Annotated in this window: 46 protein-coding genes, 1 tRNA gene and 1 pseudogene (1 of these 48 only partly in view); 14 read left to right on the forward strand and 34 right to left on the reverse strand. The window is 63.8% G+C overall.

Features of this window, described 5'->3' with window-relative positions:
• The 3 genes and pseudogenes from casB to cas3 form a co-directional block, all read right to left on the reverse strand.
• A protein-coding gene (gene casB / locus VVS03_RS02675) for a type I-E CRISPR-associated protein Cse2/CasB (RefSeq protein ID WP_368521727.1) crosses the window boundary here: on the reverse strand, window positions 1-446 show its 5' portion. 208 nt of this gene lie to the left of the window's left edge; the window shows 446 of its 654 coding nt (coding positions 1-446); its start codon is at window positions 444-446; its stop codon lies off the left edge, out of view.
• Window positions 439-2,119: pseudogene (casA, locus tag VVS03_RS02680) on the reverse strand (type I-E CRISPR-associated protein Cse1/CasA). The gene casB and the pseudogene casA overlap by 8 nt, the downstream one beginning before the upstream one ends.
• Window positions 2,120-2,275: 156 nt before the next feature.
• Window positions 2,276-5,110 carry a CRISPR-associated helicase Cas3' gene (gene cas3, locus VVS03_RS02690; RefSeq protein WP_368534579.1) on the reverse strand — a complete coding sequence of 945 codons (2,835 nt, stop codon included), beginning with the start codon at window positions 5,108-5,110 and terminating at the stop codon, window positions 2,276-2,278.
• A 1,834-nt stretch (window positions 5,111-6,944) separates the two neighbouring features.
• Between cas3 and wecC the strand changes: the two genes are divergently transcribed.
• The gene (wecC, locus tag VVS03_RS02695) at window positions 6,945-8,198 is read left to right on the forward strand and encodes a UDP-N-acetyl-D-mannosamine dehydrogenase (protein WP_368533831.1); all 1,254 of its coding nucleotides are present in this window, start codon (window positions 6,945-6,947) and stop codon (window positions 8,196-8,198) included.
• Window positions 8,199-8,454: 256 nt separating this feature from the next.
• Window positions 8,455-9,123: an SGNH/GDSL hydrolase family protein gene (locus VVS03_RS02700; protein WP_368534580.1), complete on the forward strand. Its 669-nt coding sequence runs from the start codon at window positions 8,455-8,457 to the stop codon at window positions 9,121-9,123.
• A gap of 324 nt (window positions 9,124-9,447) precedes the next feature.
• Here the strand turns inward: VVS03_RS02700 and VVS03_RS02705 are convergent, their stop codons facing one another.
• The 10 genes from VVS03_RS02705 to VVS03_RS02750 form a co-directional block, all read right to left on the reverse strand.
• Window positions 9,448-10,086 carry a hypothetical protein gene (locus VVS03_RS02705; RefSeq protein WP_368533829.1) on the reverse strand — a complete coding sequence of 213 codons (639 nt, stop codon included), beginning with the start codon at window positions 10,084-10,086 and terminating at the stop codon, window positions 9,448-9,450.
• 398 nt (window positions 10,087-10,484) lie between these two features.
• Entirely contained in the window at window positions 10,485-12,674 is a 2,190-nt protein-coding gene (locus VVS03_RS02710) for a glycosyltransferase (RefSeq protein WP_368533828.1), read from the reverse strand.
• Window positions 12,667-13,608 (reverse strand): hypothetical protein, encoded by a 942-nt coding sequence (locus VVS03_RS02715; RefSeq protein ID WP_368533827.1) that lies wholly within the window; start codon window positions 13,606-13,608, stop codon window positions 12,667-12,669. The genes VVS03_RS02710 and VVS03_RS02715 overlap by 8 nt, the downstream gene beginning before the upstream one ends.
• Before the next feature lie 97 nt (window positions 13,609-13,705).
• Window positions 13,706-14,410, reverse strand: a complete 705-nt coding sequence (locus VVS03_RS02720) for an ABC transporter ATP-binding protein (protein WP_409338388.1) — start codon at window positions 14,408-14,410, stop codon at window positions 13,706-13,708.
• A gap of 175 nt (window positions 14,411-14,585) precedes the next feature.
• Window positions 14,586-15,518 carry an ABC transporter permease gene (locus VVS03_RS02725; protein ID WP_368520252.1) on the reverse strand — a complete coding sequence of 311 codons (933 nt, stop codon included), beginning with the start codon at window positions 15,516-15,518 and terminating at the stop codon, window positions 14,586-14,588.
• 73 nt (window positions 15,519-15,591) lie between these two features.
• Window positions 15,592-17,685: a glycosyltransferase gene (locus VVS03_RS02730; protein ID WP_368521664.1), complete on the reverse strand. Its 2,094-nt coding sequence runs from the start codon at window positions 17,683-17,685 to the stop codon at window positions 15,592-15,594.
• Window positions 17,682-18,311, reverse strand: coding sequence for a hypothetical protein (locus VVS03_RS02735; protein WP_368534581.1), 630 nt, complete (start codon window positions 18,309-18,311; stop codon window positions 17,682-17,684). Before VVS03_RS02735 ends, VVS03_RS02730 begins: the two co-directional genes overlap by 4 nt.
• Window positions 18,312-18,325: 14 nt before the next feature.
• The gene (locus VVS03_RS02740; RefSeq protein ID WP_368534582.1) at window positions 18,326-19,663 is read right to left on the reverse strand and encodes a glycosyltransferase family 4 protein; all 1,338 of its coding nucleotides are present in this window, start codon (window positions 19,661-19,663) and stop codon (window positions 18,326-18,328) included.
• A 109-nt stretch (window positions 19,664-19,772) separates the two neighbouring features.
• A complete protein-coding gene (locus tag VVS03_RS02745; RefSeq protein WP_368534583.1) occupies window positions 19,773-21,038 on the reverse strand; it encodes a glycosyltransferase in 1,266 nt (421 codons plus the stop codon).
• A gap of 18 nt (window positions 21,039-21,056) precedes the next feature.
• A complete protein-coding gene (locus VVS03_RS02750) occupies window positions 21,057-23,009 on the reverse strand; it encodes a glycosyltransferase (RefSeq protein WP_368534584.1) in 1,953 nt (650 codons plus the stop codon).
• A 182-nt stretch (window positions 23,010-23,191) separates the two neighbouring features.
• Between VVS03_RS02750 and VVS03_RS02755 the strand changes: the two genes are divergently transcribed.
• Entirely contained in the window at window positions 23,192-24,046 is an 855-nt protein-coding gene (locus tag VVS03_RS02755) for a hypothetical protein (protein ID WP_368534585.1), read from the forward strand.
• On the opposite strand, the gene VVS03_RS02760 is transcribed toward VVS03_RS02755, so the two are convergent.
• Entirely contained in the window at window positions 24,043-25,272 is a 1,230-nt protein-coding gene (locus tag VVS03_RS02760; protein ID WP_368534586.1) for a hypothetical protein, read from the reverse strand. The two genes, VVS03_RS02755 and VVS03_RS02760, sit on opposite strands and share 4 nt — an antisense overlap.
• A gap of 149 nt (window positions 25,273-25,421) precedes the next feature.
• On the opposite strand from VVS03_RS02760, the gene VVS03_RS02765 reads away from it, so the two are divergent.
• The 3 genes from VVS03_RS02765 (at window position 25,422) to glnA (ending at window position 29,276) form a co-directional block, all read left to right on the forward strand.
• A tRNA-Asn gene (locus VVS03_RS02765) sits at window positions 25,422-25,494 on the forward strand.
• 1,102 nt (window positions 25,495-26,596) lie between these two features.
• Window positions 26,597-27,754 (forward strand): tyramine oxidase subunit B, encoded by a 1,158-nt coding sequence (locus VVS03_RS02770; protein WP_368520260.1) that lies wholly within the window; start codon window positions 26,597-26,599, stop codon window positions 27,752-27,754.
• Window positions 27,755-27,833: 79 nt separating this feature from the next.
• Window positions 27,834-29,276 carry a type I glutamate--ammonia ligase gene (gene glnA, locus VVS03_RS02775; RefSeq protein WP_409338341.1) on the forward strand — a complete coding sequence of 481 codons (1,443 nt, stop codon included), beginning with the start codon at window positions 27,834-27,836 and terminating at the stop codon, window positions 29,274-29,276.
• Between the two features lie 238 nt (window positions 29,277-29,514).
• Here the strand turns inward: glnA and VVS03_RS02780 are convergent, their stop codons facing one another.
• The 3 genes from VVS03_RS02780 to wecB form a co-directional block, all read right to left on the reverse strand.
• A complete protein-coding gene (locus VVS03_RS02780; RefSeq protein ID WP_368534587.1) occupies window positions 29,515-30,285 on the reverse strand; it encodes a DUF3800 domain-containing protein in 771 nt (256 codons plus the stop codon).
• Between the two features lie 122 nt (window positions 30,286-30,407).
• Window positions 30,408-31,439, reverse strand: a complete 1,032-nt coding sequence (locus VVS03_RS02785) for a Dyp-type peroxidase (protein WP_368534588.1) — start codon at window positions 31,437-31,439, stop codon at window positions 30,408-30,410.
• A 77-nt stretch (window positions 31,440-31,516) separates the two neighbouring features.
• Entirely contained in the window at window positions 31,517-32,674 is a 1,158-nt protein-coding gene (gene wecB, locus VVS03_RS02790; RefSeq protein ID WP_368534589.1) for a non-hydrolyzing UDP-N-acetylglucosamine 2-epimerase, read from the reverse strand.
• A 422-nt stretch (window positions 32,675-33,096) separates the two neighbouring features.
• Here wecB and VVS03_RS02795 point away from each other — a divergent pair, with 422 nt between their 5' ends.
• Window positions 33,097-33,369 carry a hypothetical protein gene (locus VVS03_RS02795; protein ID WP_368520264.1) on the forward strand — a complete coding sequence of 91 codons (273 nt, stop codon included), beginning with the start codon at window positions 33,097-33,099 and terminating at the stop codon, window positions 33,367-33,369.
• A gap of 154 nt (window positions 33,370-33,523) precedes the next feature.
• On the opposite strand, the gene dnaG is transcribed toward VVS03_RS02795, so the two are convergent.
• Window positions 33,524-35,440, reverse strand: a complete 1,917-nt coding sequence (dnaG, locus tag VVS03_RS02800; RefSeq protein WP_368521667.1) for a DNA primase — start codon at window positions 35,438-35,440, stop codon at window positions 33,524-33,526.
• A gap of 77 nt (window positions 35,441-35,517) precedes the next feature.
• Here dnaG and VVS03_RS02805 point away from each other — a divergent pair, with 77 nt between their 5' ends.
• Together VVS03_RS02805 and VVS03_RS02810 are read left to right on the forward strand one after the other, a co-directional pair.
• A complete protein-coding gene (locus tag VVS03_RS02805; RefSeq protein WP_368521668.1) occupies window positions 35,518-35,997 on the forward strand; it encodes a ribonuclease domain-containing protein in 480 nt (159 codons plus the stop codon).
• Window positions 35,984-36,229: a hypothetical protein gene (locus tag VVS03_RS02810; protein WP_368521669.1), complete on the forward strand. Its 246-nt coding sequence runs from the start codon at window positions 35,984-35,986 to the stop codon at window positions 36,227-36,229. Before VVS03_RS02805 ends, VVS03_RS02810 begins: the two co-directional genes overlap by 14 nt.
• A gap of 6 nt (window positions 36,230-36,235) precedes the next feature.
• On the opposite strand, the gene VVS03_RS02815 is transcribed toward VVS03_RS02810, so the two are convergent.
• On the reverse strand, window positions 36,236-37,543 hold the full coding sequence (locus VVS03_RS02815; protein WP_368521670.1) for a deoxyguanosinetriphosphate triphosphohydrolase: 1,308 nt from the start codon (window positions 37,541-37,543) through the stop codon (window positions 36,236-36,238).
• 40 nt (window positions 37,544-37,583) lie between these two features.
• The gene (locus tag VVS03_RS02820; protein WP_368533824.1) at window positions 37,584-38,204 is read right to left on the reverse strand and encodes a YdcF family protein; all 621 of its coding nucleotides are present in this window, start codon (window positions 38,202-38,204) and stop codon (window positions 37,584-37,586) included.
• 38 nt (window positions 38,205-38,242) lie between these two features.
• On the opposite strand from VVS03_RS02820, the gene VVS03_RS02825 reads away from it, so the two are divergent.
• Window positions 38,243-40,285, forward strand: coding sequence for a TPM domain-containing protein (locus tag VVS03_RS02825; RefSeq protein ID WP_368521697.1), 2,043 nt, complete (start codon window positions 38,243-38,245; stop codon window positions 40,283-40,285).
• A 41-nt stretch (window positions 40,286-40,326) separates the two neighbouring features.
• Here the strand turns inward: VVS03_RS02825 and VVS03_RS02830 are convergent, their stop codons facing one another.
• Genes VVS03_RS02830 through VVS03_RS02840 form a run of 3 tightly spaced genes read right to left on the reverse strand, consistent with a single transcriptional unit; the run spans window position 40,327 to window position 42,772 of the window.
• A complete protein-coding gene (locus VVS03_RS02830) occupies window positions 40,327-40,830 on the reverse strand; it encodes a hypothetical protein (RefSeq protein ID WP_368520271.1) in 504 nt (167 codons plus the stop codon).
• A 9-nt stretch (window positions 40,831-40,839) separates the two neighbouring features.
• A complete protein-coding gene (locus VVS03_RS02835) occupies window positions 40,840-41,373 on the reverse strand; it encodes a hypothetical protein (protein ID WP_368521698.1) in 534 nt (177 codons plus the stop codon).
• Between the two features lie 19 nt (window positions 41,374-41,392).
• Window positions 41,393-42,772: a glycine--tRNA ligase gene (locus VVS03_RS02840; protein ID WP_070768827.1), complete on the reverse strand. Its 1,380-nt coding sequence runs from the start codon at window positions 42,770-42,772 to the stop codon at window positions 41,393-41,395.
• 333 nt (window positions 42,773-43,105) lie between these two features.
• Between VVS03_RS02840 and VVS03_RS02845 the strand changes: the two genes are divergently transcribed.
• Window positions 43,106-43,414 carry an ArsR/SmtB family transcription factor gene (locus VVS03_RS02845; protein ID WP_368520273.1) on the forward strand — a complete coding sequence of 103 codons (309 nt, stop codon included), beginning with the start codon at window positions 43,106-43,108 and terminating at the stop codon, window positions 43,412-43,414.
• 46 nt (window positions 43,415-43,460) lie between these two features.
• Window positions 43,461-43,904 (forward strand): Fur family transcriptional regulator, encoded by a 444-nt coding sequence (locus VVS03_RS02850; protein ID WP_368520274.1) that lies wholly within the window; start codon window positions 43,461-43,463, stop codon window positions 43,902-43,904.
• On the opposite strand, the gene VVS03_RS02855 is transcribed toward VVS03_RS02850, so the two are convergent.
• The 11 genes from VVS03_RS02855 to hemW form a co-directional block, all read right to left on the reverse strand.
• On the reverse strand, window positions 43,869-44,993 hold the full coding sequence (locus tag VVS03_RS02855; protein ID WP_409338195.1) for a VIT1/CCC1 transporter family protein: 1,125 nt from the start codon (window positions 44,991-44,993) through the stop codon (window positions 43,869-43,871). The two genes, VVS03_RS02850 and VVS03_RS02855, sit on opposite strands and share 36 nt — an antisense overlap.
• 26 nt (window positions 44,994-45,019) lie before the next feature.
• The gene (locus VVS03_RS02860) at window positions 45,020-45,772 is read right to left on the reverse strand and encodes an isoprenyl transferase (RefSeq protein ID WP_368520275.1); all 753 of its coding nucleotides are present in this window, start codon (window positions 45,770-45,772) and stop codon (window positions 45,020-45,022) included.
• Window positions 45,773-45,820: 48 nt separating this feature from the next.
• Complete coding sequence (gene recO, locus VVS03_RS02865; RefSeq protein ID WP_368520276.1) at window positions 45,821-46,558, reverse strand: DNA repair protein RecO; 738 nt, start codon at window positions 46,556-46,558, stop codon at window positions 45,821-45,823.
• A gap of 3 nt (window positions 46,559-46,561) precedes the next feature.
• Window positions 46,562-47,509 carry a GTPase Era gene (gene era, locus VVS03_RS02870; protein ID WP_368520277.1) on the reverse strand — a complete coding sequence of 316 codons (948 nt, stop codon included), beginning with the start codon at window positions 47,507-47,509 and terminating at the stop codon, window positions 46,562-46,564.
• 43 nt (window positions 47,510-47,552) lie between these two features.
• Window positions 47,553-48,401: a pyridoxal kinase PdxY gene (gene pdxY / locus VVS03_RS02875; RefSeq protein ID WP_368520278.1), complete on the reverse strand. Its 849-nt coding sequence runs from the start codon at window positions 48,399-48,401 to the stop codon at window positions 47,553-47,555.
• 11 nt (window positions 48,402-48,412) lie between these two features.
• Window positions 48,413-49,060, reverse strand: a complete 648-nt coding sequence (ybeY, locus tag VVS03_RS02880) for an rRNA maturation RNase YbeY (RefSeq protein ID WP_368520279.1) — start codon at window positions 49,058-49,060, stop codon at window positions 48,413-48,415.
• Between the two features lie 6 nt (window positions 49,061-49,066).
• On the reverse strand, window positions 49,067-50,050 hold the full coding sequence (locus VVS03_RS02885; protein ID WP_368520280.1) for a PhoH family protein: 984 nt from the start codon (window positions 50,048-50,050) through the stop codon (window positions 49,067-49,069).
• 9 nt (window positions 50,051-50,059) lie between these two features.
• A complete protein-coding gene (locus tag VVS03_RS02890) occupies window positions 50,060-50,794 on the reverse strand; it encodes a 16S rRNA (uracil(1498)-N(3))-methyltransferase (protein ID WP_368520281.1) in 735 nt (244 codons plus the stop codon).
• The gene (gene dnaJ / locus VVS03_RS02895) at window positions 50,794-51,951 is read right to left on the reverse strand and encodes a molecular chaperone DnaJ (RefSeq protein WP_368520282.1); all 1,158 of its coding nucleotides are present in this window, start codon (window positions 51,949-51,951) and stop codon (window positions 50,794-50,796) included. Before dnaJ ends, VVS03_RS02890 begins: the two co-directional genes overlap by 1 nt.
• An 85-nt stretch (window positions 51,952-52,036) precedes the next feature.
• Window positions 52,037-53,068, reverse strand: a complete 1,032-nt coding sequence (gene hrcA / locus VVS03_RS02900; RefSeq protein WP_368520283.1) for a heat-inducible transcriptional repressor HrcA — start codon at window positions 53,066-53,068, stop codon at window positions 52,037-52,039.
• Between the two features lie 10 nt (window positions 53,069-53,078).
• Entirely contained in the window at window positions 53,079-54,218 is a 1,140-nt protein-coding gene (gene hemW / locus VVS03_RS02905; protein WP_368520284.1) for a radical SAM family heme chaperone HemW, read from the reverse strand.
• A 165-nt stretch (window positions 54,219-54,383) separates the two neighbouring features.
• On the opposite strand from hemW, the gene VVS03_RS02910 reads away from it, so the two are divergent.
• Both VVS03_RS02910 and VVS03_RS02915 read left to right on the forward strand, forming a co-directional pair.
• A complete protein-coding gene (locus VVS03_RS02910) occupies window positions 54,384-55,754 on the forward strand; it encodes a hemolysin family protein (protein ID WP_368520285.1) in 1,371 nt (456 codons plus the stop codon).
• Window positions 55,754-56,803: a CNNM domain-containing protein gene (locus VVS03_RS02915; protein WP_368520286.1), complete on the forward strand. Its 1,050-nt coding sequence runs from the start codon at window positions 55,754-55,756 to the stop codon at window positions 56,801-56,803. Before VVS03_RS02910 ends, VVS03_RS02915 begins: the two co-directional genes overlap by 1 nt.
• The last annotated feature ends 158 nt before the right edge of the window (window positions 56,804-56,961 follow it).

The raw sequence follows: 56,961 nt of genomic DNA on the forward strand, positions 1-56,961 counted from the left end.
TCATCTCGCGCTAGCAGCATCGCGTCGAAGCGAGGTTTGATAGACCCCGATTCCCGGATGGCGTACATTCGTCCGCACGCCCAGGCGAAGCTATGCGTGGACACGTGTGCTTCGCTGGTTGCGCTTTGCATGTGAATACCGAACGCGACTAGGGCGTGGAACGCTGCCTTCTCGCTCGGCGAGAGGCTCGTGCCCTTGCCCAGCTCCCGCTCTTCCAGCGGTGGCTCCAGCAACAGCAGTATTTCCTCGAGAGCCAAAGGCTGTTGTTCTGGGGTACGTGAGGAGTATTTTCGCAACTGGGCTAGCGCGCCTCGGGCCCGCGCAGCCGCGGCATGATTAGGGCTGCGCAAATAGGCGTACTGCAAGGCTTCTACCGTCTTGGTAACCGAGGCGTGCAGGCCGGCTCGTTCTACGACCGGCTGAGCCACGTCTTGCGTTTCAAGCATGGACTTCATCCTTTTCTTCCGTCGAGTTTTGGTCTTCTGGCTCGGGCACCGTCAATGGCAGGTCCTTCTTCAAACGACGTCTGAGAGCTTGGTGCAACGTACCAGCCGATACAATCCGTCCGTGCCCCTTTTCGTCCGCGTCTGTGATACGGCCGACAATGGCCTTTTGCCCTGCGCCTCGTACCAGTTCAACCGCCTGATCCAGCGCTTCTTCCAGAACAGCGAACTGCCACTGTCGGGCACGCTTGTCCACGTTTTCGGTATCGACGGTGGCTAACCAGTCGATGAACTTCGGCTCAAGACGAGAGTAGAGCCGATCCGCTGCGGCAGCGCCAAATTCATAATCACCTCCGGCCGCTACCAAAAGCTGGCCCGCGAACCATCCGACGCTCACGGCGGCAGCTCTAGTCTTCTCCACCGCTGTGCGGACGGCCTCGCGCACTCGCTTACCTGTGTCGTCCGTACGCAAGACAGCCAGCGGCAAACCAATGGATGTGCTGAAAGTGGTGCCCACCGAGGACTCTTGTGGCCCGTAAACCATAGAGACCAAAGCGAGATCAAGGACCCGCGTCTCCAGGTATCCGTCGGCGGAAAGATTCGCCAAGTTGCTGAGGGTGGCAGGCCGGATTGGCGCCTTTTCTTTCTTTGTGAAGCCAGCGTCTCCGGTCACGGCGACTAGGGCATCTAGCGATTTCCACATCGTACGGGTTTCATCGTAGGGCCGCGGGTAGTAGGCGTCCTCCGTCTGCGTGGACTGGTTAGGGCTGTACCGATACGGCGTCATTGGGTCGCCGAAGACATTCTTACCTGCTGCGGGGATTCGGTCCCCGTTGGCCAAGACGACTCGGCGGACTCTCCCACCCTCCACGTGAAGCCGGATCCGGCGGGCCTGCCACGTCGCTAGATCGGCGGCCCCCTGAGGCGCAGCCCCTTCCTTCGGATCCGATCCTGGCCGCTGGGCTGCCGAGTCCTGCGGGCGTTCCCACACGGGTAAATCCCCCGAGAGATCACGTGCGGTTGCGCTTTGGTTTACTGCCTCTGGGGCCGTATTAAGGATCAAAGTGTCGAGCAAACCATACGGGCTGAGAATCAACGTTCCCCCCAGTCTGCCCCGACCACCCAGTGCCAATCGGGTAACCTTTCCCTCCTGTGACGCGTTCGTCACCGACCGCACCAGACTTAATACCGGAATAATCGTATGCTTGCGCATGAACCAACCATCGCGCAGCCTCGGCGAAGGACAAGGACTCCCGTTCCTCCGCCGTACGCATCGTAAATAAAGCACTCGCGGCCTCGGGCACGATCATAGAAACCGACTTGGTCCCGCCAGACTTCGTGTGCAAATCCGCGACCTGCATGAACGGCTGCTTGTCATCGAGCAGATCAAACCGGTCTTCGTAGGTCTCTAGATAGTCTAGAACTACATCGTCGCGACCCGAGTCACGCAGGAATTCCCGCGTTTCTTCGAACCATTCTCCCCAATCGAAGGAGTCATCTCTCCGCGAAGTGGGTAATGCTTCTGAGATTTCCTGGGCGTGGGCACGCCAGAAAATAGCTAGTAGGACGCGGATAACCGCATAATCCTGGGTAGGTGACTCCCCAACGATCTTCGCGACGCGTACGCGCCCATCAAAGATTTCTCTGACACTGACTACACGAGGATTTCCCTCCATATCCATACAACGAATCCACGGCACATCCAACAGGTTGAACGTCGTCGGTTTGGTATCGCCATTATCAGTCACGGTTGCCACCCTCCTTTCTGTACTTAGTTGTTTTTGTATTTAGGTTTGGCCTTGTTTGAAGAGGCACTTTCTAATCTAGAGCTCTCACTGGACCCTCCCCTCCGAACCATCGCTCAAGATTTCGATTCCTAACTCCCTGGTGTATTGAACTTTAAATCGTCCCAGCTCACAGCATCCTTCTTCATCAAGTTCTAGGGCTAACTGCCCACGAAGGATTGGGCTTTGTTGCCAGGTTGCTGGTGTGGACTGTTCAAGTTCCGTCACGACCGCATCGAAGTCCTGCGGCCGGCGCGTCATACGGGTAGGAAGGCGGACCGTCCCAGTTGCTAACTTTCGTGCTTGCCTAAACGGCAGCTCTTCCCCCGTGAGGATCTCAGTATCCGTCCCAAAAGGAAGGTAGCCATACTCTGTCGCGATAACCGGGATTGCTTCCACCGTTGGTTCAGCATCACGGACCATGGCCGCGCCCCGTTCCCCATCAGCGCCAGCGCTACGTGAACCGGCGTTCTCACTGACTAGCTGCTGAAACAAGCTGGAGAACTTCTTCGTGTCCGGCGGCGGTATCCGGAAGCTGGCCGATCGACTTTCCGCCCGTTTTCTCTTGGCCAAATCCTCGTTGCGGGCCCGACGTACTGCTTCGGCCCAGGCCTCTGGCACCGGCCAATCCTCGGCATATGCCTGCCGGACCAAGTCAGGTACATCCGCAGGGCGCTGGAATGAATCGGGAAGCGTCGCCAGCGTTGCGAGCAACAGAGCGTCGCCATAAATGGCACTTGCCCCACCATCGAATTCGGGTGCAGGCTCCCGCTCGAGGATCCCACGGATGAACACCTGCGGAGTTCTTAAACCACTTGGCCGATCCCCTCGCGGCCTGCGGTGGCGGTGGATTCGGCCCGCACGCTGAATCACTAGGTCCATGGGGGCGATATCAGTGATCAACACATCAGCGTCGATGTCCAAACTTTGTTCTGCCACTTGGGTGGCAACAACAACCTTTCGCCAGGGCCTGCCACTCCCCCTTTGCGCATGCGGGCCTAGCTCGGCCCGCAACCGGTCTTCTTTCTCAGAGCGCTGCCAAGCAATGAATCCAGCGTGGTGGAGTTCCACCTCTCTGGGAAAGGACACGCAAAGTTGTTGGTAGGCGGCTTGCGCCCGGGCAATCGTATTGACGATAACCAAGAGACAACCACCTTGTCCGACAAGCTCAGTCACCGTCGCGGTGAGAGTATCCAAGTCATCCTCGATGAAGTTGACCGCCACTACTTCATTTTCGGTTTTCTCCTCAATTGGAATTTGGGTGACCTCATCAGGGGTCGCCACGGTGATCAGGGGATAACTTGGGTCCTCGGCTTCCGAGATTTTTCCATCGGAATACGCTTCGAGAAGTTCCTTACGCCTCGCTGGTGGCAACGTTGCTGACATGACAATAACGCTTGCGCCGTAGTACGACAGCCAGCTAAGGGTGGTTTTCAAATAATTGGTCGAATACAGGTCGAAAGAATGCACCTCATCGAAAATGACCACCTTCCCTGCCAGGGCAATGTGCCTGAGCATTGAATACCGCTGCTGCAGGGCCATCATCAGGACTTGGTCGATTGTCCCCACGACGATGTTCGACAACAGTCCACGGCGTCGTCCACTAAGCCATTGCAATGCAACTACCGCGCCACTACCGTCGGAAAGTTCTGGTTCAATATCCCGTAGCTTTAAATCTTGAAAAGGCTGCGACAAGGAATTTTTCGAGTGAGCCAAGTACATCGATCGCACCTGCTGGTCCGTCGTATTTTTCGCCCACCGCACTGTCCTGTCCAGCAGGCCGTTCGCGGTCGCCATAGTCGGCGCCGCAAAGTACAGCCCCTGGGCGCCAGCCTTCGCTGCCAGAACCCGCGCTGCTTGCAAGGCAGCTTCGGTTTTGCCTGCACCGGTTTCAGCTTCTAGCACCATCATCACCGGGCCAGTAGTCTTTTTCGCCGAATCTACCATGGCCTTCTGCACTGGTCGCGCCGAATACTCACTAGGCCAACCAAACGCTCGCCGAAAACTAACATCCACGTCCACTGACGCGTCACTTACCGGATGCCAAGGCGCTGTGAGCTGAACCGCGCGCGCGGCCTGATCGACACGTTCTGCCTGCGAATCTGAACCGCTCAGGCTAAAGGCATCTTCATTGGAAGCGACCCAATCCGACATCACCACCAAACCTGTCAGCAACTGCAGGTCACGGGCACGACGTATCCCTTTTTTCCGCAGTTTATTTAGCACCACATCCACGTCAGTAAGCTTCGCAGTCGCTTCCAACAGCTCGCCATGGACTTTCCGCCACGCTGGAGGGTACTGAGCGATAATGAGAGCTACTCGTTCTGAAATTTGCTCACTCGGAATACCGTGGTGAGCATCAGCGACAGCGGCTACCGAGTTTGCTGAACGCCGCGAAAAGCCGCGCGTTTCCTCCAGCCAGTCACGGATTATTACGCCGGATGCCACACTATGCGGCAGCTTGTCCACATTGAGCTCATCAACGCCTTGATCGAGACTAAGCCCTGCATCCCGCACACGTGAAACCAAGTGCCGCACATCTTCCCTGAGCTCAATCTGACTCTGAAACTTTCGTACACCTTTTCCCACGTCGTGTGAGGCAGCAAGCCAGAGAATAAGTTTTTCTAGCTCCTTCACCGATAGGCCGAGGTTGCCCGCCAGAATCCCCTTTATAGAGTCAGACAACCACACATGAAAAACCATGGATGCCGCGCATGCCGAGTCCCGCAAATGTTCCGGCAAAGTCAGAAAGTTGACCCCATCACCAGACTTCGCCCATAAACTCCGCGCTTCAACACTTCGCTCCGCAACCCAGCCATCAGCCCGTTGAGCAAGGTTAATGACCGGCTGCGGCAAGCCCCAAGGACTACGTGTCGACGTCATGGAAAACTCCATTTTCTTTGTGGGCCGCCATTTGATTTAACGACCTATACACTTGAAGATACAAGAATGAAGTACAATTGGTAACCGCCAAATATAACAAGTTGCTGATTTGCTTGCTGTTCGGCCTTGTCCACTGGTGCTACCCTTATTCATCGGGCTCCAAGCAAGTAATTCCCCAGATTAGGGATGAGCCATTGTTCTGTTCTGCGGAGCCCACTTCCCCGCTCCGGCGGGGCACCCAGCGCTCAACCCCGTTTAAGAATGGCGATACATAGGAAAGACGAGCGGGACTAAAGACATCCTTACGCTTGAAAGCTCGGAACCGCGCTAGACCGCGATACCCCTTCCGCCCCGCCCCACATTGTCACGTCTGTTTGCACGGCACACCGCTTTACTGGCTTCTTCCTGCCTCACTGAAACGACTTATCCCTGCTTGCCCGAGAAACACATCACCGTCGACGAGGTCTCCCGCGATCTCAAAGGCTTATCCCTGCTTACGCGAGGAACGCGCGACAAACTCGGTCAGGTATTTGCGCTCTGACGGCTCATCCCCGCGTGCGCGGGGAACACACATCAAGTGCCTGAGCCAACACCGCGTGAGCCGGCTCATCCCTGCTCGCGAGGGAAACGCACGTGGGGGATGGCGGCCGCGCCACGCTCGACGGGCTCATCCCCGCTTGCGCGGGGAACACACTCTGCGGACTGACCGGTCGTTTTGGCAAAAGGGCTCATCCCCGCTTGAGCGGGGAACACCCGGAGCGGGTGCGAAATCTGACGGGCCTGGTGGGCTCATCCCCGCTTGCGCGGGGAACACAGTTCCTCCTGCATGGGCTTCATGAATCGGTAGGGCTCATCCCCGCTTGCGCGGGGAACACGGAACCGGTAAAGATGACCGCGACTCGGGATGAGGCTCATCCCCGCTTGCGCGGGGAACACCTAGGCGGGGCGGTGCTGACCATGCTGCAGGCGGGCTCATCCCCGCTTGCGCGGGGAACACTCGCCATTCGAGCCGAATTGCAAAATGCCGGGCGGCTCATCCCCGCTTGCGCGGGGAACACAGGGCCTGCGGGGCCCGTCGATCCCCTGGGGCCGGCTCATCCCCGCTTGCGCGGGGAACACGGTCTGGGTTCGTTGACTCGCTTAAAGCTGGTGGGCTCATCCCCGCTTGCGCGGGGAACACGTGCTCGCGGCCTGCGCAGACGCCCTCGTGTTCGGCTCATCCCCGCTTGCGCGGGGAACACATATGAGACAGGTACCCAACGACGGCGCGCAAAGGCTCATCCCCACTTGCGCGGGGAACACACTTCGCGAGCAGCGAAAACTCGAGCCAACTTTCTATATTACATACGACTTCACGCGCCTAAAACCTGAATACCCCGGCTCTGCTTTGGCATGCGCTACAGATCCCTACTTTGGCTACGAGCCGCACTTCCCTACTATGACTACACCGCGCACTCTTGCAATAGCTTTCCCATCACAAGTTATGGAACTAATTGAGGCAAATCTGAAAATTGTTCACATTGCCTTTTAGCCGGACGTTTTCCGGAACGAATGTTCCCCCAGAGAACGTAGTCGAGCATAGAAGTGTCCATCAACCGCATAAGAGAGATACTCATACCCGACCACCTATTTCCCGTAGACCCACCGACCTTCTCGCTCCGCTCACCCCCAAAAATGTCACCCCTACATAAGCTTTAAATAAGAATTTACAACTTACCAAGCATTATTACTGCCACACGTGTAACATCCTTGCCGAGTCCCACCCCAGGTTTTGCCGGGCACGCCAGGATGAAACAAGCTTGCGTGCCCTTTACTTCTATTGCAAAGGATTTCCATGTCGAAAGCTCACGTCGCATTTGTCGGGCTTGGCTATATTGGCCTACCGACCGCCGTTGTTCTAGCTAATTCCGGTGTAGAAGTCACTGGTGTCGATGTCAACACACCCAACGTTGACCGCATCAACCGCGGCGAGGTAACCATCGTTGAGCCGGGGCTGGAAGAAGAGCTGCGCTCGGCACTGGAATCCGGCCGTTTCAAGGCCACCACGGAGCAGGTGCACGCGGATGCCTACATCATCGCCGTGCCCACGCCTTTTACTGAGTCTTACGACGTCGACATGAAGTTCATCTACTCGGCAGCCGAGGCCATCGCGCCGCAGCTGGAGGGCGACGAGCTGGTCATCCTGGAATCCACTTCCCCGCCGCTGACCACCAAGAAGATGGCCGACAAGATCCTCGAGCTCCGCCCCGACCTTGTCGCCGATGGCGCTGAGAATCCTGAGAACAAGCCGGTGGTCTACTTCGCCCACTGCCCGGAGCGCATCCTCCCGGGCAAGGCTATAGAAGAGCTGCGCACCAACGACCGCATCATTGGCGGCCAGACCCCGGAGGCAACGAAGCGCGCCACCGCCATCTATTCCTCCTTCTGCAAGGGCGAGCTCCTGCCGACCAACGACGTCACCGCGGAGATGGCCAAGCTGACCGAGAACTCCTTCCGCGACGTCAATATCGCCTTCGCCAACGAGCTTTCCCTCATTGCCGACAAGCTCGGCATCGACGTCTGGGAGCTCATCGAACTGGCCAACCACCACCCGCGCGTTAACATCCTGCAGCCCGGCCCCGGCGTTGGCGGGCACTGCATCGCCGTGGATCCGTGGTTCATCGTGTCGGCGGATCCGGAAAACTCCAAGCTCATCCACACCGCGCGCAACGTCAACGACGGCAAGCCGGCTTGGGTCATTAGCAAGGTTAAGGAAGCCATCGAACGCACCGGCGCGTCGAAGGTCGCAGTCCTCGGCCTCGCTTTCAAGGCGGACATCGACGACCTGCGTGAGTCGCCGGCGCTCAACATCGCGGTCGACCTGGCCGAAGAGCTGGAAGACACCGCGTTCCTAGTGGCCGAGCCGAACGTCGACGAGCTACCTAAACGCCTCAAGGGCTTCGACAACGCGCAGCTTACCGAGTACACGCAGGCGATCGACGATGCCGATGTCATCCTGCTACTGGTCGACCACAAGGAGTTCAAGAACCTGGACGCGCAGCTATTGGACGGCAAGGAAGTCGTCGACACTAAGGGGATCTGGTCGTAAGAAGGAAGTTTCCGCTTTAGCAAACCCTGGAAATACTAAAGCTCTACTTATAGAACCCTATTACCTTTACTGACAGGATTTCCATGCGTCACAGTATTCGTTTGAAAGAACAAGCGAGAAACCGCACACATCCCGCCCATCCGACACCGACGAAACTGACCCGCTCCCAAGGGCTGGAAGACATAGATTTCCCGTTAGAAACCGACAAAAACGGGTTTATCCTCTCTAGCACTAAGTGGGACCCGGAGCAGCCTAGTTGCTTTTTATCGGTGGCTCATTCGTTGAGTCCTCGTTCTCCATGCCCGATGACCGGTTCGCAGCGCAACTGAACCACAGATTACCTTTCAACATCTACAACGGCGGGTACTCGGGAACGACCTTACTTCAGGCTGCTTGTAGGATTTTCGTACAGATTCCCACGGTTGCAGAACGCGGCGATTCGATTCTTTTATTTTCTTCGCAGTCAGATGCGAGTTGTTTCAGCCTCTCGGCTGGTTACTGGACAAATGACAAAACGTATACTGCTCTCCAGCCACCCCTGACTGAGTCCCCGGAATGGGAAGCCTCCTTTACAGACACTGCAGCGTTAATTGACTCGATAGTCATGTTCTGCCGAGGTATGAACTTCAAACTCGCCCTATGCGTTTCGCCTTATCTGCGGGTGGAATGGGAACGTGACAGGTGGCTGCGGAGGAATTACGGTTTAAAAGACAAACAACTGCAAACTGCCAAGCGCCGAGCCGCGTTATCTCAAGTTTTTCGGGATGCGGCAAAGAAAAACGATATACCTCTCGCCGATTTGGAGTCCGCGCTGGCCGGCGATCCCAAATATTTTTACGACGAGCTTCATGTGAACAAGGCCGGCCAAGACCGGGTCGCTGAGGTTTTGACAGAGTTCTTCAACATTCAAAAGAATCTTTCGTAGGTTCTGCCTACGTCTGCCTGTGAGCTTCAGCGTAATTGTTCCTATTCTCGCACCTTTCGTTGAGTAAGGGTTACAGACCGATGAAAGAGACAGTCCACCCTACTTTCCCTAATTTGCCCATTTAGTTCATACCCCTTCCATTATCCCGCAGCGAGCCATCTGGAAGCTTTCCTACCCCTACGGGAATTCAATTCCAGCCGGTCACGTTGTCCAATCCCACTTAATGCGGACTCCTTTGTGCGTCAACGATCATTCGAGACATCTAGGCGATCCTAATAGGCGTTCTTCCTCGAGCCGAGCAACTTCCGAAAACTAGCTCAACCTCTACTCCCCTTCAAACACCGGGTTGCCAGCTGTTGGCACGAATCCCGCCTGCGATATCGCGTCGCTCAGATTCTTCTGCTTAAGCGTGCGCAAAATATCCCTGAGCATCTCGCCCGGTATAGGTTTATGCCCCGTGGCATAGTTTTCCAAGCGCACATGAACGCGCGGGTCAGAGTGAAAGTCGGACAGAAAAGGGGTCAACTGGTTATTGAGGTAAACAGTGTCTCCGGAGTTCTGAAAAATCAAAAGGTTAAAGTCGAGGGGCTTTTCAAGTTGATCCTGAACCCTAGTTAGTCCAAACTCCTTTAAGAGCACAGAGACATCGCCAGTTGTTCGATCTCCATGGGCCACCTCCAAATACTTTTCCAATCGGGCTTTGGGACGCGCGTTCAAATCAAGCCTAGGGTTAACAGCTAACACCACTGAGTCGGGGAACATGGTTCCGAATACGATCGCAGCGTACCCGCCCCCGGATGGTCCGAACAGAATTAGCCTGCTTGTCCCCAAGCTTTCAGCAGCGTGTTGAATAAGAGGGCCGAGAGTCTCGGGCAACGGCCCTGTGTCTTTATCTCCGGCGAACCAGCCTAGATCGATATCTCCTTTTGCGAGTGTGGGATCGCTGACAGCAATTAAATTCACTCCAGCATCCTTGGCAACGCTCGCCCCCTGAAGGGATGGCACTGTTCTTGCCCTCGGGCTCAGGGCCGCGTGGAATGAAACAAAAGTGACATCTGACCCGGCATTCTCCACCAAGAGGTCCAAATGGGTACCCGCGTGTTTCACCGAGTGGACACCGTCATGAATGTCAGAGTTTAAAAATTGCTGCACCCCCTCATAAGAGTACTGACTATCCCAACGAGCTAAAGACCGTGGCCTTTTCACGAAAAATTACCTCACTTCTTGTGATTGTTAGGTGCACACCCACCCGATACGAGAACGTTAGGCTCTATTCCCAAGGGTATTCGGGCACCCGCTCAAAAGTATACGTTCATTGCCAAGTTGCAGACCTCTTAACAAGTCTGCAACCTCCGCCAATACTAACTATCCTTCGATAAAGCTTGTATCCACCGGCTGTAAATCCGCTCACTCTCCCATAATTCGGAGTCCGCGCGTGCCTGGACTCCCATTTCCTCAAATACGCGAATCGATCTGGCCTGCAGGACATTCTCGGCCATTTCGGTTTCATTCTGATAAATATTTTCGCTGCCGAATACTTCTATAGCCCCATCGCGTTTCCATACGATAGGAACGGCTCCGGAAGCCATGCCTTCGGCAGGGGCGAGGTGAAAGCTTTCTTCATCGCTGGGCGAAAGGACGAAACCGATTCCTCGCAACCAGGAAGCAATGTCCGTGCTGAACGGTTCGAAAACAACGTGGTTGGAAAGAAGTTCATCTTCTCGTAGGCGTGCGAAAAAGTCGAGGTATTTGTGCCTCTGCAGGTTGTCTTTCCACACGTAGGGGTAGTCCCAAGGCATTCGCCCCTTGATGTGGAGATAGTAGCGGTCGTCCTGTTGTAGTAGCTTGCTGAGCAGATCCAAAGCCTTGTCGGGGCGCTTCAAGAACGGCACCATTCCTACGAGGCCCAAGTGGTAGCGAGCATCTGGACCCTTCGGGCGCGAAAAGTCTTTGGCGTCGATCATGTTCGGAACTACTTGGACCTTCCCGTCCAGTTCGGGAAGGAATTCAATGGTGGCCCGTCGATAGTGCTCCGAGACCGTGAGCACAGAATCAACTGCATCTAAGTTCGCGTCGGCGAACCAGGGAGCCCGATTGCGTGTTTCGAATCCGTGGAGACGAGCAATAAGTCGAGTATCTTCGGACTTGTGATTTGAATAGTACGTCAAGTTTGGGCCAGCAAACTCGCAGAAGATGACGTCAGCCCATTGGGCTAGCTCGTTACTTTGTGCCTCATTGTGCTTGTGCAGGGACTCCCAGTGGTCGAACTTGATCTCAAAACGAGGGTCCTTGAGCAGCCGAGAAAGCAGTTCACCGGCGAATTTGAGGTCGTGGGATGCCACCAGTAGCTTCGTCGGCGCATACGCATTTTCGTTTTCTTCGTCATTGCGCAAGACCATCGCGCGGGTAAAGACGTCGCGCAAGCGTTGTACAGCAGAGCTCATCGAGTATTGGTGAACCGCACGCTGGACAGAGGCTTGAACCTGCGGTACTGAGCCAAGATTCGCCGCAATGGTGTCGGCGAGCAGGTCACCGTCAGTCTGTGCGTTAACAAAGAAGGGATAACCAGCCCCCAAGAGGAGCTCATGGTCGCCATTGCGGTTAATTACCGGCGGAGTGCCGGCTGCCGCGTATTCCAAGGCCTTTGTGGAAATCTCCATGCTGGAGTCCAGCTTCGAAGTACGCCACCCAATTCCCAGGTCTGCCTCTGCAATCATGCGCAGAGACTCTTCGCGCGCGACCGCACCTACTGCCGTGACTCCGGGGTACTCCCCGCGTTGGGCAGACTCAAGCGCCTGGGCCATTCGACTACTCCAGCTCGGATCGTCCTTGTCCCGATTGATCTTTGCTCCGATGACTGTCAGGTGGGCACGCACTCCCCTCTCCTGGAGTTTGGCCGGCAGCTCCAGCATCTCCAAGGTCTTCCAGTCCTTGGCGAATTTACCCGCGTAGACGATCTCCAGTGGTCCCTCATTCCCCGCACCATCTTGTGTCCTGTCGGCAAAGGCTTTGTCGGGAATCATGGGAGGAAGGAGGTAGGTTTTCCCAGGGGCCGAAGGCGCAAGGGCTTCGAAATAGGAGCGGGAAGTCTCCGTCTGCGAGAACAAACCGGCGGAGCGAGAAGCAACGCGCTCTAGACGGTTCAAGCCATTGGTGGATAACTTACTCGGAGGAAATGGCAGGTCAGTGACGTAGGACCACAGGATTTCGCTAAGCCCTTGCTCCTTGCAAAATGCATTAGACGTTTCGAGGCCGCGGACCACAACGGCATCAAGGCCTTCCGCAGCGTGGATTTCCTTTACGCGAGCAGCACACTGCCCAATATCGCGGACACTAATTTCCCCGCTCGAAGGATTCGGCACGTAGTCAATGGCTACATTGTCCAAGACCGAAACCGCTGATACCAGCTTCTTGTCGGTGGGTTCAGTCTTCAAAACCAGCCAAACCTCGTCGAAGACTCGGCTAAGGACCTCCGTGATCGACATCATCCAGATGGAAGAGCCGTCAATAATATTGGGGTTAATGTCAGCGTATACAGCAGCCTTAGACATTGAGCGTGCTCTCCTTTTCCAGATAGTTCTCTAGTTGGGCGTAAATCGCCAAGCCTTCCAACTGCGCCTTACCGTCTTCGCGCTCGCCAATTACGTAGTCTGCTGCCTCTCGCAACGAATGCGTCAAGGTCGCGACCTCGACTCCGGCAAGGACGAGGACGATCGCCCCTTGCTTCTTCGCCAGTTTCAACGACTCCGCTAATTCGAGGAAAGTTTGCAAGCGGAAAGACTCCAGCCCGTGCGCCCACACTCCCTTGCTGAAAGCTTGCTCCTCGATAATCACGTAATCCTGCGGGGTAGCGACTGCGCGTCGGGTTTGATTCGGCTCGAGCGTCTCAAGGTTTACCGAATCAGACAGATCCGACATCAATTCAGTTGTCCCAATGACCGCTACACGTTTAGTCCATCGATCCTCGGGCGAGTCGAAGACTGCACTGAAATTCTGATATTCATCACTAGTTACGCTGATGGCGGCTGCCCCACGACCGATAACCCCCGGCGTATTCGACCGCCGAACAGAGGACGCGGGGATCGCTCCGGCAGCGTATACGCTGCCAGTCTCAGCAGCGAACGGCGAAGTATTATCTGGAGTATCTGCAGACGCCGGATACGCGGGCGCGCTAGGAGTACTAGGGCGTGCCCGTGTCTGGTCGGAGACCGAATTTCTTTGCGCTGCCGCATTCGAAAATTGCGGCTCCAGGTTCTTGAGGCGAGCATCCACCTGACGGAAGTACTGCCGAAGTTCACCCACTGACTGCTTTGCCCAAGACAAAAATCCCACGGCAAATACTAGAGCAACAAGGCCACCGGCCAGAGCGAAGATGGTTTCCACGACACCTTGCGGCACGATGAAAGCCACTGCAAACAGCACAAACGCCACGGCTATAAGCAGTGTCAACGCTTTACCGTGGCGGATTTTGCCAAGAACACTCATCCTGGGCCTTTCCACAATTATCCAGACTAATTTCAACTGCTAATTTAGAATACACAAGGTATCCCACCCTCGTGAGGTAACTGAGGGAACCATAGTTTTAGCCCAAAACCACGTTCGGAGCCCGATAAGCCGCGGTGACTTCCTGGAGGTACTCGTGCGCGGGGTCTTTGTTGTCCTTGCCCATCAGGCGTGCCCACTCGTGGTACTGGGGAGAGACCACGTCGGTGGGGCCGTCGGCGATGATTTGTCCCTTGCTGATCCAGATGCAGCGCTGGCAGTTCTTCTCGACCTGCCCGATGGAGTGGGAGACGAGGAAGAGGTTGCCGGCGCGCTCTAGGACCTCGGCCATGCGCGCCTTCGCCTTGGCGCCGAAGGCGGCGTCGCCGGTGGATAGGGCCTCGTCGATGAGGAGGATATCCGGCTTGACGGCGGTGGAGATGGCAAAGCCCAGGCGGGAGCTCATGCCGGAGGAATAAGTCGACATGGGGCGCTTGATGGCATCGCCCAGCTCAGTCCACTCGGCGATGAGCGGGATCTGCTCGCGGGCTTCCTCCGGTTTCATGCCCAGCGCCAGGCAGCCCAGGTAGATGTTCGTCTCCCCGGACAGGGACCTCTGCAGGGCGGGGCTGACCCCCATGAGCATCGGCTGCGAGCGCACCAGGATCTTGCCGCTGGTGGGTGACTCGCCCCCGGCGATGAGGTTGAGCAGCGTGGATTTGCCGGAGCCGTTCAGGCCGATGATGCCGACGGACTCGCCGGGCGCGGCGACCAAGGAGGCATCGGTCAGCGCGTCGACGATCATCTTGTTCTTGCCCGCCCGCACGGTCCGGGCGTCGTCGGAGCGGGACTGGCTGATGACGTAGCGCTTCGAGACGTTCTGGACGACGACGTTGGCTTCCTCCACGTAGTGGACGTTGTCGTCCGCGTTCGCGTCGTTCGTCGCCGCGGTGCTAGTGGCGGTCTTTGCTTGGTCGGTCTTATGCAAGTCGGACATATTTGTGCTCCGCTCCCCAGAAGTAGATGAAGCCCACCACGAACGTGCCGACGGTCCAGGCCAGCAAGGTCAGCCACGTGGAAAGAGCCGGACAGGTTCCGTAGATGGTCGAATCACGGATCGCCGTGAGGAAGATGTATGCCGGATTGTGCGACATGAGCTCCTGGACGGCCGGCGTGTGGGAGAAACGATCCAACGAAAACATCACGCCGGACAGGAAGAACCACGCCTGCGTCACAATGCCGATGAGGGCTTTGACGTCCGGGATTTCGGCGGTCAGGCGCGCCACGATCATCATCAGCCCACAGCCGAAGATGTGCAGCATCAGGTACAGCGGCACCACCAGGATGATGGTCCAGTTGGGCGGGGTGCCCCACTGCGCCAAGAACGCCAGGATCATGCCGATGAGCGCGGGCAGGAGGTTATCGATGCCGGCGCGCAGGGTCTGCGAGAATGCCAGCGAGGCCCGCGGGAAGGCAAAGGTGCGGATCATCCCGCGGGACTTGGTAATCAGGCCGCTGCCGGCGGAGAACAGGCCCGTAATCATGCGCATGAACATGATGCCGAGGATGAGGTAGCCAATGAAGTTCTCGATGCCGCGGGAGGTCTTGAACAGGTAGCCGAACAGGAAGCCGTAGAAGGCCACGTCCAGGATCGGGTTGGCCACCAGCCACAGCTTCCACAGGCGGTAGTCGCGCGTGGAGCGCAGGGCCTTGGAGCGGGCTTCCGCGATGACGAAGAAGCGGCGTTCCCAGAGCTGCTGGATATAGGTGGGCAGGCTGGGCCGGGGGTTGAGCGGTTTCAGCCCCTCCGGGGACACGATCTGGACCGGACCGTCGGAATGGGTGATCTGCTCGTTGAGCTTCTGGAAATAATCGACGCTCCGGGAGTTCTCCCGCTTTCGGTGACGACTCATTTACCTAGGCCCCCTTTCCGTTGCCTCATTGTCTTGACGTACCCCTTTGTTTTCACTTGAAACTTCAACCAGTCTAGTCAACTTCCTTTAGCAAATGATAAAGGGTTTTTACTATCGCGTCCGTGTCGCCGGATGGGCTGTAGAAGTCCAGCGGTAGCTGCGACAGCGGCGAGTCGGCGGTGACTATCCCCCACACCGGCGTGGTGGAGGCAGAATAATCGGAGTACTTCGACGGCAGGAACGGGTTGACGGCGAAGGCGGACCCGGTGGTCTCCGCGTCGTTGACCAGCAGCACGTCGTAGTCCTCCGTGGTAGCCAAAAAGTCCAGGTAATCCGCGTAAGGGTAGGCGCGCACATCGACGGGCGCTCCGGGTGCTTCGGCGGCCTGCTGCCACCGGAGGGCATCGACGGCCGCGGGGTTGCCGCAGTAGATGTGCAGGACAAAGCGCTGGCGCGCGTTTTCCGGCAGGATGGCCAGCGCCCGCAAGACCGGGCCCATGCCACGGTTGGCGTAGAAGTTGCCGAAATAGGCGATGTTGATCTTATCTGGAACCGCTTGGGCCTTAGAGTCACCCAAGGAAAACAGCTCCCTCGGCGGCGGGGTGTGCGGCCGGATGACGGATTTCGCCCGCGCTTCTTCTTGCAGCCCCTCCGGGTACGGGGCCAGCATGACCTCGCGCTGGTTGGCGTTGGTAAAGACCAGGCGGTCGGCGTGGATGAGGGTCACGGCCTCAGTCAGGGCGAAGTGGGTCTCCAGGGCGAGACCCGGCCACCGGCTGGAAGAGACCGCCCGCCGCAGCTGCAGCGTGGTCAGCCCCGGGGTGATAGCTCCTTCCCGGGGCTCGCCGTCCACGCCGAAGCGCAGGGGATCGGAAAATTCCGCCTCCCAGTAAAGCCCCGGGTGCTTGAGCTTGACCAAGGCCGCGGCCACGTGGGAGCCGGACCACAGGGCACGCGAGTACATCTCCTCGTAGGGGTGGGCGGATTTCATCCGCTTGCCGGCCACCCGCGCGGCCTTCCGGGCAAAGCTGGAGATCAGCGGCCAGGCCGCGAACGAAGGATCGACCCGGATCTCGGTCCGCTGGGCCAGGTAGGGCTCGACGATAAGCTGCGTCGACGGATCCTGCGAGCGCACGCGGGACATATCGGCGAAGATGGCGTCGACGAGCTCGCCGCGTGCGGCGATGTGCTTGGCCACGACGTTGGCCGCGGTATCCGCATAGGGCGGGAAGCAATAGGAGATCACCAGCCGGCGCGCTTTGCCCGTGCGCAGGTCGGCCCACGGCAGGCCCGGCACTTTGAGGCTGACTGCCTCCGCGATTGCCGCGTCCACGTCCTCCGGATTCGTCTTCAGGTAATCGCGCACGAAGGAGAACTGGGCGGCCTCCAGGCTCTCACGTGCTCTTGCGGAGGCCTCCGGGACATCGATGCCGCGCAGGCTAGCGATGCAGGCCAGGCGCTGGCGCACACTGAATTCGTACGAGCTTTCCTGCCGGCTGACCGATCCGGCGCGCTGGGTGCGCAGGTAGGCGGCCCCGGCGTGATCCTGCGGCACGCGCAGGGCCAGGTCCGGGTGCTTGAGCAGGTGCGCGAAGAAGACCACGTCCTCGCCGGAGGCCAGGTCTTCGGCGTAGCGGTAGCGGGTCAGGACCGCGCTCGGGACCACCTTGCAGGCGTTAAAGCCCAGGGCCCAGGCGGTGCTGCGCGCAAGCTGCGTCGTCCCCGCCAGGGCCTTAATCCGCACGCCCAGGCTCGTGGACTCGTCGCGCTGCCCGGCGCGCACGTCCACTATCGGCAGCAGCGCGCCCACCCCCGGCCCCGCGGTGGCCAGCCCTAGCTCGAGGAAACGGGGCTCGAGGCAGTCGTCATCGTCGAGGAAGGTGACGTATTCCCGCCGCACCGCGGCCAGCCCGAGGTTACGGGCGCGGCTGGCGCCTGGGGCATCGCTAGTCAGAACCCGCAGGTTCAGCCCCGGGTGCTCCGCGCGCGCCTGGGCCAGGGCCTCGTAGCTGCCGTCGGCCGGCCCGTTGAGCACCACGATGACCTCGAAGAGCTCCGGGGCGAGCGTCTGTGCCGTCAGGGAGTCGACCACGGCTGGCAAGCGCTCGCGGCCCTGGTACGAGGGCACGACGACGCTGATACCCGGCTGGAATGCTCCGCGGCTCATCGCAGCTTCTCCAATCCCTTGTAGAGGTAGGCCACCAGCGTGGCCGGCAGGTACTGTTTGATGGGCTTGGCCAGCGGCACCACCTTCTTGACCACCAGGGAGCCCAGGCTGGGCTCCGACAGCGTCGGCTCGGCAGGCTCTGGCTCGGGCTCCGGGCCGGCCCCCGCCTGGGAGGCTAGCCCCCGCACGAAGTCTTCGCTGGAGCGGGTCGGGCCCGAGGCTGTGCCTAGGCGCAGCCGCAGCCATCCTCCTTCAGCCTCGAATCCGGTCACGCACGCGCGCTCTTCCGGGACGTCTGCGCGCAGCAGCCCCACCATCCGCGCCAGGTGTTTAGTATCTGCCCAGTACTCTGCCTGCGCGTGGCCGGCGCTGAGCCACCGGGAGGCGGCGTCCAGGGTGAGTGGCTCGGGAGTATTGACCAGGATGAGCCGGCCGCCCTCGGCGGGCCACGTGTCCGGCAGCCCGGACAGGAAGATGGCATCCCCGGGAACGGAGGCCAGGGAGACCGGCGCCGCGGAGTCGTCAAGGATTACCACCGGGCGCGCGGGCTCCGCGGCGGGGCGCTCCGGGTTTTGAAGCTTCGTGCTGTTTGTGGCCTGGTAGGCCTCTAGGCTGCTGATACGCATGGTGAATGTGCCGCCTACCTGGTCGCGTTCTGCCGGTTGCGCTGCAGGTGGGCGTTGTTGCGCTCAATCCGGGCGAGGATGTCGAGCAGGTTGGCCGGCACCACCTCGTCGCGCTGGTGCTCCACCCACTTCCTGCCGGTCTCCCCGACCTGGAGCATCTCCGGGTTCTTAGCGAGGCTAATCCACAGCTCCGCTAGGGCCTCCGGGTTTTCCGGCTCCACCACGTGGCCGGCGCGCAGCTGGTGGATAAGCGACGCGGCCTCCCCGGCTACGGCCGCGCTGATGTGGATACCTAACTGCATGAGCTCGTAGGTCTTGGACGGGATAGCGCGCTCCAGGGCGTCCCAATCGGTCAGGTGCACCAGGGCGGTATCCGCCCACTCGTAGTATTCCCGCAGTTGGTCGGCCGGCAGCCGGTGGTGGAACTCGACATCGAGGCCCAATTCTTCCGCGCGCTCATTCAGGGCGAACCAGGTAGCGCCGTCGCCGATCATCCGCAGGTGCACGTCCAGGCCCTTGTCCCGGGCGATCTTGGCGGCCTCCAGCGCGTTTTCCAGCTTCTGGGCCCGCCCCAGCGTGCCGGCGTACAGGACGTTCAGGCCGCCTTCACGCGGTGTGCTGACCTGCCGGTCATAGTCCGAGCGGGGCGCGAAGACGTTGCGGATGGTGGTCAGCTCCGGCTTGGGCCCCGGCATGGTCCGGGCGAAGTAGTTGGCCAGGTAGTCGCTCTCCCGCTGGGTGGTGGTAATGACGCCGGCGGCCTTGCGCAGCGCCGAGTACATGGTTTTCTCGGTGGCCTTGGTCAGCACTTGGAGCGGCCCGCGGCTCAAGATCTTCTCGCGCAGGGTCCTTCGGCCGGTCCCGGAATTCCAGTCGCGGCTCTCGCGCAGCAGATCCGGCCAGGCGTCGCGCAGGTCGATGACGTAGGGCACCCGGTGGATGCCCGCGACCAGCCGGGTCACCGCCGAGGTCGGCAGGGCCGGCACGGTACCGATGACCAAGTCCGGCCGCAGCTTGCGGACCTGGTGCGAGGGGTTCAGGTGCATCAGCACCATCGAGGCGGCTACCGATGCCTGGTTAAAAATCCGCTGCGTCAGCGAACGGCCGGCGGGGAAGAACCCCGAGCGGATGACCCGCTCCCCTGCGGGGCCTTCCTCGGCTTGCCGCGCGGAGCGGAAACTGCGCTGGTCCAGCCATTGCCGGAGAGAGATCTTGCGCTGGTAGTGCGGGGGCGGCGCGATGACGGTGACCTGGTGCCCGTTGCGAATGAGGATCCGCGAAAGCCACGCCCACCGCCGCTGCGGCACCCCGTTTTCCGGATACCAGTACTGGGAAAGGACAAGGATCTTCACGGCAAACTAGGTGCTTTCTCTCACGGACGGATGTCTGGCTTTCTCAAGTACTGGGCCGGTGGCTCAGCATCACACAAAGATTATCTAGATTTTTTAGTAACCACTTTCCCTACCTTACTTCCGATTGCTCGCTCGGAAAGCTCAATTCGGCACTCCGAAGGAAAAACGGGAGGGATTTGCCGAAACGGCGCACCCCCATCCCCACCACGCGGTAGCCATCCGGGAGGAAAACCTCCACCGTGCTGGACCCGCTGCCCGGACGGGAATCTAGGTATTTGTAGTAGCCCACCTCCGCTTGCGCGGACTTCGGCACGCCCGGCAGCGAGGTACCGCCGGGGACCGGGCGCCCGTCGGCGGTCTGGATGTCCAAGGTGACCAGCCCTTGGTGGGGCCGGGCGGTCGGCGCGAAAATATGATCAAGCTCCAGGCGGAAGGATTGCAGCGGACGGGGCATCGCTAGCCGGACCGCTGTCCAGACCAGGGTGGGGCGGGGCAAGGCAGAGGCAGTGCTCTCGTCCACGACCAGCGGGGCTACCGTAGGAAACAGGCGCCCCAGGGATTCGCCGTCCTCGAAGCGCGGGTACTTGGACATCGCCTTGACCAGGCCCGACATGGAGGGTCCGTCCTTGGCACGCAAGACGTTGTCCTGGGACAAGTGGTTGAAGCGGAAATACCCCAGCTTGCGCGAGTCCAGGATGACCGGGCTTTTCCGGTCCACCATGTTGTGCGGGGCCGGCCGGGGCGATTGCAACTTCCCGTCCTCGGTGAACTGGCAGACGTACATCAGCCCCATGGAATTCATGGGGAAATGCGCCTGCCGCAGGTTCGTCACGCGACCCCGGTGGAGGATGCCCTCCACCCCGAGCGGCAGGCTAACGGCCATCCCGCAGTATTCGGGTCGCACGTAGCGCGCCATGGTGGCGAAGTACTCGGTGCTCAGCACGTCGTCATCGTCAAGCCGGTACTGGCCGAAGGCCTCGCCCGCGGCCACGTGCTCGCGCGCGATATCCGCCAACGGGGTCCCGGCCTTGCCGTCGGGCCGCTTGTCGAGGTGCAGAAAATCGTAGCGCTGCGCCGCCTCGGCCAGGCTGCGCTGGTACTTTTCCGGCAGCGACTCCGAATAGGAGACCACGTGCACCACGTCGAAATCCCGCGCGGCCGCGGCCAAGGCCGGCAGCGTGTGCTGGATGAAGATTTCCTCCCGCAGGTCTAAGCGGGCCGGGGCGTAGAGCTCTTTCTTGTAATTCTCCACGCTCTTCGCGGTTTTCGCGTTAGCTTTAGCGCCCGCGGTCGCAGCGCCGTCCTGCTGGGTCAGCCGCCACGACGTCGAGGTCGGGTTGAACAAGCTGTACCGCGTGCGTCCGATGAAAAACATGTTGTGCTCTCCCCTGCCCTAGTCCTCGTCTGCTTCCCGGCCCACGAAGACGTGGTCCCGGTTGAGCCCGTAGCTTTCCACGATCCCGTTGCGCTTCAGCGCCGAGGCCTCCACGTCCCAGGTGTGCCCGGCGGCGGCGCGGACCTGGATGTAGTTGAAACGGTCGGCCGAATAAATCTTCCCGCCCGCGGCGGCCACGTCGCGCAGGAACTGGGTGTCCTCGCCCCTGCCGAGCTCCCGGAAGGGATGCTCCACAAATGTCTCCCTCCTGCCGGTCAGCGTCGCGCCCAGGACCAGGTCGGTCCACAGGTGCTCGCGCCACGGTTTGCGCAGTACGAGCTCGTTGGTGTCGGCCAGGTACAGGTAGGACGCCTGCTTGCCCACGACGTCGGCCCCGGAATAGCGCAGGGCGTTGACCTGGTCGCGCAGGTAGTCCGGCCCGTAGCAGTCGTCATCGTCCATCTTGGCCACGTAGTCACCGCTGGCCTCGCCCACCAGCCCGTTGAGGACCTCGCCCAGGCTCGCCTCCGCGGGAAACTTGCGCAGGCGCACCCCATCCGGGACCTGCTCCGGGGCGGCAATCCCGTGAAGGCCCACCAGGACTTCTAGCTCGACCTCGCGCTGGCCCACGATCTGGTCCAAGGCCTCTGCCACGCGCTCCGGCCGGTTGGTAGCCATGATGACCGTGACCTTCGGCCGGCCGGTCCATTCGTTGTCCGCAGGCAGGCCCGCAGCTTGGACGATCTGCTCGGCGCGGTGGGTATAGGTGTGCCCCTCCCAGATGATCCGCTGGGCCTTATGCACCATCCGGTCCCGCGCGAGCGGGGAGCGCACCAGGGCCTCGATGCTCGCCGCAGCCGCATCGATAGCTTCCTCCGCGTCCTCGACGGGCTGTGCCACGGGGCCGTCGATGCTCAAGACCTCGCCGGGGCCGAACAGGCGGGATATCCCCTCTGCCGGTGTGGTTGCCACCGCGGTGCCGGCGGCGAGCAGCTCAATCACGCGGCGGGAAAACATGGTCGGGCTATCGGTGATGGTGTTGACGTTGAGGAAGACCTTGTAGCCGCGGTACGCGCTGAGCATCCGGCCATAGGGCAACGCGCCTACGACCCACTCGCCGAATGGCTCCGGGAAGGTGTATTTTTCGTCCACTTCCTGGTTGCGCGAATAGATGGTCAGCGCCGAATGCAGGTTGTCGCTAGCTAGCAGCCCGGCGCGCAGGATGAAATCCATCTGCCGGGCGCGGTCCGGGAATTTGTGGCGGAAATAGGTTCCCGCAAAGCAGAGGTCCCCGCGCTGGTAGCGCCCGCTGACTCCAGTGCGAATGGGGTTGTGCACCCGCGGCTGGGCGGCGAAGGGAGCGACCACCACGCGGCTGCCCGGCAGCGCCTCCTGGTAGCGGGGCGCGCAGGCGGCATCGGTAGTAGCGACGACCTCAAAGAGCCCCGCGGAAGCGAGGAAATCCTCGAAGTGGGCCGGGTCCTCCTTGTTCCAGAACACCGTGGGGATGCCGGTGCTCCGGCAGTGCGCGACCAACTCGCGCAGGCTGTCCGAGGGGGCGTTGCTGCCGACGACCTGATAGCGCCACGCCCCGGAGTTTCCCTGCCAGGCGGACTCAACCAGCAGGAAATCGATGCCCCCTGCGATCTCCTCGCGCCAGTTATCCGGGGAGACCGGCACTAGATCGAATTCCCCTCCCCAGGCAAGGTGCGAGAAATCATCCAGGATGGCACCCACCCGGTAGTGGCCAAAAGGCTTGGGCCGGGAAGTGTTTTCCGGAAACTCCCCAAAATCCAGCGGGTCGAAGCCGCGCAGCTCCGCGCGCTTCATCTCCTCTACCCGCTGCTTGTCTGCCGCGTCCTGCGAGGCCTTCAACCGGAGGTTCTCCCGGTGCTCTAGGTGCCTCCCCAGCTGCCGAAAACCGCCCTTGCGCAGGTGCCACAAGGCGGTCCGTAGTTCGGAAAGGTTCATCGCTGGGCTCGTTTTCGGTTCGGGGAAACGCTGAAACACAGCGTCACAGGAAAATGTTAACTGCGAACATCTTAAACGAAGCCCACCGACCTCTGCAGGGTTGTGGTTTAAGACTGCACCCGTTTTCGCGAGCGTGCACAGGGTGGAACACGTGAACGAGGCAAAGCGCTAGACTTGTGCGCATGCCTTTCGTCAGAAACTACCGGCGCTACCGCGCGGATACCGTGCTCCACCGGTCCCTCGACGATTTCTGCCACGCCGAGCTCACCCCCGGCATCCAGGTCATCGGCTACGAGGACGCGCTGCTGGAACTGATGGTGGTCGACCGGCAGGCGGCCACCACCATCGTGGTCTTCCACGCCGCCGCGGACCCGGCGACGACCAGCCTGCCGCTGTTTGTGGGCCAGCAGTTGACCGAAAATCTGGACGCCAATCTGGTCTTCGTCTCCGATCCGATGCTGGGGCGCAGCACCGCCATCGGGTGGTTCACCGGTTCGCCGTCCCTGCCTCTGCAGGACGATCTGGTCCGCGCCCTCACCCACATCCAGGACGGGCTGGACAACGCAGAACACCTCATCTTCTACGGTTCCTCCGCCGGGGCCTTTGCCGCGTTGTACTACTCGCACCGCTTCCCCGGCTCCCTAGCCATCGTGGCGAACCCGCAGACCACCATCGCCGGCTACTACCCCGGTCACGTCAAGGCCTTCCTGGACAGCAGCTGGGCGGGCGCGCCGATTGAGGACATCCCCGCCGTCACTGACGTCACCCCGCTCTACGCCGAGTCCTTTCCGAACCACGTGGCCTACCTGCAGTGCAGCGACGATGAGCTCCACGTGACCCAGCACTGCCGCCCCTGGAAGGAGGCTACCGCCGACCACGCCGGGCGCCGCCGCTTCCTAGTCGGCGACTGGGGCCCGGGGCACGCGCCACCGCCGTTCTATCTCCTCCAGGGCATCCTGGAATTCGCCGTCTCCCTGGGCGGGCACTGGGACGAGCTGCTGGCCGACGACATGTTCAGCGGCAGCATCACGCCCTAGCCAGCCTGTTTGGCCTTGAAGGCCTGCCAGTAGCGCAGGAACTCCGCGTTGGCTTCCTCATCCTGGGCCGAGTAGTACTCGATGCCGGCCTTGTCCAGCCCCGCGGTCAGCGTGGCGCGCAGCGGCTCCGGGTAGTTGCGGTACATCCGCCCGTCTGCCTTGCGCATGAAGTCAAAATCCATGCCCCGCACGTCGCGCACGATCTGCTGGCTGAACCCACGCACCAACTGCCGGGCTAGGTCGGGGCGCCCCAGCCAACTCAAGTACATCGCGGTCAGGTCCGTGGTGAAGTTATCCCCGAAGGTGAAATAGGGCTCCGGCGGCATCTCGATGCGCGGAAGGCGCACCGGCGTGCCCGCCGCTGCGAGCACCGCCTCGACCAGCGCCCGCTTGCGCACCAGCTTTTCCTCGCGGGGTCCCGCCAGCGACTGCAGCGAATCTGCCAGCAGCTCGGGCGCGTTGTGGGCGAGCACCAAGACCGTGCCGGCCTCGGTCAGGCCCAGCGTCGGCGCCGCGTTCGTCATCCCCGCTGCCGCAAACGGCGGGAACGTGAAGTTGTTCTCATAGGCGCTGCCCCGCTTGAACCGGGTCGATTCCAGGATGGAACCGAAAGAGCAGTACTCCGCGCGCGTGGTGACCGCGGTCAGCAGGGTCCCCAGGCCGATAAACGACCAAGAGTTCGCCCGCAGCGGGGTGCGCACGACGTTGGTCTCCACGCGGATCGGGTCGAAGCGCTGAAAGAACTCCCGCTCGCGGCTAAACCTTCCGCCGAAATCCAACGAGACCAGCTCATGATCTTCCGGCAGCAGGTAGCGCGCCGCCAGGGAGTCAAACCCGCCGGAAAAGTTCAGCACCGCCTTGCCCGCGATCGCTTCCGTCACCCCGCCCGGCGCGGTACCCGCCCCGCCGGGTGCGCCTTCGGCGTTGACTTCCGCCTGCGTCCACTCCGCAATAGCCTCCCGCACACCGGCGGATACCTCGAAGCCGAAATCGATGCGCTCGAAGTTCTTTCCCGTCAGCGTCGATAGCGCCAACGCCAAGCAGTCACCCGTGACCGCGACATCACGATTAAACGTGAAGCTCACGCGGACCGGCCGCTGCGCCCGCGCGGGAAGCCGGCGCCACAGCTTCTCCGGGCCCCATTCCGGCGGCCCCGGCAGGTCCGTGTGCACCACCAGGGACCGCTTAGTCCACGTGTGCGGGTGAAAAGATATCCGAGAAGTCACCCCTCTAATCTACCTGCCACAACCCACTCATTCCGCGCTGCCAATACGATTCCAGATAACCTCTCCTGCCTGGCGATTTGTGTTATTCGGAGGTTTCCTAATATAGTTATGTCTCGTTGCAGCGAGCAGTCGTTGCAGCGAATAGATATTCCTCCATAGCTCAGTTGGCAGAGCATTCGACTGTTAATCGAAGGGTCACTGGTTCGAGCCCAGTTGGAGGAGCAACACAAGCCCGCTGTTTACAGCGGGCTTTTTCTTTTACCTAAGTACAGCGCTAGCCCGCGGCGAGTCAGGTATACGTAGAGATAGCCACACCGTCCACGACTGATGGCCAGGCAGGCAAGTCTCCCCTCTCCCTCCCCGAAAGGCTCCACCATGCGCCGCACACTTCCCCTAATTTTCGCCTCAGTTCTTCTCGTCAGCGCGTGCGGAGGCGAGCAAAACACTCCTTCCGAAAACCCCACTTCTGCCTCCTCTACTAGCAGTGCGTCCACAACCTCCAGCGAGAGCACCAAGCCAAGCACTTCACAGGTAACCAGTAAAGAACAGAGTTCCGAAGATCCTGCGGCACAGTCCCCAGATCCCGCAGCCTCAGCTACGGAACCGCAAGAGCCTTACGTTGTAGAGTGCCTCCCTGGAACGCCGGGCCCTTCGCTGATGTCGGACGGAACCACTCAACCTACTGACTTCTGCGCCAATCAAGAAGGCGCTGAAGAGTATCGCGAGGCCGAGGCCAACGCCGGACTTCCCGATCCCGCGACCATCCCCTACGCAGACGGGGGAACATGCCCTGCGGCAATTTGCGGATACGGCCACGATGAGAACGGCAACCCGAACCCCTCCAGTGGCGAAATACAAAGTTGGTGGATGAACTGCATTTCCACCAACTCGGAAGAATTCTGCCGAGCCAACGACCCCTACACGAATTAGGCCGCTTGCGACCTCCTCAGCAAGCCAGCAGGCTCCCCAGCTCGGATGAGGCGGTCGGCTGTGCACTAATCCCCCCGCGAAGCCAGAAATCAGGAATACAACCCCGCTGACGGTTTCTAGTCAAGGCATCCATGTTTACCCCGTAATCACCCCCGGTATAGGGCATTGTCGCAGCATAGGGGTTTGTGAAAGTGTTTGTGGGCAAACGTAGAGTGCAATAGACATATTCGCCTGGTTTCGGCGTGGGGGTAAAACGCAAAGTGGGTACGGCGTGGGTGTGGCTTCTATACACTGGGCCGTACGACCTTGGATTTCGCAGTCGCGCCTTCGCGGGTGAGCCAAGGAAGCTTTTCGCCGCGAGCCCGCAAGCGCGCTCAACTCAGAAAGCAGGCCCATGACAGCAAGTGAACAACCTGATACCCGAATAGACCTCATCTGGTTGTCCGAACAAGACATGATCGACGCCGGCGTGACGGATGCCGCCAAGTGCGTCGAAACCATGGAAGAAACCCTCATCCTGCTCGACAAGGGTGACTACCGCATGGCTGGTGCCTCCGCCAACAGCCACGGCGCGCAGATCAACTTCCCCGATGACCCGGAGTTCGAGGGGATGCCGGCCAACGGCCCCGACCGCCGCTTCATGGCTATGCCGGCCTATATCGGCGGCCGTTTCAACAACACTGGCGTCAAGTGGTACGGCTCCAACGCGGACAACCGTAACCACGGGCTGCCGCGCTCCATCCACGTCTTCGTCCTCAACGACACGGTCACGGGCGCGCCAAAGGCCATCATGTCCGCGAATCTGCTCTCCGCCTACCGCACCGGCGCGGTCCCGGCCGTGGGCGTGAAGCACCTAGCCGTGGACAACGCCGAGGAAGTCGGCATCATCGGACCGGGCGTGATGTCGCGGACCATCCTGGCTTCCTCGATTACCCAGCGCCCGTCCATCAAGCGCGTCAAGATCAAGGGGCGCACGGCAGCCTCCACCGAGCGCACCGCGAACTACCTGCGCGAGCAGCACCCAGATATTGAGTTCACCGTCGTCGACAGCGAGCAGGAGGCGGTGGAAGGTTCCGATATCCTCATTGCGGGCACCTCGACCTCCCAGGACGGCCCGCAGGGCTTCCCGTACTTCAACAAGGACTGGCTCAAGCCCGGCGCGCTGGTGCTGGCCCCGGCCGCGGCCCGCTTCGACGACGACTTCGTGGCCTCCGGCGGTGCCCGCCTCGTCGTGGACTACAAGGGCCTGTACGCCGAGTGGTTCAACGAGAACGGCCCCGACGTGACCTACGAGCGTCTGCTCGGCATCCCCGGCAACCGCTGGTGGGACATGGTCCAGGAGGGCAAGCTGGAAGAGTCCGACATCGCCAATATCGGCGCCATCGCCGACGGCCAGGCACCCGGCCGCACTAACGACGAGGAGATCTTCTTCTACTCCATCGGCGGCATGCCCGTCGAGGACGTCGCGTGGGCCACGGACGTCCTCGACCAAGCCCGCGACAAGGGCCTGGGCACCCCGCTCAACCTCTGGGACGTGCCGGCGCTGTCCTAGAGCACCGGTGCCAGCCCAGCACCCATCTCTTTCCCATTATTTCTCATCCCCAACTACACCCTAAGGCGTGTTTTTTACAGTGAGCTTGCAAGCTTCCTCAGTCCACGATGTCATCGACTTCATCCAGGCGGAACAGGTCCGCTACCTCGATATTCGCTTCAGCGACGTGTTCGGCGCCGAGCACGCCCTGACCGTGCCCGCCCGCCTGCTGACGGAAGAGACCGCCCGGGAGGGCTTCGCCTTCGACGGCTCCTCCATCCCCGGTTTCGCCACCGTCGATAAGTCGGATATGACGCTCATCCCCGATCCGGGCACGGCGTACCTCGACCCGTTCCGCGCCCACAAGACGCTGAACATGCAGTTCTTCGTCCGGGATCCACTCTCCCAGGCCTCCTACTCCCGCGACCCGCGCTCCATCGCCCAGAAGGCGGAGGCCTACCTGCAGGAGACCGGCATCGCCGATACCTGCTCCATCGGCGCGGAGGCGGAGTTCTACGTCTTCGACTCGGTCCGCTACTCCTCCGGCGTGAACCACTCCTTCCACCAGGTCGACTCGGACGAGGGCTGGTGGCGCTCGGGCGAGGAAACCATGATGGACGGCAGCCCGAACCGCGGTAACCAGATCCGCATCAACGACGGCTACTTCCCGGTTGCGCCTTACGACAAGACCATCCCGGTGCGCGACGACATTGCCTACAACCTGGAGCTCATAGGCTTTGACGTCGAGCGTTTCCACCACGAGGTAGCCACGGGCGGCATCCAGGAGGTCAACTATCGCTTCGCCAACCTCCTCCGGGCCGGCGATGACATGCAGGCCTTCAAGTACGTGGTGCGCAATACCGCGGAAAGCCACGGGCAGACGGCCACCTTCATGCCCAAGCCCTTGGCCGGCGATGGCGGCTCCGGCATGCATGCCCACCAGTCGCTGTGGAAGGACGGCAAGCCGCTCTTTTACGACGAGACCGGGTATGCCGGCCTGTCCGACATCGCCCGCTACTACATCGGTGGGCTGCTCAAGCACGCACCGGCTGTGCTCGCGCTGACCAACCCCACGGTCAATTCCTACCGCCGTTTGTTCTCCGGCTTCGAAGCCCCGGTCAACCTGGCCTATTCCCAGTCCAACCGCTCCGCGGCCATCCGCATCCCCCTGACCGGCGAAAACCCGAAGGCCAAGCGTATCGAGTTCCGCGCCCCCGATCCTTCGGCCAACCCCTACCTGGCGTTTACCGCGCAGATGATGGCCGGCATCGACGGCATCCTCAACCGCATCGAGCCCGGCGAGCCGGTGGACAAGGACCTCTACGAGCTCTCCCCGCAAGAGCGCAAGGACATCCCCCAGGTCCCCCACTCCCTGGAGTCCTCGCTCGCGGCCCTCGAGGCCGACCACGAGTTCCTCACCGCCGGCGACGTCATGACCGAGGACTTCCTCGAGGCCTACGCCCGGCTCAAGTTCGACCGCGAAATCCTGCCCCTGCGGCAGGGCCCGTCCCCGAAGGAATTCGAGCTGTACTACAACGTCTAATTCCTGGGAGACTACCCTGGCCCTAGGTGTGCATTATCCCAGTTCAGTGGGTTATGGCACAGCCGAAAAGCAAATTTGTAGTTAAGAAGCAAACGCCCCACTTTTTCAAGTGGGGCGTCGCGATAAGTACGGTAAGTATTGCGGTTTGGGATCCGCTTTTCATGGGTAATGAGTCTGAGACTCGGCCCATCGGGCGCTTGCTTCTAGTCTGAGACTAAGGCTTCAGCGCCTGATTGGATCATACCCCACCCCTAAGTTCTGTCAAGGACAGCTCATGGCTTGTTTGGAGTTTCAGCAGGTCGGTTCGACAATCGTTGAAACACGTTTCGCCTAGTGCAGCCGCAATGTCTTTCGCCAATCGTGCCTTCGGTGTTTTGTCGTCGAGAAAATGCTCCAACCCAATGTCTTCAATTTTCTTTCTCGCGTGAAATACCGCGCTAGCCAACAAATCGGCGATTTGCAGTGGAGGGCAGGTCCTAGAATCGAGACTAACTGCGGTGACCACTCGCTTGTTTCCAAATCTCTTATTTAAACCGGCAGCAAGCTCATCACCATACGAAATCCTTTCTGGGACATCAATGTGATCTACCATCAGCACACTCACTTCGCGCCGGTTTATGGGCCCTCGAAGCAACCGGTCGGTGGCGAAGCGGTGCCCCTGCCATTGATCCCTGTTAGACCACGGGTCAAAATGCCGTTTATCTAAAACAAACGCTCCAAAGGTGCACCCTGCTGACACTGCTTCCGAAAATAGTTCGGCAAGTATTGGCTCGGAACTCTTTGTCACCTTAGAAAACTTGATTTCTTCGGCTTTCGTAAAACTATTTCTATCGCGACAGGCTTTGATAGCTCTAGAGAGCTTATCCGGATCAGTAGTCCTTACCGCTGCTGTCACAAAGTGTTTCCCAAGAGAGCCCTTACTCCCAGCCTCATCCACAAAGTACGCTACCCCCTCTGTAGACAAGGGGAGATGGACTTGAGGAGGGCTCTTGGGAGACAAGCTATCCATGAGTTCAGTTTACCGAAGCCGTTCGGATCGAATTGTGTATTCTACCGATCCTGAAACTCGGCAACCTCCACCACCAGCAAAATCCGCCCTGGGGTGTTCTCCCAGGGCGGCGCAAAAAGCCGCTAGTCCTGCGGGAAAAGCCCCTTGGCGGCGCTCAGCTGCGTGGCGGGCTGGCTGGGATCGGCCGGGGCATCATCGTCCGGCAGGAGGCCGGGGCGGACGTACTCGTCGGCGGCGTCGACGAATTCCTGCGGCGGGGCGAAGAAGTTCGCGCCCGTCAGCGGGGTGGAAAAGTCGAGGATGCGGTCGTAGTTGCCGCGGGGCTCGCCCAGGAACATGCGGCGCAGCATCAGCTCGGTCACGCGAACGTCGTTGGCGTAGCTCATGAAGAAGGTGCCCTGCTCGCCGGTGCCCTTGCCGAAGGCCAGGTTGTCGCGGACGATCTCCAGGGAGTTGCCGTCGGCGTCCTCCACAGAGTTCAGGAAGACGTGGCTGTTGTGCGGCTTATCGGCGTCGTCGAACTCGATGTCCTCGGCCTTGGTGCGGCCGATGACGCGCTGCTGCTCTTCGACGCCGATTTCCTCCCAGTCCTTCAGGTTGTGGGTGTATTTCTGCTCCACGATGTAGCTGCCGCCGGCCCACTGGCCCTCAGCAATCAGGGCGGCGTCGGCGCCGGCGCGTCCCTGCGGGGACTCGGTGCCGTCCACGAAGCCCAGCGGATCGCGGAAGTCCATGTAGCGGAAGGCGTGCACCTCGTCGAGGGTTTCCACCTCGTCGCCCAGAAGCCCCTTGATGCGGCGGGTGAGCTCGAAGGCGCGGTCGAATTCGTCCGAGCGGATGTGGAAGAACAGGTCCCCGCCCGTCGAGGGCGCGGAGTGCTTGTCACCCTCCAGCGGCACGAAGTCGTGCAGCCCCTCCGGCTTCGGCGCGGTCGACGGGTCGAAAAGCCGGTCCCACAGCTGGGAGCCAATACCCACCACGGCGCTCAGGTGCGAATGCGGATCGCGGAAGCTGACGCCATCGACGGTGCCGGACAGGCCGGTCAGGGCATCGATAGCCGCCTGCTCCTGGCCTTCGGGCACCTTGAGGTTGATAAAGAATGCCACCTTGGTCTGCGGCAGGATGATCGTCTGGGAAAGCTCATGGGGTTGCATGTTCCCCAGTATAGAAGGTCGCGCGCGCCCCAACCGGCGGAACGCGGGGGCGAATTCCGCCGCGGGGCGGCCGCACCCTAGTCCGCGGCGGACGGCGCGAAGTCCGGCAGGCGCTCGCCCAGGCCGAACAGGTTCGCGATGGCCGCGACCGAGCGCGCCGCGCCCTGGCCGTCGCCGTAGGGGTTGACCGCATTCGCCATGGCGGCGTAGGCGGCGTCGTCCTCGAGCAGGAGGCGCGCCTCCGCGGTGATGAGGTCGCGGTCGGTGCCGACCAGCTTGACGGTGCCTGCCACGACGGCCTCGGGACGCTCAGTATTCGAGCGCATCACCAGCACGGGCTTGCCCAGCGCCGGGGCCTCCTCCTGGACTCCGCCGGAGTCGGTCAGGATGATGCTCGCGCGGTTCTGCAGCTGGGTGAACTGGTCGTACGGGAGCGGGTCCGTGATGATGACGTTGTCCAGATTTTCGACCTCCGGCAGCACCGCCTGGCGCACCTTCGGGTTCAGGTGCAACGGCAGGACGAAGTAAGTGTCTGGATATTCACCCGCCAGGTCCGCGACCGCGTCGCCGATATTCTTCATCGCGTCCAGGTTCTCCCGGCGGTGGGTGGTCGCCACGACCAGGCGCTTATCGGTGGCCGCGGCGGCCTGCAGCGCCGGATCGACAAACTCGGTGTCCCAGCCGGCGGCCTCGAGCAGCGCGTCGATGACGGTGTTGCCCGTGACCACGATGTCCTTGCTGCGGAAATTCTCCTTGCGCAGGTTTTCCATCGCACCCTCGGTCGGCGCCAGGTGCAGCGCCGCGACCTGCCCGATGATCCGACGGTTGGCCTCCTCCGGGAACGGGGAGGAGATATCGCCGGTCCGCAGGCCGGCCTCCAGGTGGATCACCTTGACGCCGCGGTGGAAACCGGTCAGCGCCGCGGCCATCGCGGTGGAGGTATCCCCCTGGGAGATGATCGCGTCCGGGTTCTCCTTGGAGATCACCTCGTCCAGGCCCACCAGCGCCCGGGAGACCAATTCGTTCAAGCCCTGCCCCGGCTTCATCAGGCCCAGATCGTGAGCTGGGGAGATCCCGAACATGGAGTTGACCTGCTCGAGCATTTCCTTGTGCTGGCCGGTGGATACCGGCACGGATTCAAAGCGATCATCCTGGTCGAGGGCCTTGATGACCGGCGCCACCTTGATTGCTTCTGGGCGGGTACCGTAGACCGTCATGATCTTCGGGGCAGGCATTACGCTCCTTTAGCGAATTTAGGAATACAAAAATGAGTGTGTTTACCTGTAAGGACATTACCGAGGATCAAACAATCCCGCTACCGCTACGGCACCCGCAATGGTGTGAATTTCCCGCGCGCTCCCCCGCCACGCGGGCCCCCGCCCTGCCCTCGGCGGGGTTAGTTAGGCTGATTCTGTGAACACGCCAGCAGCAAAGCGGCCCACGCCACGCCTGCTGCGGCCTCATTTGTCGCCGGCACGGCCGGCACCATTCCCATGTCCACACCCTAAATATATAGTGCTCAATGCATATACGGAAGACTAAGAAAACACTTCGCCCTCCCCACCCCCGTTCGGGCGGGAAGGGAAAATGGGTAGGCTAGGAACGTAAAAAGCACCACACCTATCGCCGATTTTCGCAAGGGAGTAATTTACCGCCCATGATTCAGTTCGTTGTTGGCGCCGCAGCCGGGTACGTCTTCGGCACTAAGGCCGGCCGCAAGCGTTATCACCAGATCAAGGGTGCCTACCAGAAGGCCGTCAATTCCCCCGCCACCAAGTCCGCCCTGCGGTCTGCGCGCAAGGCCGTGGCCAACCGCCTCGACCCGGAACCGCGCATGCGCGAGGTCAAGGACCTGCGTTCCCGCGGCTCCCGGTCCGCTGCGCAGCCCGATATCCCCCGGGACCGCATCTACGAACCCGACGAGGACTAGCCTCGCTCTACCTCGATTAGCCGTGCAAGAGCGCGGGCCCGTGCGGCCCGCGCTTTTTCTATGCCTTATTCACGTCACCCAGCCGGCGGGAGGCAGGGGTTCGGGGGTGCTTTTGAAGGTGCGCTGGGAGTGCTTTGGGTGCGCGTTGGGTGAGCTACAGCGCCCGCTCGTTGAGCTCGCGGCGGGCTTGTTCCAGGGCCACCAGATCGGCGAAGAGGCTGTTGTAGGCGCGCTCGTCGTCGCTGGGGCGCATGCGGCCTAGGCGGGCCTTGAGCTGGGCGATCTGGTCGGCCACGCGGGATTCCTGCAGGCGGGACAGCACGGAGTCGGCGTAGCTTTCCAGCGGGATATCGCCGGTGGGCAGGATGGTTTCCACGGCCAGCTCCGAGACGAAGTTGCGGCCGGTCAGATCGCGCATCTGGCCGGCGACGACGGCGAGCCACTCGACGTTGGGCAGCTGCGCGCCGCGCACGGCGCCGCCCTCGGCGGCGATGGCCTCCCGCACTATCCGGTAGGCGTCGTTGGTATAGGAGTCCGCCGGCAGGCTGTCGAAGTACTCGCCCACCACGGCCGGGTGCTGGAGGGCCAGCTTGAGGGCCTCGCGCTGCGGCCACAGGTGGGTCTCGTTGGGGCTGGGCGGGCGGATGGCCGGCACGTCCTGCTGGGCGGGCTGGGCCTGCGCGTGGTCGAAGCGCTTGGCCTGCATCACCGGCTTGCGCTGGGCGTTGGAGCGGTTATCCCGGGCGGCCTGCTCGACCTGGTGCATGACCTCTTCCGGATCCGGCCAGCCCACCCAGCCGGCCAGGCGGCGGGCGTATTCGCGCTGCAGGGGCTTGTCGCGGATCTGCGCGACGACGGGGACCGCGCGGCGCAGGGCCTGCAGGCGGCCCTCGGCGGTATCAATCCGGTAGCCGGAAATCAGCGACTCGATGACGAACTCGAACATCGGGATACGGTCGGCGACCAGCTCGCGCACGGCGGCATCGCCGCGCTTGAGCCGCAGATCGCACGGGTCCATCCCGTCCGGGGCGATGGAGACGAAGGACTGGCCGGTGAATTTCTGCTCGCCCTCGAAGGCGCGTAGGGCAGCCTTCTGCCCGGCCTCGTCGCCGTCGAAGGTGTAGATGAGCTCGCCGTTGAAATAGCTGTCGTCCAGCATGAGGCGCCGCAGCAGCTGCAGGTGCTCCCCGCCAAACGCCGTGCCGCAGGAGGCGACCGCGTTGGGCACCCCGGCGGCGTACATGGCCATCACGTCCGTGTAGCCCTCCACGATGACGGCCTGGCGCTGCTTGGCGATGCTCGACTTCGCCACGTCCAGCCCGAAGAGCACCTTGGACTTGTGGTAGAGCATGGTCTCCGGGGTGTTCATGTACTTGCCCAGGTTGTCGTCATCGAAGAGCTTGCGCGCGCCAAAGCCGATGACGTTGCCGGCCATGTCCTTGATCGGCCACAGCAGGCGGCGGTGGAAGCGGTCGATGGGGCCGCGCCGGCCCATCTTGGACAGCCCGGCGGCCTCCAACTCCTCGTAGTCGAAGCCCATACGCAGCAGGTATTTAGTCAACGTATCCCAGCCGTCCGGGGCGTAGCCGCACTCGAAGTCGTAGATGACCTGCTGGGAAAAGCCGCGGTCGAGCAGGAAGTTGCGGGCCGTGGCGGCCTCCGGGGTCTCCAGCTGCTGGCGGTAGAACTCGTGCGCGGCTTTGTTGGCCTGGATAAGGCGCTGGCGGGTGCCCGGTTTCACGTCGCGGGCGCCGGTGGTCCCGCCCTGGTAGTTGATGTGGTAGCCGATCTTCTGCGCGACGGCTTCGACGGCCTCCGGGAAGCTGAGCTGTTCCATCTCCATGAGGAAGGTGAACACGTCGCCGCCCTTGCCCGTGGAAAAGCAGTGGAAATAGCCGCGCTGGGGGCGCACGTGGAAGGACGGGGTCTTTTCGTCCTTGAAGGGAGACAGGCCTTTCATGGAGTCGTGCCCCGCCGGTTTGAGCTGGACGTATTCGCCCACGATCTCCTCAATCGGTGCACGCTCTCGGATCTGCTGAATATCGCTTTCCGGAATCCTGCCTCGCGCCATGTGTAATAGCGTACCCAGCACCGCAAACCGGCGCCCAATTTCGGTATCGGCTGGCACACCTGTTACAACTTAAAGCCATGGCGAAAAGCGGTAGCTCCCAAAAATCGTGGCCGGTGGCCCTAGGCGGGCTCGCGGTGGTTCTCATCGCGGGCTATTTCAGCCTGGACTTAGGCGGCTCGGGGTCCGGCGATGTTTCTGGTGCGGAGACCGGTTCCGGCGGCGCGGGGAGTTCGGAGACTGCCGTGTCGGCCGAGAATGACACCTGCGAGCTGTCCAGCCTGTCGGAGGAGGCCGCCGAAACCGTGGAGACCATCCAAGCCGGCGGGCCCTACCCGCACCCGGACAACGACAACCAGCGCTTCGGCAACTACGAGGGCGTGCTGCCGGACCAGGCCTCCGACTACTACCGCGAGTACACCGTGGAGACCCCGGGGTTAAACCACCGCGGCGAGCGCCGGATCGTGACCGGCGGCGGCAGCGAGACCGACCCCGAGCACTGGTACTACACCTCCGACCACTACGAAAGCTTCTGCGAGATCCCGGATGCCGAACACTAAATGCGTACTGATCACGGACCGCCTGCGCAGCGAGGCCGACTTCTACCGGGCGCTGGGCAACCTGCGCCAGGCCGGCGAGCGCCCCACCCCGCGCAACCTCGACGCCTTGGCCGACTTCCTGCGCGAGCTCGGCCTGGATTCCATCGTCTGCGCGAACTGGTGCCTGCCCGAGGCCGACTCGCGGCGCCTGCGCCGGGTCCTCGACGACCTCGGCGTGCGCCTGCTGCGCTAGCGGCGCCTAATCGTAGAAGCCGGCCAGGTCCGCGGACTGGCGGGCTAGCCGCTCCAGGCGGGACTCGGTCATGGACGCGATCTGGTCCACGATGACGCGGCAGCGCTGCGCCGGGGTCTCGGCCTGGTCGTACCAGAGCCTGAACATCGGGTCCAGCGCCCCCGGCGCGCCGGCGGTCAGGTAGTCGAAGACGCGGTAGATGCGCTCGCGCTGCCTGTCCTGGCGGGCCAGGTGGGTCGGCTCATCCATGACGTAGAGGACCGCGATGGTTTTCAGCAACCGCACCTCCGCGTCCGCCAGGGGCGGGACCACCAGGCGGCCGTGCTGGCGGCCCAGCTGGTTGTTGTCCAGCAGGTCCGCGTTGTGCGCGCGGGTGGCGTCCACGGTCGCGCCGACGTAGCGGCCCACCAGCTCCGAGGTCAGCTGCTTGAGCGCGACGTAGTCGTCCAGGGTGTGGTTGAAGTCCGCGGCGCGGTTGACCACCGGCAGGCGGCGCAGGGAATCGGCGGCGGCGAGCAGCTCCTCGGCCGTGCCGCCGAAAGCGTGGGCGCCCTTGTCGGCCAGGGCGGCTAGCTCCACCAGGTCCCAGAGCACCTGCAGGGAGATGCGCCCGGAGACCACCCCGTCCTCGACGTCGTGGACGGAATAGGCGATATCGTCCGAAAAATCCATGGCCTGGGCCTCCATGGAGGGCAGGTCGTCGGTGTGGCCGGCGCGCAGCCACTCGAGCGTGGCCGCGTCCTCGTCGTAGCAGCCGTATTTACGGTTGGTCGTACCGTCCGGGTTGGTCTTGGTGCGCGGGTATTTGCAGGCCGCGTCCAGGGCCGCGCGCGTCAGGTTGAGCCCGTAGGAGGTCTGGCTTTCCGCGCCGGTGCCCAGAATCTTCGGCTCCAGGAAGCTCAGGATGCGCAGGGTCTGCGCGTTGCCCTCGAAGCCGCCGCAGTCCGCGGCGACCTCGTTGAGCGCGTTCTCGCCGTTGTGCCCGTAGGGCGGGTGGCCGATGTCGTGGGTCAGGCCGGCCATGTCGCACAGGTCCGGGTCCAGCCCCAGCCCGGCCCCGATGCCGCGGGCGATCTGGGCGACCTCCAGCGAGTGGGTCAGCCGCGTGCGCGGGGTGTCCCCGTCGTGGGGGCCGACCACCTGGGTCTTGTCCGCCAGGCGGCGCAGCGCGGCCGAGTGCAGCACGCGGGCGCGGTCGCGGGCGAAGGCGCCGCGGTGGTCGGCATCGGCAGCACTGCCGGAAGGAAAGCTCGAGCCCTTGGTCCCTTCCGGGCTGCGGCGCTCACGGTCGACGGGTTGGTAGCTATAGGTCACCCTGCCAGTTTAAACGCCGGGCCGGGCCGCGGCCGGTTGGCTAATCGGCGCGTAGGAATTGGTTCCGGCGGGCGCGCGAGGGCCGCAGGCGATTTTCGATGCCGTGCAGCACCCCGCGCAGCTGCCGCGCCCGGCGGGCACCTACGGTCATCTCCGCGCCGAGGACGGCCAGTCCCCCGCCCTCGTGGGCGGCGGCGCGCCACCAGGAACGGTGCGGGAAGCGCTGCGGGCAGTCGCGCGCCCCGCAGGTGCGAGCGCGCAGGCCGGCCCGGCGGGCCAGGGCGGCGGTCCGCGCGCGGTGGAGCGGATCGGTGACGATGACGCCGGCGCCCAGCCCGCGCGCGGAGACCTCGCGGGCCAGCGCGGCCAGGGAGCCGGCCGTGTCGTTGCCCTCGGCCAGGGCCGTGACCCGGGCGCTGTCGATGCCGCCGGCCACCATGTCCCGGGCCGCCACGCCGGCCTCGGTGAAGCGATCTCCGGGCAGGTTGCCGCCCAGGGTGAAAACCGCGGCCGCCGGGTGCGCGTGGGCGAGCTGGGTGGCGGTGGCGATGCGCGCGGCGAGCACCCGGGAGGCCACGCCGTCGTATTGCGCGGTGCCCAGGACCGCGATCCAGGCCGGCGCGCCGGCTGAGCGGGAAGGTTGTGCTGCGGCTGGTTTCACCGTGCCCAGTATGCCAGCAACACGGTATTCTGGTGGCCATGACAAAGCGCGTTCACCTGCCCCACCCCGTCGTTGCCTCCCGCCTGCCGCTGCGCCTTTCGGCCTTCACCGCCGCCGCGCTGGTAGCCTGCGCCGCCCCGGCGGCCCTGGAGGTATCGGCGGCGCCAGGGCCCCAGGTGCAGGTACTCGCGCTGGATCCGAGCCAGGTGCGCCAGCCGGTCACGGACGAGGCCGGCGTACTATCGGACGCGCAGGTCAGCCAGCTGTCCGAGCAGATTTCGGAGCTGCAGACCGAGCAGCAGCGCCTGCTCTACATCATCTACTCCAACGATCTGTCCGGCCTGCAGGCCCAGGACTACGCGCAGCAGGTGGTCAACTCCCGCGGGCAGAACACCGCCGCCTTCGTGGTCAACGTGGACGCGCGCGACGCCGGCGTCTACGTGGGCGGCGAGTGGAACCAGAGCGACATCGACCGGCTCTACGATGCCGCCTATGCCCGCCTGGCCGCCGACGACTTCCCCGGGGCGGCGCAGGCCGTCGTCGAGGAGGCCCTCAAAAAGGGGCACGGAGAGGAGGGCGCCGGCGGGACCGGCTGGCTGCTGGGCGGCGGCGCGGCCCTGGCCGCGGCCGGCGGCGGCATCTGGGCCTATTCGCGCCGCAAGACCAAGAAGCAGTCGCAGGCTACGCTGTCTGATGCCCGCAGCATCGACCCGGCCGACACCCGCCGGCTCGGCGCCCTGCCGCTGGAGACCCTGGAGGAGCGCGCCCACGAGGAGCTCGTCTCCACCGACGAGTCCATCCGCCGCGGCAAGGAAGAGCTCCAGCTCGCTCAGGCCGAGTTCGGCGCGGAGCGCACCCGCCAGTTCACCCGCGCGATGAACCACTCGACCGCCACGCTGCGCAAGGCCTTCGACATCCGCCAGCGCCTGGATGATTCCATCCCGGAATCCGAGTCCCAGCGCCGCCAGATGCTGGTCGACATCATCTCCTCTTGCGGCCAGGCCGACCAGGCCTTGGACGAGCAGGCGGAGGAATTCGCCGAGATGCGCAACCTGCTGGCCACCGCGGACAGCAAGCTGGACGAGCTGACCCAGCGCGTGGTCGACCTGCGCGCCCGCCAGCCGCAGGCGCAGTCCACCTGGGAGTCGCTGCAGGCCAACTACTCCACCGAGATGCTCGAGTCCATCGCCGACAACGTGGAGATGGCCGCGGTCAGCCTAGACGAGGCGGACAAGGACCTGGAGCGTGCCCGGGGTATTGCCGCCCAGCCGGCGGGCCAGCAGGGCGGGCTTATCGATGCCATTCGTTCCTGCGAGCACGCCCTCGAGGTGGCCAACCGGCTGCTGACCGGCGTGGAAAACGCCGAAACCAATATCGCCACCGCCCAGTCCCAGCTGGGAGCCCTCATCACCGAGGTCGACGAGGAGCTCGCCGAGGCCGAGCAGCTCAAGCAACAGGGCCAGTCCCAGGGCACCGCCGCCGACTGGGCCGCCCTGGACGAGCTGGTGGGCCGCGCCCGCGCCGCCGTCGACCGCGCGCGCCGCGAGGGGGACACGGATCCGCTGGGAAGCTATACCGAGCTGGCCACCATCGACACCGAGGTCGATCAGGCCTTGGACCGCGTCCGCGAGGTCACCTCGACCCACGCCCGCCAGCTGGCCCTGCTGGACCAGCAGCTCAACGCCGCGGCGGCGCAGATCCAGGCCGCCGAGGATCTGATCTCCTCGCGCGGGCGGCTCGTCGGCGCCTCCGCCCGGACCGCCCTGGCCGATGCGGAGCGCCTGCACGCCCAGGCGCTGCAGTACAAGAAGTCCGATATCCAGCGCGCCCTCGATGCCGCCCGGCAGGCACTGGCCGCCGCCCAGGCCGCGCTGCAGCGGGCCAAGAGCGACATCGACGACTACCGCCGCTCCCAGCGCCGCGCGCAGGCCGGCAACGTCGCCGGCAACGTGGTCACCGGCATGGTCATCGGCCAGATGCTCGGCGGCGGCAACCGCGGCGGTTTCGGTGGCGGCTTCGGCGGCGGTGGCTTCGGCGGGGGCGGCGGCTTCAGTGGCGGCGGCCGCGGCGGCGCCTTCTAGCCTTTCTGGTTTTCCGCTTGCCCCTCCCGCTCGCGGGAGGGCTAGATGCGCCGGGTCTGGCGCGGCAGATCGATAAGGCTAATCCCCCAGGTCAAAAAGGCCAGGTCTGCCAGCGGGAGGGCCTCGCCTGCCGGGGCGCGGGTGACCACGAGGTCCCCGCCCATCTGCGGGCTGGTGCGCGCGATGGTCACCGGGGCGTCCTCGCCCGTGCCTAAGGCCTTGACGCAGCGCTCCCGCCGGAAAGGCCGGGTGCGCTCCAGGATGTAGCGGCGGGGCCCGCAGGTAGCGGACAGGCGGGAGACCGAGAAGGTGGTCTGCTGGACGTTGTAAAACGTCCCCTGGGAGGAGGTGCCGCGCAGGCGGAAACGCATCTGGCTGCCCAGGTTTTCGAGCAGCAGGTGGTCCCCCGCCACGGTGAGGACCTCGTCATTAGCGCTGGCGATGACGTCGTCTGCCTCATCCAGCAAACGCCCACCGCTCCAGCGCAACTGGGCCTCTACCCGGTGGCCGGAGTGCCCGTTAAATACACCCGCCTTGTCATTCACGGATGCAGTTTAAATCAGAACCGCCAGCACCGCCACCGCAGAGAGCAAAACCAGGGTGCCGATAATGGCGACCGAGCGCTGGGACAACCGGTTTTCCAAGATGACGCGGCTAAACCAGCTCAGCGCTGCGACCTCCTGGCGGCCCAGGTCCAGGGCCTTGTCTGGATCGGCATCGTTCTCGTCGTTCTCGAACTCCAGGATCGCCTCGCGCACGCCGTTGTTGGCGCCGCTGAATTGGGCGACCTTGCGGTCGTTGACGTCAAAGATGACCCAGTTGCTGCCCGACTCGTTGACCAGGCTGAAGGTCCGGCCCTCCAGGGAGGCCTGCAGGGTCTTGTCCTTTTTCAGGTTGCCGGTCAGGCGGTAGGTGCGCCCGTCGTCCGAGGTCGCCGAGGCGCCGAGATTCTCATCGATCTCGGTGCGCCAGTGTTGGCCGTCGACCTCCGCGCCGGAGGCCGTGAAGGAGGCCAGCTCCTCCGGGCCGCGGCCCACCAGCAGCGTCGGGCGCTCCTTATCACTGCGATCCCAACTGGTGAAATGCATGCTTGCGCCTAGTCCCCTCTTAGCAGCCGATGAGGCGGGCGGCCAGGTAGGCTTCCAGCTCGTCGATCTTGACGCGCTCCTGCTCCATGGTGTCGCGCTCGCGCACGGTGACGGCGCCGTCCTCCAGGGAGTCGAAGTCGAAGGTCACGCAGAACGGGGTACCGATCTCGTCCTGGCGGCGGTAGCGGCGGCCGATGGCGCCGGAGACGTCGTAGTCGATGTTCCAGTGCGCGCGCAGCTTGTCCGCCAGCTCCTTAGCCGGGGTGGACAGCTCGGGCTTCTTGGACAGCGGCAGGACCGCGACCTTGACCGGCGACAGGCGGCGGTCCAGGCGCAGCACAACGCGCTTGTCGGTGCCGCCCTTCGCGTTCGGAGCCTCCTCCTCGTGGTAGGCGTCCACCAGGAAGGCCATCATGGAACGGCCCAGGCCGGCGGCTGGCTCGATGACGTAGGGGATCCAGCGCTCGTCGGCCTGCTGGTCGTAGTAGGACAGGTCCTCGCCGGAGCCTTCCGCGTGCACGCGCAGGTCGTAGTCCGTACGGTTGGCCACGCCCTCGAGCTCTCCCCACTTGGAGCCGGTGAAGCCGAAGGCGTATTCCACGTCCACCGTGCGCTTGGAGTAGTGCGACAGCTTTTCCTTCGGGTGCTCGTACAGGCGCAGGTTCTCCGGGTTAATACCAAGGTCGACGTACCAGTTGTAGCGGTCATCGATCCAGTACTGGTGCCACTGCTCGTCCTCGCCCGGCTTGACGAAGAACTCCATCTCCATCTGCTCGAACTCGCGGGTGCGGAAGATGAAGTTGCCCGGGGTGATCTCGTTACGGAAGGACTTGCCGATGTTGGCAATGCCGAACGGCGGCTTCATGCGCGCCGAGGTCAGCACGTTCTTGAAGTTGACGAAGATGCCCTGCGCGGTCTCCGGGCGCAGGTAGTGCAGGCCCTCCTCGTCATCGACGGGGCCCAGGTAGGTCTTCAGCAGGCCCGAAAACGCCTTCGGCTCGGTCCAGTTGCCGGGCTGGCCGGTCTCCGGATCGTTGATATCGGCTAGGCCGTTTTCCGGGGCGTGGCCGTGCTTTTCCTCGTAGGCCTCCAGCAGGTGGTCCGCGCGGTAGCGCTTGTGGGTGTAGAGGGACTCCACCAGCGGGTCGGTGAAGACCTCGACGTGGCCGGAGGAAACCCAGGTCTGGCGCGGCAGGATGATGGAGGAGTCGATACCCACGACGTCGTCACGGGACTGGACCATGTGGCGCCACCACTGGCGCTTGATGTTTTCCTTGAGCTCGACACCCAGCGGGCCGTAGTCCCACGCCGAGCGGGAACCGCCATAGATTTCACCCGCCTGGTAGACCAAACCACGTCGTTTACACAGGTTAACTACGGTATCAATGACGGATGCCATGAGTGTTTCTGACTCCTCTAGTCGGGATTTCAATCCCCGGCCGGTTGCAGGGGATATAGGTCAATCACAGTCTAGCGTGTCCCCGCCCGCGGCTCGCAGCGGGGGCACTCGGCGACCACCCAATCCAAAAATGTGAACGGGGGCACCCATTTACTTTTCCTGCTGCCTATTGGACGGCCGGTATATTATTGTGACTACACTAAGCAATATGGATTTGGTATACCTCGGCGTTGCTGTATGGCGATAATTTATCATACTTAACCCCTATTTGGTCTAATACGAGAGTAAATATTCCCTATACCCGCACGCCCGCAGGAGAAAGAACACCCGCACATGTGTAGAAAGCAGGACGCCGCCGACGTCGAACCCGCGGTCCGGATTCTCGGCGCGCTCGATTCCCCCCTCCGCCTCCATATCCTCCTCCTGCTCCGCGAGCGCGAGCACTACGTCCACGAGCTGGTCGAGGCGCTCGACAAGTCCCAGCCGCTCATCAGCCAGCACCTGCGCGTGCTCAAGCAGGCCGGCCTCGTGCGCGCCGAGCGCTCCGGACGCGAGGTCACCTACCGGCTCGCCGCCGAGGAAATCCTCGACATCTACCGCCAGGCCGCCGCGCTCAGCGCCACGCTCCAGCCCGAGGACTAGCACTTCACCTAGTTGTAGATGTATCAACGCTGGTAAACTAGCCAGTATGGCCATCCAAAACAGTATTCCCAAGCTGGGCTCCCGCAACACCCGCCAACGCACCGCCGTCATCGAGGTCCTGCGGGAGCTGGAGAAATTCGCCTCCGCTAAAGACATCCACTTCGCGCTCCAGCAGCGCCAGGAAAAGGTGGGCCTGACCACCGTCTACCGCACCCTACAGTCCTTAAGCGACATCGATGCCGTCGATGCCCTCCACATGCCCAACGGCGAGACCCTCTACCGCCACTGCGACTCCGACGCGCACCATCACCACCTAGTCTGCACCAAGTGCGGCCGCACCGAGGAGATCGACGGCGGCCCCATCGAGGACTGGGCCGCCCGCGTCGCCAAGGAGCACGACTTCGAGCTGACCGGCCACGACGCCGAGATCTTCGGCACCTGCCGCCAGTGCCGCCTAGCCGATGAAGGCGGCGAAGCCGACGCCGAGTAGGTAGGTAATCCCGGCCGCGCCCAGCCCGATGAGCAGCTGGCGCAGCGCCCGCTTCAGCGGCGGCTTGCCGGAGATGACCCCCACGACGCCGCCGGTAAACATCAAGGCGATGGCCACCAGCACCAGCGCCACCACCGCCCCGACGGTGGTCGAGGCCCCGAAGAGGAACGGGATGATCGGGATAAACGCGCCGGTGGCGAAGAAGCAGAAGCTCGACAGCGCGGCCGACCACGCCTGGCCGATGACCCCCGGCGCGCCGCCGTCCGCCTCGCCCGGGGTCTCCCCGGCCGGCAGGCCCATCGCCCCCAGCCCCGCGGAGGGGTGCGCCGCGCGCTGGCGGGCCTGCATCTTGTCGAAGACCTCCTCGGCCTTGGTCTCCGCGGCCTCCGCGCCCATGCCGCGGGCCCGGTAGATGAGCGCGAGCTCGTTAGCGTTGACGTCCAGGTCCGGCACCAGCGTGTGGGCGTCCGGGGCCGGGCGGGAGGCCTCCAGCAGCTCGCTCTGGGACTTCACCGAGACGTATTCACCCGCCGCCATGGACAGCGCGCCGGCCAACAGGCCGGAAATGCCCGTCAGCAGCACCGCCGTCGAGGCCGCGCCCGAGCCCATCACGCCAATGACCAGCGCCAGGTTGGAGACCAGCCCGTCGTTGGCGCCGAAGACCGCGGCGCGGAAATTGCCCGACATCTTCTCCCGCCCGCGCGTGGCCAGCCCGCGCACGACCTCGGCGTGGACGTGCTCGTCCGCGGCCATCTGGTCGCTGGCGTCGATATCGTCCGTGTACGGGGTGCGCGTCTCCGCCGTCTGCATCAGCGCCAGCGTGAACACCGAACCGAAGTGCTGCGCCATAAAGCCCAGCGCCCGCGTGCTCAGATCCGGCTTGCGCGGGAAACCCACGGCGTCGCCTAGCTTGTCCCGCCAGTACTGTTCGTGCCGGGACTCCGACTCCGCCAGCTGCAGCAGGATTGAGCGCTCCTCGCCCTCCTTTTTGCGCGCCAGCTCGCGGTAGACGGCCGCCTCGGCGCGCTCGTTGGCCAGGTAGCGCCGCCACCGGTTGATCTGCTTTTTCGTCGGCCCCGTGGCCTGCATCGGCACCGACTCGCCGGAGGCGTTCACTACTTGGTACCTCCGAACCGGCGGTCGCGGCGCGCGTACTCCTCCACCGCGGCGAACATGTCTTCCGGCGTGAAGTCCGGGAAGAGCTTGTCCTGGTAAATCATCTCCGCGTACGCCGACTCCCATAGCAGGAAGTTCGAGGTCCGCTTCTCCCCCGACGGGCGCAGGAACAGATCCACGTCCGGCATGTCCGGATCGTAGAGGTGCTGGGCGATGGTCTTTTCGTTAATCTCGCGCGGTTTCATCTCCCCGCGCGCGACCTTGTCCGCAATCACCCGCATGCCGTCGACCAGCTCGGCCCGGCCGCCGTAGTTCACGCACATCACCAGGGTCATCCGCGTGTTGTCGCGGGTGAGCTCCTCGGCCGCCTCCAGCTCGCGGACCACGCTGCGCCACAGGCGCGGGCGCCGCCCGGCCCAGACCACGCGCACGCCCTTCTCGTGCAGCCAGCCGCGCTGGCGCCGCAGGACGTCGCGGTTAAAGCCCATCAGAAAGCGCACCTCTTCGGGGCTGCGCCGCCAGTTCTCCGTGGAGAAGGCGTAGGCCGACAGGTAGTCCACGCCCATGGCCAGGCAGGCGTCGACGGCGTCGAGCAGCACCGCCTCGCCGCGCTTGTGGCCCTCGGTGCGCGCCATGCCGCGCTCCTGCGCCCAGCGGCCGTTGCCGTCCATGACAAGCGCGATGTGCTTGGGCATAAATTCGGCGGGGATCTGCGGCGGGTGCAGGACTCGGTTCGGATCGGGAGTAATCACAGCCACCTATTCTACTGTCTGTACACCTGCCAACCGCAAGCGGTGCGGCTAGCTCTGATCCATCACCGACAGCGCCGTCACCTTGTGCTCGATGTGCCACTGCAGGTGCGCCCGCGTCAGCTGGTGGGCCTGGGCCCCGCGCTCCGGCACGGCGGCTATCGATGCCTCCGCCTGCCCCAGCCGGTCATGCGCCAGCAGCCACATCACGTGCAGGGTCTCCGGGTCCACCTCCGCGGCCCCGGGCGGGCGGCACTGGTGGCAGGCCGCCCCGCCGACCGCCGGGTGGAAGGCGTGGTGGGGGCCGGACGCCCCGCACTGGGCGCAGTCGAAGAGGCTGGGCGCCCAGCCGGCGTGCGCCATCGCCTGCAGGAGGAAGGAGTCCAGCACGGCGGTGGGATCGGCATCGGTCTGCAGCAGGCTAAACGTCGCGCGCAGGGCCTCGTACAGGTACGGGTCGGTGTCCGTGGCGGCCAGGCGCTCGGCGGATTCCAGGGCCGCGCAGGCGGCGGTGTAGCGGTCGTAGTCGTAGGTGATCTTGGCCCCGTAGTATTCCACGGTGTCGGCCTGGGAGATGGTAGCCAGGTTGCGGCCCGGGTACAGCTGCACGTCCAGGTTGACGAAGTGCTGCAACCGGGACCCGAACCGGGACTTGGCCCGGCGCACCCCCTTGGCCACGGATCGGACTAGCCCGTGCTCGCGGGTCAGCAGAACGACCACCCGGTCGGCCTCGCCGAAATCATAGGTGCGGATGACCCAGGCGCGGTCCCGGTACGACGCCCGCGACATGGCCTAGAAGCCCAACCGGCCCAGCGACTTCGGGTCGGACTGCCAGTTCTTGAGCACCTTGATGCGCAGGTCCAGGTAGATGTTCTGGCCCAGCAGGGAGATGATTTCCTTGCGGGCGTTGCCCACGATCCGGCGCATCCGGCGCCCGTCCTTGCCCTCGATGATGCGCTTTTGGCCCGGGCGCTCCACGTAGAGCACGGCGTGGACGTCGAGCACGCCCTCGCGCTCCGGGTCCGGCAGGATCTCGTCGACCTCCACGGCCACCGAGTGCGGCAACTCGTCCTTGAGCCCGGACAGCGCGGCCTCGCGGATGAGCTCCGAGATGCGGGTGTCCCGGTCGTCGTCGGTGACGTGGTCGTCCGGGTAGAACTTCGGGCCCTCCGGCAGCGCCTCGGTCAGCACGCCGATGAGCTCCTCGATCTGCGTGTTCTCCCGCGCGGAGACCGGGATGACCACCGCATCCGGATCGTCCTGGGTCAGCAGCTCGTGCAGGGCGAGCAGCTGCGCGCCGACCTGGTCCTTGGTGGCCTTGTCCAGCTTGGTCACGATCCCGACGATCGGGGTGCGCGGGGCGACCTTCTTGACGTTGTCCAGGATCCAGCGGTCGCCCGGGCCGATCTTCTCGTCCGCCGGCACGGTCATGCCGATGACGTCGACGTCGGCGTAGGTGTCCTTGACGGCCTCGTTGAGGCGCTCGCCCAACAACGTGCGCGGCCGGTGCAGGCCGGGGGTGTCCACCACGATGATCTGGGCATTGTCGCGGTGCACCAGCCCGCGGATCGGGTGACGCGTGGTCTCCGGCTGATCCGCGGTGATCGCGATCTTCTGCCCCACCAGCGCGTTGGTCAGGGTGGACTTGCCGGTGTTCGGGCGGCCGACAAAGCTGACAAACCCGGAGCGGAAGCCCTCCGGGGTGCCGGCGGTGCCGGTCAAGAAAGTTTCATTAGTCATCGTGGAAACTATCCTACAAGGTCACGCGCGGGGGCAGGAAAACCTAGAGTTCGTCCACGCTGAACTGCAGCTGCGGGTGGGCGAAGCAGTCCTGGGCGGCGATGAGCTCCAGCTCGCGCGAGTCCGCCTCGTAGGTGGTGCGGAGCAGATCGTAGACCTGGGAGGCCGTGGCCTTGAGCGCCTCGTGGGCGTCCTGGTGGCGCACGTAGTGGCCGGTGAACAGGGCCGCGGTCACGTCGCCGGAGCCGTTGTACTTGACCGGCAGGCGCGGGGTGGTCACCGAAAAGGCGCGGTCGCCGTCCACGGCGATCATCTCCACCTGGTCCTCCGGGGTCTCGGGCCGCTCGACGGAGGTCACCAGGACCACGCGCGGGCCGATGTCCTGGGCCACCTTGACCGCCTGCAGGGTCTCTTCCAGCGTGCCGGTCGGCTGGCCGGTCAGGTAGCCCAGCTCGAACTGGTTCGGGAAGATGATGTCGGCGACCGGCAGGATCTTATCGCGCAGCAGCGGCGGGATCTCGTCGGAGACGAAGCAACCGGACTTTTCGTTGCCCATCACCGGGTCGCAGGCGTACAGCGCCTGCGGGTTGGCCTTTTTGACCCGGCGCACGGCGTCGATGATGACCTCCGCGATATCGGAGCCGCCCTGGTAGCCGGACAGCACCGCCGCAACGTCCGGGAAGGCGCCGCGGCGCTCGATGCCGTCGATGATCTCCGTGACCTGCGCGGCCGGCAGCTGCGGCCCGCCCCAGTCACCGTAGCCGGTGTGGTTCGAAAAGTTCACGGTGTGCACGGGCCAGACCTCGTGGCCGGCGCGTTGGAGGGGAAAGACGGCAGCGGAGTTTCCCACGTGCCCGTAAGCCACGTGGGACTGGATGGAAAGGATACTCATGGCAGATTAGTCTAGCCGGCGTCGTGGTCGCTGTTGTCCGGTTTGGCCACCGGCTCCCCCACCGGCGGGATGCCGCCGCCCGGCACCTGGCGATCCAGGTCGGCGCGATCGGCGGCCGAGGGGAACGCCCGCGGGCCGGTTGGCTTGGGCTGGTATTCCACCCCGCGCGCTGACAGGTCGTCGTACCAGTTGGCCAGCAGCTCGTTCTGCAGGCCGAACATCTCCTTTTCCTCCGCGGGGGTGGCGTGGTCGTAGCCCAGCAGGTGCAGCACGCCGTGCACGGTCAGCAGCGCCAGCTCGTGGCCCAGCGAGTGGCCGGCGGCCTGCGCCTGGCGCTCGGCGAATTCCGGGCACAGGACGATATCGCCCAGCATCGCCGGGCCGAAGCCGTCCTGGGCCGCGGGCGCGTCCTGCCGCAGCGTGCCGGTGCTCGATCCCGGGGTGATCTCATCCATCGGGAAGCTCATCACGTCCGTGGGCCCGGCCAGGTCCATCCAGCGCACGTGCATGTCCTCGATCGTGGCCAGGTCGACCGCGGAGATGGTCGCCTCGGCCTCGGGGCTGACGTCCATCTGCGCCAGGGCGAAGCTGGCGACGTCGTTGAGCATTTCCTCGTTCACGCCCGGGTAGCCGGACTCGTTGACAAATTCAATGGCCATGTTTTTCTAGCCCTCCTGCTTCTGGCGGCCGCATTCTCGGGCGGCATCGTAGGCATCGTAAGCATTGACGATCCGCCCGACCAGCGCGTGGCGCACCACGTCGTGGGAACCGAGATCCGCGAAATAAATGTCGTCCACCCCGTCCAGGATGCGGCGCACGACCTTCAGCCCGGAGACCTGCCCGCGCGGCAGGTCCACCTGGGAGACGTCGCCGGTGACCACGATGGTCGAGCCAAAGCCCAGTCGGGTCAGGAACATCTTCATCTGTTCGGGCGTGGTGTTTTGGGCCTCGTCGAGGATGACGAAGGCATCGTTAAGCGTGCGGCCGCGCATATAGGCCAGCGGGGCGACCTCGATGATGCCGGCGTCCATCAGCTTCGGGATCATCTCCGGGTCCAGCATGTCCCGCAGCGCGTCGTAGAGCGGGCGCAGGTAGGGGTCGATCTTGTCGTTCAGCGTGCCGGGCAGAAAGCCCAGCTTCTCGCCCGCCTCGACGGCCGGGCGGGTCAGGATGATGCGCTGGACCTGCTTGTTCTGCAGCGCCTGGACGGCCTTGGCCACGGCCAGGTAGGTCTTGCCGGAGCCGGCCGGGCCGATGCCGAAGACCACCGTGTGATCATCGATCGCCTGCACGTAGCGGCTCTGCCCCACCGTCTTCGGCCGGATGGTCTTGCCACGCCGCGAGATAATGTCCGCGGCCAGCGCCTGGCTGACCGACAGCGGCGCTTCCGTTTCGATCATGGCCACGGTGTGCTTGACCGTCTCCGGGGAGATGGCGTGCCCGCGGCGGGCGATGGCCTCCAGCTCGTCGAAGACCTTGACCGCCCGGGCGATCTCAAAATCGGGGCCCGTGACGGTCACCGTGGTGCCGCGGGCGAAGAGATCGGCATCCAGCTGGTCGTTGAGCACGCGCAGCGTCGTATCCGCCGTGCCCAGCACGGCGTTGACATAAACCGGGTCGAGCTCAATTTTTTGGGTATCAATAGCCACGCCCATAGGCTACCAGCGCTCGGTTAACGCCCCGATAGCCGCCAGGGCCACCATGGCTGCCGATGCCGTCCGCAGCACCTGCGGTCCCAACTTGATAGGTTGCGCCCCGGCCTGGGTCAGGCGTTCTAGCTCCGCGCTGCCGATGCCACCTTCCGGGCCCACCAGCAGAAAGACCGTGCCGGAAAGCTGGGCCGCGCGGATGCTGCGGGTGGCCTCCTCGTGCAGGACCAAGGCGTGATCGGCCTGGGCCAGCAGCTGGGTCAGCTCGCCGGTGGTGACCGGTCCGTGAACCTGCGGGATGCGGGCCCGGCGGGACTGCTTGGCCGCCGCCTGGGCCGCGGCCTCCCACTTGGCCAGCGCCTTCGGGATCTTCTTGCCCTCCCACTTGGCCACGCAGCGGTCGGCCTGCCAGGCGATGATCTCGTCCGCGCCGGCCTGGGTGGCCAGATCCACGGCCAGCTCCGCGCGCTCCGACTTCGGGATGGCCTGCACGACGACCACCTTGGGCTCCGGGGCGGGTTCTGCGCGCACCGCGGTGACGGCGGCGTCCAGCTGGTCCTTGCCGGCGGTGGTGGTGACCTCGGCGGTGACCACGCGGCCGGTGCCGTCGATAAGCTCGAGCTGCTCGGCGGGTTTGAGCCGCTTGACCGTCACGGCGTGGCGGCCCTCCGGCCCGTCGAGGTGTACCTGCTGGCCCACCTCGGCCCCGCTCAGGTCCGGGTGGATGAATACGGGCAGCGACATTAGCGGCGGAAGTGGCCCCGCAGGCGGGAGAACAGCGACTCGTCTTGGCCGTCGCCCTCCTCCTTGACGGTGGCGGTGTCGTTCTGGCGGTCGCGGATCTTCTCCAGCGCCTCGCGGGTCTTCTTGTCCAGGTTGCGCGGGACGACCACGTCCACGTGGGCGTACAGGTTGCCCGCGCCCTCGGTGCGCAGGCGGGTCATGCCCTGTCCCGGGATCTCGATGGCCTCGCCCGGCTGCGTACCGGCGGCCACGTCCACGGTGACGTCCTCGCCATTGAGGTGCGGCAGCTTGACCTGGGTGCCCAGGGCGGCATCCACCATGGGCACGCGCAGGGTCACGTGCAGGTCGTCGGCGTCGCGCTCGAAGACCTTGTGCGGGCGGGTGTTCACCTCCACGTAAAGGTCGCCGGCCGGGCCGCCGCCGTGGCCGACCTCGCCCTGGGAGGCCATGCGGATGCGCATGCCGTTGCCGATACCCGCCGGGATATTGACCTTCAAATCGCGGCGCTTCTTCACGCGGCCGTCGCCGCCGCAGTGGTTGCAGGGGTCCTCGATGATTTCGCCGTAGCCCTGGCACTGCGGGCACGGGCGCGAAGTAAGGACATTGCCCAAGAAGCTGCGCTGGGTCTCCTGGATCTCGCCCGCGCCGGAGCAGGTCGGGCAGGTCACCGGCTTGGCCTTGGACTCCGAACCGGAGCCCTCGCACTTGTCGCAGAGCACGGCGGTGTCCACGGTGACCTGCTTCTGCAGGCCGGTGAAGGCCTCCTCCAGCGTGATGCTGGTGCGCAGTAGGGCGTCGTTGCCCGGCTGCACGCGCGAACGCGGGCCGCGGGAGCCGCCGGCCGCCCCGCCGAAGAACTCGGCGAAGATATCGCCCAGGCCGCCGCCCCCGAAGCCGCTGAAGCCGCCCGCGCCGGCACCGGGACCGCCGCCGCGCTGCTCCATGGGATCTCCGCCCATGTCCACGATCTGGCGCTTCTGCGGGTCCAGCAGGACCTCCTGGGCCAGGGAGGCTTCGCGGAACTTCTCCGCCGCCTCGTCGTCGCCCGGGTTCACGTCCGGGTGGTACTTGCGCGCGAGCTTGCGGTAGGCCTTCTTAATCTCCGAGTCGGACGCGGACTTGTCCACGCCCAGAATGCCGTAATAGTCACGAGCCACGGTAAATTGCGTCCTTACTTGCTTAGTCGTTAGGGGTTTTTAAAAAATCTGTAGCGGCCTTCCAGCCTACTAGCCGCCGGAACGGCTATTTCTCCCCGGCCAGAATTTCGCTGACATAGCGTGCAACAGCAGAAACCTTAGCGATTGTTCCCGAGTAATCCATAAACGTCGGTCCCACCACGCCGAGGCCGCCCAGCGTCTCGCCGTCCGTGCCGTAGGCGGTGGTCACCACCGACGACGAACGCAGGGCATCCGCCTCGTGCTCGTCCCCGATGACCACGGAGACGTTGCCCATATCCGGCACGCGCGCCAGTAGCTTGAGGAAGACGACCTGCTCCTCGAGGGCATCGATAATGCCCGGCAGGCCGTCCGGGAAGTCCCGGGCCAGGCGGGTCAGGTTGGAGGTGCCGGCCAGCAGCAGGCGGTCGGCCGGCTGGTTGACCAGGGTCTCAATCAGCGTCGTGGCGCTGTTGAGCACGTGCACGCGCATGTCCACCGGCGCGACGTCCACCAGGTCGGCCAGGGACTGGGAGGCCTCCGTGATGGTCTTGCCCGCCAAGGCGTTGTTGAGCAGCTCGCGCAGCCGATGCGTCTGGTCCGGGTCGATGACCGAATCCAGCGCCACGTTGCGCTGGTCCACCCGGCCGGTATCCGTGATCAACACCAAGAGCAGGCGGACGGGGCTCAGCGCCACGACCTCGCAGTGCTTGACGCGGGAGACCTGCAGGTTCGGCATCTGCACCACCGCGGCCTGCTTGGTGACCTGGGCCAGAAGCTGCACCGAGCGGGAGAGCACGTCTTCCAGGTCCACGCCGCCTTCCAGGAAGTTGAGCATGGCGCGGCGCTCCGAGGAGCTCAAAGGTTTTAAGTCGTGGATGGCATCCACGAAGAGACGGTAGCCCTTCTGCGTGGGCACGCGCCCAGAGCTGGCGTGCGGTTGGGTGATAAGGCCTTCGGATTCCAGCGCCGCCATGTCGTTGCGGATGGTCGCCGATGATACCCCCAGCTGGTAGCGCTCCAGCAGGGTTTTCGAGCCCACCGGTTCCTGGCTGGCAATATAGTCCGCGACGATGGCACGCAGGACTTCCTTGCGGCGCGCATCAGTAGTGCTAGACATGCCTTTAAGCCTACCCGCGGTCTTCGGCCACCAAGATATCGGTGATAATCCCGTCCGCCAGCAGGCGGCCGGCGTCCGTGACCTTCAACCGCCCGTCGGCTTCTGTCAGCAGCCCGCGCTGCCGATGCCGCCCCACCACCTCGTCGGCAGCCTGCGACACCCAGTCGCGCGGGATGCCTTCGGCCAGGCGCAGGCCCAGCATGATGGCCTCGGTGTGCCGGTCGGCGTCGGTGAGGGTTTCTTCGCCGGAGATGGGCAAGGTGGCATCGGCAAGCAGGCGGGAGTAGCGGGCCGGGTGCTTGACGTTGAAAAAGCGGGTCTTCCCCAGGTGGGAGTGGGCGCCGGGGCCGGCACCCCACCAGTCGCCGTCACGCCAGTAGATGAGGTTGTGGCGGCATTCCCCACCCGGCTTCGCCCAGTTGGAGACCTCGTACCAGCCGTAGCCGGCCTCTTCCAGCGCGCCCGCGATGAGCTGGTAGCGCCGGGCCAGAACGTCCTCGTCGGGGGCCGGCAGCTGGCCCTTGTTGACCTTGCGCGCCATGCGGGTGCCGTCCTCGACGATGAGCGAATAGGCGCTGACGTGGTCCACGCCCGTGGCCAGCACGCGGTCCAGGGTCGCGCGCACGTCGTCGTCGGTCTCGCCCGGCGTGCCGTAGATCATGTCCAGGTTCACGTGCTCGAAGCCGGCGGCCAGGGCCTCGGCGGCCGCGTCGAAGGCCCGGCCCGGGGTGTGGGCGCGCTCCAGCACCGCCAGCACGGCCGACGATGCCGACTGCATCCCCAGGCTCACCCGCGTAAAGCCCGCCTCGCGCAGGCCGGCGAAAAACGCCGGGTCCGTCGACTCCGGGTTGGACTCCGCGGTCACCTCCGCGCCTGGCGCCAGGCCGAAGGTCGCGCGCACGCGGTCCAGCACCCGGCCCAAACCATCCGCGCCCAGCAGCGACGGGGTGCCGCCGCCGATAAAGACCGTCTCCGCCGGGCGCTGGACCCGAGCTGCGGCCAGCTCGAGCTCCTTATCCAGGGCGTCGAGGTAGCTGGCCTGCGAATTAGGCGCGCCCAGTTCCCCGGGCGTATACGTGTTGAAATCGCAATACCCGCAGCGTGTGGCGCAAAACGGGACGTGGATGTAGAGCCCAAAGGAATCCTGCATGGGCATCAGCCTAGCGAAAGCGGGAACAAACTTGGGGGTCAGGGCGGTTATACATGTAGTCTAAGAAGGTAAAAAATCCCCGTCCCCAAGGAAAGAAAGGCTACTTTGGTGGAACCTCCCAGTCGATGTCCCCGCTACCTGTATCTAGGCGGTGGGGTCTAAACCATGTGGTCCGCAGCTTTGATGCTCTTAGCGGGCATCGTGGTCATCGCTCTCATCATTGTGGCCAACGCGTATTTCGTCGCGCAGGAATTCGCGTTCATGTCGGTCGATCGTACGCAGCTTCGCACCGCGGCCGCCCGCGGGGATAAAACCGCCCAGCGGGCCCTGCACATCACCGAGCGCACCTCCTTCATGCTCTCGGGCGCGCAGCTGGGTATTACGATTTCCGGCCTGCTCATCGGCTACGTCGCCGAGCCGCTGGTTGGCGAGGCCCTAGGCGTGCTGCTCGGCGGCGTCGGCGTGCCGCGTGCGGTCTCCGTCACCGTCGGCACCGTGGTCGCGCTGGCGCTGTCGACCATCGCCAGCATGCTCTTCGCGGAGCTGTTCCCCAAGAACTACACCATCGCCGCGCCGATGAAGTCGGCGCGCTTCCTGGCCGCGTCCACGCAGTGGTACCTGCGCATCTTCGGCTGGATCATCCACTTCTTCGAGTATTCTTCCAACGCCATCCTGCGCCTGTTCCGCGTGGAGCCGGTCGACGACGTGGACTCCTCGGCCACCACCGACGACTTCGAGTCCATCGTGGACGCCTCCCACGAGGCCGGTGACCTGGACCAGGACACCTACATGGTCCTCGACCGCCTGCTGGACTTCCCCGAGCACGACGTCGAGCACGCGATGATCCCGCGCTCCCGCGCCGACGCCGTCGACCCGGAGACCACCCTCGGCGAGGTCCGCGCGCTCATGGCCGCCAACCACACCCGCTACCCCGTCGTCGACGAGGAACACAACCCCATCGGCGTCGTCCACCTCATGGACGTCCTGGGCTCCGAGCTTGCCGCCGATGCCCCGGTCACCCGCGTCATGCGCGAGCCCGTCGTGGTGCCCGAGATGATGCCGCTGCCGGATCTCGTCTCCGAGCTGCGCGGCCAGGACCAGAAGCTGGCCTGCGTAATTGACGAATACGGCGGGTTTGTCGGCATCGTTACGCTCGAGGACCTAGCCGAGGAAATCCTGGGTGATGTCACCGACGAGCACGACATCGAGGAATCCGAGGAAATCACCGAGCAGGGCGAGAACCACTGGATTGTCGACGGCGACACGCCGCTGGACGAGGTCGAGCGCGCCATCGGCCACGACCTGCCCGAGGGCGACTACGAGACCATCTCCGGGCTGCTGATGTCCCAGACCGGCGCGCTGGTTGAGGCCGGCGAGGTCCACACCATCGACCTGGAGGCCGAGCCCGAGGACTGGGTCGACGCTGACGATGCCCCACTGCGCCACCTCAAGGTACGCGTCGAGGAGATCGACCGGCACGTGCCCTCTAGCCTGGCGCTCGAGCTCGTCGAAGAGTACCGGGAGGAGGAGAAGTAATGGACAACTGGGTTTTCAATCTGCTGGTGACGATCGTCATCATCATCGCCTCCGCGTTCTTCGTGGTCATCGAGTTCTCCCTGCTGGGCGCGCGCCGCAACCGCCTCGAGGAGATGGCCGAGGACTCCCGCAGCGCCCGCGCCGGCCTGCGCAGCCTCAACGAGCTGACGATGATGCTCGCCGGCTCCCAGCTCGGCATCACCGCCGCCACCTTCATCCTCGGTGCGGTCACCAAGCCGTGGTTCCACCACCTGCTGATGCCCGTCTTCGAGGCGCTGAGCATGCCCGCGCGCGTGGCCGACATCGTGGCGTTTATCGTCGCGCTGTTCCTGGCGACGTTCCTGCACCTGGTCATCGGCGAGATGGCCCCGAAGTCCTGGGCGATCACCCACCCGGAGACCGCTTTGCGGCTCATCGCCATCCCCGCCCGCGCCTTCATCTGGATTTTCCGGCCGCTGTTGGCCTGGATCAACCGGATGGCCAACAGGCTGGTGAAGCTGGCCGGCGAGGAGCCCGTCGACCGCGCCGCGGCCGCCGGCTACAACGTCGAGACCCTGCGTAGCCTGGTCGAGCACTCCCGCGAGACCGGCGCCATGGACGACGAATCCGCCTCCCAAATCACCGGCGTCATCGAGCTCGAGTCCTCGACCGTCGCCGAGCTCGCCCGCGAGCACGGTTCCGCCGTGGTCCCCATGCCCAGCGACACCACCGTCCGCGAGCTGCAGGACCTGGTGCTGCGCAAGGACATCATGCGCGTGCTCGTCTTCGGCAAGTCCTCCCGCGTACCGCGCCTGGTCCACGTCCGCGACACCCTGCTCGCCGACCCGGAGACCCCGGTGCTCGAGTTCTCGCGCCCGTGCCTGACCGTTGCCGGCGCCACGACCGTGCAGCACACGCTGGACCACATGCGCGCCCGCAACGAGCAGCTCGTGGTCGTCGGCCGGGCCGACAAGGACAACGCCATGTGGGTGCTGACCTGGGACGACATCATGGGCCAGCTGTGGCCGCAGATCGCCGAGAAGCTCGACCAGGTCACCGAGACCAAGTAACAGTTCTACCCGCCTTCCCGCAGCCTGGGTACATTCCTAGGCTGCGGGTCTTTTTCGCAGTTCGCGCCGCAAAATGGGCGTTTTCTGCTGTTTCGGGCCTCGTGCAGGATGGTTACTGTGCTCCGAGTTATCCACAGATTGGGTTTTCGGGCCTTGTG

This window comes from Corynebacterium sp. LK2537, from assembly GCF_040946485.1.
Classification (GTDB): Bacteria; Actinomycetota; Actinomycetes; order Mycobacteriales; family Mycobacteriaceae; genus Corynebacterium.

Excerpts from the sequence above, each read along its gene's own strand:
- cas3 (WP_368534579.1), bottom strand. The coding sequence starts at position 5,110 with ATGACGTCGACACGTAGTCCTTGGGGCTTGCCGCAGCCGGTCATTAAC.
- wecC (WP_368533831.1), top strand. The coding sequence starts at position 6,945 with ATGTCGAAAGCTCACGTCGCATTTGTCGGGCTTGGCTATATTGGCCTA.
- VVS03_RS02710 (WP_368533828.1), bottom strand. The coding sequence starts at position 12,674 with ATGTCTAAGGCTGCTGTATACGCTGACATTAACCCCAATATTATTGAC.
- VVS03_RS02715 (WP_368533827.1), bottom strand. The coding sequence starts at position 13,608 with ATGAGTGTTCTTGGCAAAATCCGCCACGGTAAAGCGTTGACACTGCTT.
- VVS03_RS02720 (WP_409338388.1), bottom strand. The coding sequence starts at position 14,410 with ATGATCGTCGACGCGCTGACCGATGCCTCCTTGGTCGCCGCGCCCGGC.
- VVS03_RS02725 (WP_368520252.1), bottom strand. The coding sequence starts at position 15,518 with ATGAGTCGTCACCGAAAGCGGGAGAACTCCCGGAGCGTCGATTATTTC.
- VVS03_RS02730 (WP_368521664.1), bottom strand. The coding sequence starts at position 17,685 with ATGAGCCGCGGAGCATTCCAGCCGGGTATCAGCGTCGTCGTGCCCTCG.
- VVS03_RS02735 (WP_368534581.1), bottom strand. The coding sequence starts at position 18,311 with ATGCGTATCAGCAGCCTAGAGGCCTACCAGGCCACAAACAGCACGAAG.
- VVS03_RS02745 (WP_368534583.1), bottom strand. The coding sequence starts at position 21,038 with ATGTTTTTCATCGGACGCACGCGGTACAGCTTGTTCAACCCGACCTCG.
- VVS03_RS02750 (WP_368534584.1), bottom strand. The coding sequence starts at position 23,009 with ATGAACCTTTCCGAACTACGGACCGCCTTGTGGCACCTGCGCAAGGGC.
- VVS03_RS02755 (WP_368534585.1), top strand. The coding sequence starts at position 23,192 with ATGCCTTTCGTCAGAAACTACCGGCGCTACCGCGCGGATACCGTGCTC.
- VVS03_RS02770 (WP_368520260.1), top strand. The coding sequence starts at position 26,597 with ATGACAGCAAGTGAACAACCTGATACCCGAATAGACCTCATCTGGTTG.
- VVS03_RS02780 (WP_368534587.1), bottom strand. The coding sequence starts at position 30,285 with ATGGATAGCTTGTCTCCCAAGAGCCCTCCTCAAGTCCATCTCCCCTTG.
- VVS03_RS02785 (WP_368534588.1), bottom strand. The coding sequence starts at position 31,439 with ATGCAACCCCATGAGCTTTCCCAGACGATCATCCTGCCGCAGACCAAG.
- wecB (WP_368534589.1), bottom strand. The coding sequence starts at position 32,674 with ATGCCTGCCCCGAAGATCATGACGGTCTACGGTACCCGCCCAGAAGCA.
- VVS03_RS02795 (WP_368520264.1), top strand. The coding sequence starts at position 33,097 with ATGATTCAGTTCGTTGTTGGCGCCGCAGCCGGGTACGTCTTCGGCACT.
- dnaG (WP_368521667.1), bottom strand. The coding sequence starts at position 35,440 with ATGGCGCGAGGCAGGATTCCGGAAAGCGATATTCAGCAGATCCGAGAG.
- VVS03_RS02805 (WP_368521668.1), top strand. The coding sequence starts at position 35,518 with ATGGCGAAAAGCGGTAGCTCCCAAAAATCGTGGCCGGTGGCCCTAGGC.
- VVS03_RS02810 (WP_368521669.1), top strand. The coding sequence starts at position 35,984 with ATGCCGAACACTAAATGCGTACTGATCACGGACCGCCTGCGCAGCGAG.
- VVS03_RS02825 (WP_368521697.1), top strand. The coding sequence starts at position 38,243 with ATGACAAAGCGCGTTCACCTGCCCCACCCCGTCGTTGCCTCCCGCCTG.
- VVS03_RS02835 (WP_368521698.1), bottom strand. The coding sequence starts at position 41,373 with ATGCATTTCACCAGTTGGGATCGCAGTGATAAGGAGCGCCCGACGCTG.
- VVS03_RS02840 (WP_070768827.1), bottom strand. The coding sequence starts at position 42,772 with ATGGCATCCGTCATTGATACCGTAGTTAACCTGTGTAAACGACGTGGT.
- VVS03_RS02845 (WP_368520273.1), top strand. The coding sequence starts at position 43,106 with ATGTGTAGAAAGCAGGACGCCGCCGACGTCGAACCCGCGGTCCGGATT.
- VVS03_RS02850 (WP_368520274.1), top strand. The coding sequence starts at position 43,461 with ATGGCCATCCAAAACAGTATTCCCAAGCTGGGCTCCCGCAACACCCGC.
- VVS03_RS02855 (WP_409338195.1), bottom strand. The coding sequence starts at position 44,993 with ATGCAGGCCACGGGGCCGACGAAAAAGCAGATCAACCGGTGGCGGCGC.
- recO (WP_368520276.1), bottom strand. The coding sequence starts at position 46,558 with ATGTCGCGGGCGTCGTACCGGGACCGCGCCTGGGTCATCCGCACCTAT.
- era (WP_368520277.1), bottom strand. The coding sequence starts at position 47,509 with ATGACTAATGAAACTTTCTTGACCGGCACCGCCGGCACCCCGGAGGGC.
- pdxY (WP_368520278.1), bottom strand. The coding sequence starts at position 48,401 with ATGAGTATCCTTTCCATCCAGTCCCACGTGGCTTACGGGCACGTGGGA.
- ybeY (WP_368520279.1), bottom strand. The coding sequence starts at position 49,060 with ATGGCCATTGAATTTGTCAACGAGTCCGGCTACCCGGGCGTGAACGAG.
- VVS03_RS02890 (WP_368520281.1), bottom strand. The coding sequence starts at position 50,794 with ATGTCGCTGCCCGTATTCATCCACCCGGACCTGAGCGGGGCCGAGGTG.
- hrcA (WP_368520283.1), bottom strand. The coding sequence starts at position 53,068 with ATGTCTAGCACTACTGATGCGCGCCGCAAGGAAGTCCTGCGTGCCATC.
- hemW (WP_368520284.1), bottom strand. The coding sequence starts at position 54,218 with ATGCAGGATTCCTTTGGGCTCTACATCCACGTCCCGTTTTGCGCCACA.
- VVS03_RS02910 (WP_368520285.1), top strand. The coding sequence starts at position 54,384 with ATGTGGTCCGCAGCTTTGATGCTCTTAGCGGGCATCGTGGTCATCGCT.
- VVS03_RS02915 (WP_368520286.1), top strand. The coding sequence starts at position 55,754 with ATGGACAACTGGGTTTTCAATCTGCTGGTGACGATCGTCATCATCATC.